Origin of the sequence: Streptomyces swartbergensis (assembly GCF_002148965.1) — a bacterium.
Taxonomy (GTDB): Bacteria; Actinomycetota; Actinomycetes; order Streptomycetales; family Streptomycetaceae; genus Streptomyces; species Streptomyces swartbergensis.
This window is the reverse complement of sequence record NZ_NGFN01000013.1, coordinates 1-55,525: the sequence shown is the minus strand read 5'-3', so window position 1 is coordinate 55,525 and position 55,525 is coordinate 1. Positions and strand designations below refer to the sequence as shown.

Sequence of the window (55,525 nt, the reverse complement as noted above, 5' to 3'; positions counted from 1 at the left end):
CCCTGCCCCTGCGCGGCCGCACCGCCCTCGTCACCGGTGCCAGTCGGCGGGGCGGCATCGGGCACGCCGTCGCCCGCCGCCTTGCCGCCTACGGGGCGAGTGTCTACCTGCATCACCATGTGCCCCACGATGCCGACAAACCCTGGGGCGCCGACCGTCCCGAGGACGTCGTCGCGTCCGTGCGCGAGGCGCTCGGGGACCGGGAGGCCCGGGTCGTCGACGGACCCGGTGATCTGGGCGATCCGGCCGTGCCCGGTGAACTCGTCGGCAGGGCCGCCGAAGCGCTCGGCGGGCGTCTGGACATCCTCGTCGCCAACCATGCGCAGAGCGGGTTCGACGGCTCCCTGGACGAGATCGACACGGCGATGCTCGACAGGCACTGGGCGGTCGACACCCGCTCCGTGATCCTGCTGATCCAGGCCTATGCGCGGCTGCGTTTCGCGCTGCCGCCGCGCAGCCCGGGCGGACGCGTGATGATGATGACCTCCGGCCAGGACATCGGGGGCGGCATGCCCGGGGAGCTCGCCTACGCCCTCCAGAAGGGCGCTCTCGCCTCCGTCACCCGCTCCCTGGCGACGGCGCTCGCCGACCACGCGGTCACCGTGAACACGGTCAACCCGGGGCCCGTGGACACGGACTACATGACCGGCGAGGACTACGAGGTCATCGCGGAGCTCTTCCCCGCCGGGCGGTGGGGCATGCCCGACGACCCTGCCCGCCTCATCGCTTGGCTCGCCACGGACGAGGCGGAGTGGGTCACCGGCCAGGTCATCGCCTCAGAGGGCGGCTTCCGCCGCTGACTTCCCCTGGAGGCTGACTTTCCCCTAGAGCCGGGACAGTTCGTCCACCAGGTCGTCCAGACCCAGGGAGCCCTGCGAGAGGGCCGCCATGTGCCAGGCCTTCGGGTCGAAGGCGTCACCGCGCCGGGCGCGGGCCTTCTCGCGGCCCAGCAGCCAGGCCCGCTCGCCGAGCTTGTAGCCGATGGCCTGGCCCGGCATGGACAGATAGCGGGTCAGCTCGCTCTCCACGAAGTCCGCGGGCCGGCTGCTGTGCGAGCCGAAGAACTCCTGAGCCAGCTCGGGCGTCCAGCGCTCGCCCGGGTGGAAGGGGGAGTCGTCCGGGATCGTCAGCTCCAGGTGCATGCCGATGTCGATGATGACGCGCACGGCACGCATCATCTGCGCGTCCAGGTAACCGAGCCGGCGCTCCGGGTCCGTCAGGAAGCCCAGTTCGTCCATCAGCCGCTCGGCGTACAGGGCCCAGCCCTCGGCGTTGGCGCTCACCATGCCGACACTCGCCTGGTAGCGGGAGAGGTTCTCCGCCACGTGCTTCCACTGGGCCAGCTGGAGGTGGTGGCCGGGCACGCCCTCGTGGTACCAGGTCGACACCAGGTCGTAGACGGGGAAGCTCGTCTCGCCCATGGTCGGCAGCCAGGTGCAGCCCGGGCGGGTGAAGTCGTCCGAGGGCGGCGTGTAGTAGGGGGCTGCGGCGCTGCCCGGAGGGGCGATGCGCGACTCCACCCGGCGCACCCGCTCAGCCAGGTCGAAGTGGGTGCCGTCGAGCGCGTCGATCGCCTCGTCCATCAGGGACTGCAACCAGTCGCGGACCTCGTCGACGCCCTCGATGTGTGTGCCGTGCTCGTCCAGGTGCGCCAGCGCCACCCACGGTGTGGCGGCGCCGGGCAGGATCTTCTCGGCCTCCGCCTTCATCTCGCCGAGGAGGCGGTGGTACTCGGACCAGCCGTACGCGTACGCCTCGTCCAGGTCGAGATCCGTGCCGTTGTAGTACCGCACCCAGCGCGCGTACCGTTCCCGGCCCACCACGTCCGGCGCGCCCTCGATCGCCGGTACGTACACGTCCCGCATCCAGTCGCGCAGCCGCAGAACCGCCTCGGTGGCCGAGCGGGCCGCCGTGTCGAGCTCGGACCGCAGCGCCTCGGGGCCGGCGGCCGCGAAGGTCTCGAACCAGCCATGGCCCTCGCCGTCGGCGTCCCCCCACTCGCCGAGCTGCTCCACGAACGTGGCCGTGGCACGCGGCCCGCCGAGCAGCTTCCGCTCCAGACCGAGCGCCAGGGACTCCCGGTACCCCTCCAGCGCGGCAGGGACCGCGCGCAGCCGCTCGGCGATCGCCGCCCAGTCCTCCTCCGACTGCGCCGGCGTCACGGTGAACACCTGCCGCACCGCGTGGGCGATGGAGCTCAGGTTGCTGACGGAACGCAGACTCTCCTCGGCTTCGTGCACGCCGAGTTCGGCGTTGAGCCGCTCACGCAGCAGCCGCGCGCACCGGCGCTCGATGTCACTGTCCGCGCCGGGCTGCCGCTCCGCCTCGTCCAGCCGGGCCAGCGTCCGGCGCGCCAGCTCCGCGAACGCCTCCTGACCCGCGGGCGAGGTGTCGGGGAGCCTGCTCGAACTCTCCTTGACGCCGAGGAACGTCCCGGTGATCGGGTCGAGGGCGACGAGCTCGTCGACGTACGCGTCGGCGACCTCACGGGGCAGCGGGCTCTTGATCTCAGACATGCGGTCCATCCTGGTACGACGTGCGGCGCACGTCACGTGGATTGAGCCGAGGGCGAAGGCGGCAGCAGCGGCCCGCACTGCCACTGCTGGAAGATCAGCCGGGTCTCCACACGCGCCACCTCCCGCCGAGAGGTGAACTCGTCCAGCACGAGCCGCTGGAGGTCGGCCATGTCGGCGACCGCGACATGGACGAGGTAGTCGTCCGGTCCGGTCAGGTGGAAGACCGTCCGCGACTCCGGCAGAGCGCGGATCCGCTCCACGAACGGCCCCACCAGCTCCCGCCGGTGCGGCCTGACCTGCACCGACAGCAGGGCCTCCAGCCCGCGCCCCAGCTTGGCCGGATCCAGCTCCAGCCGGTGCCCGAGGATCACGCCCGAGCGGCGCAGCCGGGTCACCCGGTCCAGACAGGTCGACGGCGCCACCCCGACCTGCGCGGCGAGGTCCCGGTACGTCGTCCGGGCGTCGTTCTGCAACAGCCGCAGCAGGTGGAGATCCACCGGGTCCAGTACGACAGATTCGGCCATCGGCCGAACGTAGCACGGGCTTGCCGCTATCGGACCCGGTCGTTGTTCACCCTTCCGTCATGGACACAGCGAGCATGGGCGCCCACGACGACGTACGCACCGCACCGAGAGCACTCGCCACCGAGGCCGTCCACGCCGGGCGGGACGACCTCGCCCGGCAGGGGCTGCACGCCCCGCCGATCGACCTGTCCACCACCTACCCGTCGTACGACAGCCGTGGCGAGGCGGCCCGTATCGACGCGTTCGCGGCCACCGGGGCGGAGCCGGACGGCCCGCCCGTGTACGGGCGGCTGGGCAACCCGACCGTCGCCCGTTTCGAGACCGCGCTGGCCCGTCTGGAGGGCACGGAGGCGGCGGTCGCGTTCGCCAGCGGCATGGCCGCGCTGAGCGCCGTCCTGCTCGTACGGGCCTCCATGGGGCTGCGGCACGTGGTGGCCGTACGTCCCCTCTACGGGTGCAGCGACCATCTGCTGACCGCCGGCCTGCTGGGCTCGGAGGTGACCTGGACCGACCCGGCGGGAATCGCCGAGGCCCTGCGTCCGGACACCGGCCTGGTGATCGTGGAGTCCCCGGCCAACCCCACGCTCGCCGAGGTCGACCTCCGGGCCGTCGCACACGCCTGCGGCTCGGTGCCGCTGCTCGTGGACAACACCTTCGCCACGCCGGTGCTCCAGCGCCCTGCCGGACAGGGCGCACGGCTGGTGCTGCACAGCGCCACCAAGTACCTCGGCGGCCACGGCGACGTGCTGGCGGGCGTCATCGCCTGCGACGAGGAGTTCGCGGGCCGGCTGCGGCAGGTCCGCTTCGCGACGGGCGGCGTCCTGCACCCGCTGGCCGGCTATCTGCTGCTGCGCGGCCTGTCCACTCTCCCCGTCCGGGTACGGGCCGCCTCCGCCAACGCCGCCGAACTCGCCCACCGCCTCGCCGCCGACCCGCGGGTAGCCCACGTGCACTACCCGCGCATCGGCGGCGCGATGGTCTCCTTCGAGATAGACGGCGATCCTCACGAGGTCATCGCCGCCGTCCGTCTCATCACCCCGGCGGTGAGCCTCGGCAGCGTGGACACCCTCATCCAGCACCCGGCGTCCATCAGCCACCGCATCGTGGACGCGGACGATCGCAGGGGGGCCGGGGTGAGCGACCGGCTGTTGCGGATGTCGGTGGGTCTGGAGGATGTGGAGGACCTCTGGTCGGATCTCGACCAGGCGCTGGCGCGGCCCTATAGGGGCGCGGGGAACTGCGCGACCAGCCACACCGAACCCGCACCCGCCGACACACAACTGCCCCTACGACGCTGAGGCGCTCCCCAACTCACCCGCACCCGTCGAAACGGGCTCACCCAACCGCGCAGTGATGACCAGGGTCCCCTCCTCGATCTGATAGTCGAGGGGGAGGCCCAACCCCCGCATCGCAGCAACCATCCCGGTGTTGGACGCCTGCGTCACGGCGTACACACTCCTGCAGCCCCCTTCCGCGGCCATCGCGACCAGCCGGCTCAGCAACTCGGCGCCCACACCTCGCCGCTGCCACGCGTCCTCGACGATCACCGCGACTTCCGTCTCGTCCCCGTCCCACAGCAGGTGCCCGAGCCCGACCAGCCGTCCGGAGGCCGTCTGCACGGCGAGGGTACGGCCGAAGCGCGGACTGAGCAGATGGTTGAGATAACGGTCGGCGTCACCGACCGGCCCGTGGTAGCGCAGCTTCAGCGTGCGGTCCGAGCACCGCTCGTGCATCGCCCTGGCCGCCTCCAGATCACGGGTGTCGGCCCGGCGCACGGTGATGTCGCTGCCCTCGGCCAGAGTGAGTACGTCCCGGCTGTGCGGGACGCGAGGCCCGAGCCGGGCGTCCAGTTCCACCAGGGCCCTGGCCCGGGCGAACTCGGTCGGTGTGAAGGGCAGGTACGGCCGCTCCACGGTGATGACTCCGCCTTCCGGGGCGCGCAGCCGCATCACCGTGTCGTCGAGGGCTCCCTCCACCGGGACACCGCCGGACGCCCGGCCGCCGCCGACCGGCGCGGGCTGGGAACGGATCGTGCACCGGCCCAGCAACTGGCGCAGTGCCAGGGGCAGTTCCGCGGCGTCCAGGGCGGTCCGGGCGGCGAGTCCGAGGATCCTGGTCGGCGCGTCCACCAGGTCGTGGGCGTCGGCCCGCTCGATCCAGGTGTCGGTGCCGCCGGCCGTCCGGACCGCCGTGGCGATGGCGGAGGCCGGCAGCTCGCCCGGGGCGCGCAGCAGGAACTCGTCCACCGTGCCCTCGGCCAGCGGATGTGTCTGGAGGCTGAGGATGTCGACCCGGTGCCCGGCGAGGGCCGTGCACAGGACCGCCAGCGATCCCGGCTCGTCCTTCACCGTGGTCCGCATCCGCCACAGCGTGCTCGCCCCGGGCGTGTTCGCCCCCGGCACCGGCTCCGGTGCCGGGGACTCGGTATCGCCCGTCGGCGGCGCGTGTTCGTGGCGTCGTGTTCGCCAGGTGTTGAAGGCCGCCGTGATCCGCTGCCAGGAGGTGGCGGAGCGGCAGTCGTTCTTCAGGTTGGTCACTTCAGTCACTTTTCGCGTCATGCACCCACTGTGACGGAATGGTGTTGCGTGATCGCGAACGCTTTGTGACCGGCGGGTAAAGGGGGCAGTTTTCCCCTCTTATCGACGCTTCAAACGTTGCGCTCCGTACTACTGGCCGACCAAGCCCGGCTGGAGCGCCTTCGTGAACAGCACGGTGCCGTCCTGCTCGCGCAGACGCACCGTCAGCTCGCCGCTGCCGCCGTCGATGTCGACCTCGCCGAAGAACTGGTAGCCCCCGGCGGGGGAGACGTTGGCGGTCGTCGGTGCCTTCAGGAACACCCGGTCGGGACCGAAGGTGCCGTCGAGCGTGTTCGCCGGGAACGCACCGGCGTTCAGCGGGCCCGACACGAACTCCCAGAACGGCTCGAAGTCGGTGAACGCGGCCCGCGACGGCTGGTAGTGCTGCGCCGAGGTGTAGTGGACGTCGGCCGTGAGCCACACCGTGCCGGTGATCCGGCGGTGCTTGACGAAGCGCAGCAGTTCGGCGATCTGGAGCTCACGGCCCAGCGGGGCGCCGGGGTCGCCCTGGGCGACGGCCTCGATGTTCGGCTTGCCGTCGCCGGTGTCCGGGACGACCAGGCCGATCGGCATGTCGGAGGCGATCACCTTCCACACCGCGCGGGAGCGGGCCAGCTCGCGCTTGAGCCACTCCAGCTGCTCGCGGCCGAGGATGCCCTGCGGGTCGGTGGGCTGGTCGTCCGGCGAGTTGGCGTTGCGGTAGGTGCGCATGTCCAGCACGAAGACGTCCAGCAGCGGGCCGTGGTGCTGCACGCGGTAGACGCGGCCGTCGGGGCGGCGCAGCATGGAGATCGGGAAGTACTCCGAGAAGGCGCGGCGGGCGCGGGCGGCGAGCACGTCGACGTTCTTCTCGGTGTACCGGGTGTCGCCGAGGATCTCGCCCGGGTACCAGTTGTTGGTCACCTCGTGGTCGTCCCACTGGATGATGGACGGGACCCGGGCGTTGAAGGCGCGCAGGTTCTCGTCCAGCAGGTTGTAGCGGAAGTTGCCGCGGAACTCCGCCAGGGTCTCGGCGACCTTCGCCTTCTCCTCGGTGGTGATGTTCCGCCAGGTGCGCCCGTCGGGCAGGGCCACGGTCTCGGTGAGGGGGCCGTCGGCGTAGATGTTGTCGCCGCTGCAGATGAAGAAGTCCGGGTCCAGGGCGGCCATCGCCTCGTAGATCCGGTAGCCGCCGAGCTCCGGGTTGATGCCCCAGCCCTGACCGGCCAGGTCGCCGGACCAGACGAACCGCACGCCGTCACGCCGCTTGTCGGACGCCGTGCGGAAGGTGCCGGTGACCGGCTCGCCGGTGCGGCGCGGGTCGTCCGGGTCGGCGAGCAGCACCCGGTAGTGGATCTGCTCGCCGGACGGCAGGCCGCGCAGCCGGGTCGTGCCGGTGAAGTCGGTGCCCGGGCCCAGCAGCGGGCCGTGCCATCTGCGCGGGTTGCGGAACGACTCGGTCGCCGACGTCTCGACGATCATCCGGGCCGGCCGGTCGGACCGCACCCACACCAGCCCGGAGTCGCGGGTCACGTCTCCCGCCTGCACACCCCACCCCGCCTTCGGACGCCCGGACAGCGCGAAGGCGGGCGCCGCGCCGAGAGCGGTGGGCAGGGTGAGGGCCGCCGACGCGGCGAGGGAGCCACGCAGGACGCTACGGCGCGCGGGGAACGGACGGTGCGACATGGATGCGCCTCCAGGGACGGGATCCGGCCAGTGTGCACAGCCACACCTACTGGCACGCCGCGGCGCACACACGAACCCCAAGTGAACAACTGGCCGCGGGAGGAGGGGAACAGGCGGGAACCGGCGATCTCCGCCGGAGTCACCCCGTGGCCGCCTGCGCCATCAGACGTATGCCTTCGTGGATCCGGGCGGGCGGTACGTGCGCGTAGCCCAGGACGAGCCGTGTCCGTTTCGGCCCGTCGGTCTCCTCCCGGGCGGTACGCGGGTGCGCGTAGGCCGACAGGGGGCGTACCGCCACCCCGGCCGCCGTCACGCGGGCGAGGAAACGCTCCTCGGGGCCGTAGCGTTCCGGCAGGGTGGCGATCACGTGCAGGCCGGCGGCGATGCCCGAGACCCGGGAGCCGGGGAAGTGCTCGTCGAGGGCGGTGGTCAGGGCGTCACGGCGCTCACGGTAGGCGCGCTGGCAGCGGCGCAACTGGCGGTCGTAGTCGCCGCGCTCCAGGAAGCGTGCGAAGAGCGCCTGGTCGAGGGCCGGGTGACCGAGGTCCATGGTGCGCTTGCGTTCGACGATCTCCTCCGCCCAGGACTCGGGCACCAGCAGCCAGCCCAGCCGCAGGCCGGGCGCGAGGGACTTGCTGACCGAGCCCGTGTAGGCGACGCGGTCCGGGTCGAGGCCCTGGAGCGCGCCGACGGGAGCGCGGTCGTAGCGGAAGTCGCCGTCGTAGTCGTCCTCCAGGACCAGGCCGTCCACGGACCGCGCCCAGTCCAGCAGTCCGGCGCGACGGCGGGCCGAGTAGGCGATGCCGGTGGGGAACTGGTGGGCCGGCGTCGTCACCACGGCCCGTACGCCCGACGCCCGCAGCGGCTCCAGGGCGATTCCCTCGCCGTCCACCGGCAGGGGTACGGCGGTGGCCCCGGCCGAGGCGTACAGCGCGTCGTGCTGGGGACTGCCCGGGTCCTCGACACCCACCGTGCGCACCCCGCGCGCGTGCAGCGCGAAACCCAGCAGCGTCGCCGCCTGGGCCACCCCGGAGACCACCACGATCCGCTCCGGGTCGGCCACCACACCCCGCCGCCGGGCGAGCAGTTCGGCCAGTGCGGTACGCAGCCGGGGCAGCCCGCGCGGATCGGGATACCCCAGCTCGTGGTGCGGCAGTTCCGCCAGCACACCGCGCTGCGCGGCGGCCCACGCCGAGCGCGGGAACAGCGACAGGTCCGGCGTCCCGGGCACGAAGTCCGCCCGGGCCCCGGGGGAGCGCGGAGCGAGGTCGTGCGCCCGCGGCCGGGCGGCCCGTACGGCCGAGCCCACCCACGTCCCGGCGCCCCGGCCGCTGCGCAGATAACCCTCCGCCGTCAACTGCTCGTACGCCTCCGTGACCAGCCCGCGCGACACCCCCAGATCCGCCGCGAGATCCCGGCTCGACGGCAGCCGCGTACCCGGCGCGAGCCGGCCCGAGCGGACCGCCTCGCGCAGCGCCGCCTGGAGGGAACGGCCACGCCTGCGTGCCGGTGCCGAAGCGGCCGGGAGCAGCAGCTCCCAGGCGGGCGACGCGGGCTCGTTGCGGTCCATGCGGTCAGTCTGCCGGATCCGTGGGCGGGCCTTCCGCCGATCGCCCCGCATGGGACGGCGGCTGTCGGCCACCGGCGCCCGAGCGCGCGGCGGCGTGCGGCCGGTCGCGCACGCGCCCCCGGCGTGYCCTGCGCTTCCCCGATCGGCGGAGTTGCCGGGCAGGAGGACATGGCAGCCTCCGCCCGTGATCACTGTGCTGAACGTCCACGAACGTGAGCTGCCCGCGGCACCGGCAGCCGTCGGCGCCCTGATCGACTCCCTCGGCACCGGGAACGACCGGCTCTGGCCGCCCGGCTGGCCGCCCGTGCGCTTCGACGGGCCGCTGGCCGTCGGCGCGTCGGGTGGTCACGGTTGCGTGCGGTACGAGGTGAGCCACTACGTGCCGGGGGAGTGGGTGCGGTTCCGTTTCACCGGCCCGCGCGGATTCAGGGGCTTCCACGAGCTCAGCGTCCAGCACCTCGGCGCGGAGCGCACCGTCCTGCGCAACACCCTGGTGCTGCGCCCCCGGGGCGTGCGCTGGTTCGGCTGGCTGCTGTACTTCCGCCCCCTGTGCGACGCGGCGTTCCGGCAGAGCCTGGACTGCGCCGAGCGCGCACTGACCGGGACGGTCGCGCGCCCGGCCGACTGGGGCTGGTACGTACGGCTGTTGCGCGCCGCGACCGCACGGGTGGCGCCCGAGCCGGCCGAGTGACGAGGACGGACCGCGCCGGGCGCCCGGCCCCTCAGCGGCTGCCGTCGAGGACGACCCGGGCGACCAGGGCCGGGTCGTCGTTCATCGGGACGTGGCCGCAACCGGGCAGCCGTACCAGCCGGGCGCGGGGGATGACGCTCTTGGCCCGCACGCCCTGGCGGGGGATCAGCAGCCGGTCCCGGCTGCCCCACGCCACGGTGACCGGTGTGCCCACGATGTCGTCGGTGAACTGCACGGACCTGCCGGAGCGGAGGGTCTCGGAGAACCCCTGGGCCCGGGCCAGGGCGAGCGTCTCGGCGACCACGGCCTCGGGCGAACGACGTCCCGGGCGGGCGTAGATGGTGCTCGTCAGCAGCGTGCGGCCGATCGCCGGGCGGGCCAGCCGTTCGACGACGGGCAGCGGCATCCGCTGGGCTATCTGCCGCATCGTCATCAGCACCGTGAACGCGTAGCGGCGCTCGACCTCGTTCCAGAACCCCGCCGGGGACAGGGCGGTGACGGAACGGACGAGCTGCGCCCGGGCCAGGTCCAGGGCCAGCAGGCCGCCCAGCGAGTTGCCCGCCACGTGCGGCCGTTCGAGCTCCAGCGCCTCGCAGAGCGCGGCGAGGACGGTGTTCATGGTCGGCAGGTCGTGCGCCATGCCGTCCGGCAGCGCCGGCGACTCACCGCACCCCGGCAGGTCCACGGCGATCACGTCCCGCTCGGCCGCCAGCGCGGGTATCACCGGGTCCCAGACCTGCCGGTGGTGACCGATGCCGTGCAGCAGGAGCAGCGGTTCGCCACTGCCCTGACGCGTGTAGGACAGGGTCACGTTCTGTTCGCCCTGTGCGGAGGCGACTTTGAAGGAGACGGTGACGGACATGCGGTGCTCCTCGGCTGTACTCGCTGACGGACGCCGTAGACAGCTTGTCAGCAATTACTACTGGCGGGTAGCCCCGAGTTGCCGCCGGAATCGCAGCCGCGGCTGTCCGGGAGGGGCGATTCCGCCTGGACAGGGCCGGACCGGTGGGCTGGGATGGAACGCGTGACCACCGAGACCGCGACCGACGTCTTCGAAGCGCACCGCCCCGTCCTGCTGGGCGTCGCCTACCGCATGCTGGGCCGCGTCGCCGACGCCGAGGACGTGGTCCAGGAGGCCTGGCTGCGCTGGTCGGGCAGCGACCGCGGCGACGTGCGCGAACCGCGCGGCTACCTCGTACGGATCACCACCCGCCTCGCCATCGACCGGCTGCGCCAGATCAAGGCCCGCGGGGAGACGTACGTGGGCCCGTGGCTGCCCGAGCCGTACGTCACCGACTTCGGCGACACCGTGCCGGACACCGCCGAGCGGGCCGTGCTCGCGGACTCCGTCTCGCTCGCCGTCCTCGTCGTGCTGGAATCTCTGTCACCGCTGGAGCGGGCGGTGTTCGTGCTGCGCGAGGCCTTCGGCTTCCCGTACGCCGACATCGCCGCCATGCTCGACCGCGGCGAACCGGCCGTGCGCCAGCTGGCCGGACGGGCGCGCAAGCACGTCGAGGAGCGCCGGCCGCGCTACGAAGTCGACCCCGCGCAGCGGCGCGACCTCACCGAACGGTTCCTCGCCGCCGCGGCGGACGGCGACCTCGAAGGGCTGATGGAGCTGCTCGCCCCGGACGTCCGGCTCGTCGGCGACAGCGGCGGCAAGGCGCGGGCGCCGCTGCGGGTCCTGGAGACCGCGGACAAGGTGGGCCGCTTCCTCGTCGGCGCCGCGCGGAAGAGCGACCCCGACCTCTCCCTGCGTTTCCTGGAGCTCAACGGCGGCCCGGCTCTGCTGTTCCTATCCGGCGGCAAGCCCGACTCCGTCTTCCAGCTCGACGTCGCCGACGGCCGCGTCCAGGCGGTCTACATCGTCCGCAACCCCGACAAGCTGCGCTCGCTGGCCGCCGTCTAGACGGAGCCGCAGGAGCACCCCCGCGCCCTCCCATGAACGTCCCGTGAACGTTCCCGGCGATTGGTATTGACCAAGCATCAGGGCCGCCCTATGGTCGCAGAGAAGTGAAACAACCTTTAAAAAACAAGGGCGCTGAAAAGCCGCCGACCACGGCGATTGCGGAGGACAGGGTGGGGACCACGCAGTTGGAATCGGTGCCGGAACCGAAGTACTGGCATCTCAAGACGGTGCTCAGTGAAGCGCTCGACTCGGAGTTCTCCGTGGGGGAGATCCTGCCCAACGAGCGCGATCTCGCGGCCCGTTTCGGCGTCGCCCGCGCCACGCTCCGCCAGGCCCTGGAGCAACTCGAACTGGAGGGCAGGCTCCAGCGCCGCCGCGGTGTCGGCACGACCGTCGCGCCGCCCCGCATGGGCGTCTCCCTGGGCACCGGCCCGCACACCTGGCCGGGCGGCCCCGAGGACGCCTGGCAGCCCGTCGACTGCACGGCGGCGGTGCCGCCCGCGGCGGTCGCCGAGGCGCTGGAGACCGGCCCGGAGGAGTCCGTGCACATCGTGCGGCGCTCGCGGGTCTCGCACGGCAGGCCCGTCGCCGCCGAGTTGCTGTACGTCCCGCAGTCATCGGTGCCCGACCTCTCCGGGATCGACGCACCGTCCGGATCGGCACGCGCGCGTGCGGTGCTGCGCGAGCTCCAGCGGCTGGAGCTGCAGCGGCAGGAGAACGCGGTGGAGCTGGGCTCCGCCGGGGCCGACGACGCGAAGGAACTGGACCGGCTGCCCGGTGCTCCCGTGCTGGTGGTGACGACGCGGTTCGTGGCCGCGGGGCGTACGGGTGCGTTGTCCGTCGCGACGTATCGCGCTGACACGTGTCGGTTGACCTTCGGTGATGCGGGGGGCGTGGAGATTCATGCCGGGCCGCAGCAGCGGGCGTCCTGACCTTGGCGCCGCAGAGGGTGCGGTGAGTGGGGGCTGCGGGTGCGTTGTGGCTTGTCGCGCCCACGCGGCGGAGCCGCATATCAGCACAGCCCCGCGCCCCTGACGGCGTCAGCGATGGGGCGTTGTCGGGGTCTCCACCGTGAACAGCTGCTCCTCGACGTGGTCCAGGGCGAGACGCAGGGCGCCCGTCGCCACTGCCGCGTCTCCCAGGCGGGACAGGGTCACCTGCGGGGGGCGCAGGCAGTAGCGGGCCAGTTCGTGGCGGAGGGGGTCCAGGACGCCGTCCAGGCCTGCTGCCCAGCCGCCGATGACGACCAGTTCCGGGTCGAGGGCGAGGACCAGGGCCGCCACGTCGTGGACCAGGCGCTGGAGGAAGCGGTCGACGGCGGCGCGGGCCCGCTGGTCGCCCTCGCGGGCCTGCGTGAAAACCCCGGCCACGGCCTGTTCGTCGAGGGGGTGCAGCGGTTCGTCCGTGGTGGACAGCAGTGTCTCCGGTGTCACCTCCCGGCCGAGGAGATGCAGCGCGCCGATCTCGCCGGCCGCCCCGCCGTAGCCCCGGTGCAGCCGTCCCCCGATCAGTGAACCGGCGCCCGGGCTGAGCCCCGCCAGCACGAACACCACGTCGTCCGACTCGGTGGCCGCGCCCTTCCAGTGCTCGGCGACGGCCGCCGCGTTGGCGTCGTTCTCGACCAGGACCGGGCACTTGAACGACCGGCTCAGCCGCTCGCCCAGCCGCAGCCCCGTCCACCCGGGCAGCGCGGTGCTCAGCCGTACCGTGCCGTCCGCCTCGATGATCCCGGGCGTGGCCACGCCCACGGCCCGCAGCGAGCCGCGTGCGACACCGGCCCGGCGCAGCAGCTCGGCGACGGCTCCGCGCAGCCGCTCCAGCCGCTCGTCGGCCCCCGCCGTCTCGGGCACGTCCTTGGCCTGGGAGCCGATCACCCGGCCGTCCAGGTCGGCCAGCAGTGCGGCCACCCGGTGCGCGCCGATCTCCAGCCCCAGCAGATGCCCGGCCTCCGCCCGGAACCGGAACCGCCGCGCCGGCCGCCCCTGCCGCCGGGCGGCACCCTCCTCGGCCGCCTTCTCGACGACGAGACCGGCCTCGATGAGACCTTCGACGACGCCCTCGACGGTCGGCCGGGACAGCCCCGTCACCCGCGTGATCTCGGTCAGCGTCGCGCAGTCCGTGGCACGCAGCGCGTGCAGCACCACCGCGGAGTTGATCCTCCGCAGCAGCGAGGGATCCCCGCCGGTCAGCCGCCCCACCGTCCGTCCTCCCAGCTCGTGCGCGTGTTGGCCGGATCGTACTCGGCGCGGCGCACCCCGGCGAGGGGCTGGCACCGGCCCCCGCCGATCACCCCGGCGCCACGAACCCCGACTCGTACGCCGCGATCACCGCCTGCGTGCGGTCCCTTGCTCCCAGCTTCGCCAGTACGGCGCTCACATGCGACTTCACCGTCTCGGTGCCCACGACCAGCCGGGCGGCGATCTCCGCGTTGGACAGGCCCCGTGCCATCAGCCGCAGGACCTCGCCCTCCCGCTCGGTGAGCTGGGCCCGCTCCATGGCCGCCCGCGCGGCCCGGTTCCCGCCGTCGTCGCCGTACTCGGCGGCCAGCTGCCGTACCGAGGCCGGGAACAGCAGCGACTCGCCCTCGGCGATCRGCCGCACCGCGTGCACGATCTCGGCCGGCCGGGCCCGTTTCAGCAGGAACCCGTCGGCACCCGCCCGCAGCGCCTCGTACACGTACTCGTCGTTCTCGAACGTCGTCACCACGAGGATCCTCGGCGGCTCGTCGACCGTCCGCAGCAGCGCCCGGGTGGCCTCGATCCCGTCCAGGAGCGGCATCCGTACGTCCATGGCGACGACGTCGGGCCGCAGCTGCCGCACGAGCGGGATCACCGACGCCCCGTCCGCGGCCTCCCCGACGACCTCGATGTCGGGCTGGGCCTCCAGCACGGCCCGCAGACCCGCGCGCACGAGGGGCTCGTCGTCGACGAGGAGAACGGTGACCGGCATCGGACCAGCGTAGATCAACTCAACGGCAGCTCGACATGGACCTGCCAGTCACCTTCGTCGGGGCCGGTCCGGGCCAGCCCGCCGAGCAGGGCGGCGCGCTCGCGTATCCCGCGCAGGCCGCTGCCGCGCCCGGGGCCGGGCACCGGCTCCGTCAGCGGGTTCCGTATCGCGAGGACGAGGTTGCCGGCGGCGACGTGCAGACGGACCCGTACGGGAACGGCTCCGGCGTGCCGCAGCACATTGGTCAGCGCCTCCTGGAGGATCCGGTAGCCCTCCCGGGACACCGGCCCGGGCACGGTGTCCACGGGGCCGGTCACCTCGGCGTCGACCTTCGCCCCGGAGGCGCGCGCGGATTCCAGCAGGCGGTCGGCGTCCGCGAGGGTCGGTCTGCCGCTCACCGGCTTCGTCGACTCGCGCAGGACGCCGAGCACCCGCTCCAGGTCCTCCAGGGCGGCCCGGCCGGTCTCCTCGATGGCGCCCAGCGCCCGGTCGGTGAAGGCGGGATCGCCCGCCGCCCGCGCGGCCCCCGCCTGTACGACGGCGACCGTGAGCGCGTGACCGATGGAGTCGTGCAACTCCCGGGCGATGCGCGTGCGTTCCAGGAGCTGTTCGGTGCGCTCCTCCATGGCCGCGAGCCGCTCCGCGGGTGACGGGCCGAGGAGTTTCACCGCCAGCGCGGTGATGAGGTGGCCGGACCAGACCACGATCACGGGCAACAGCAGCAGAGGCCCGGGCGCGAGCAGGGCGTGCCACCAGTGGTGGCCTTCGACGGGCAAGTGCCCGCCGCCCCCCGGCTCGTGACCGAACGCCGTTGTCGCCAAGTCGACCGAGAGGAGGGGAAGCTGGACGGAGAGCATGGACACGAGCCAGCCGAGGACCAGCCGCGCCTCCAGCCACACCACCGTCCGCCCGCGGTCGGCCCACGTGACCGACGGGGCGGCCACGATCTCCGCACTCTCGCTGTCGTGCCGCCGGCCGGTCAGCAACAGCCTGGCCTGGAACCCCTCCACGAGCCGCGTGGCGGGCACGAGGCCCGCGAGTCCGAGCAGCACGGCGGCCGTGGCCTGGGTCCACCACGCCTCCTGGATGAACAGCCACATGGACGGCCACACGATGGCCACCAGCAGATGCAGCCACCGCGTGTACGTCACCGCCCGCGTCAACGGGCGCAGCATGCGGACCATTGCGCCATCGTGCCAGCCGCCACTGACAACGAGCCTCCCCCGCACGGGGGAGCCGATCTCCACCGCCGGGGGAGGCCAGCACCCCGGCCGACCGGCCACGCTGCTGCCATGACCAGCATCGATGTCCAGGACCTCACCAAGGAGTACGGCAGCACACGGGCCGTGGACGGTCTCACCTTCCGCGTCCTGCCCGGCCGTGTCACCGGCTTCCTCGGCCCCAACGGCGCCGGGAAGTCCACCACCATGAGGCTGGTGCTCGGCCTCGACCGGCCGACCGCCGGTTCCGCCACCCTCGGCGGCCGCGCCTACCCGGAGCTGCGCGAACCCCTGCGCCATGTGGGCGCCCTGCTCGACGCGCACGCCGCGCACGGCTCCCGCACCGCCCGCGACCACCTCCGCGTCCTGGCGACCAGCAACCGCATCCCGGACGGGCGGGTCGACGAGGTACTGGAGGAAACCGGCCTGGCGTCGGTGGCCCGGCGCCGTGTGCGGACGTACTCCCTGGGCATGCGCCAGCGCCTGGGCATCGCCGCCGCCCTGCTGGGCGATCCCGGGGTGGTCATGCTGGACGAGCCGTCCAACGGTCTCGATCCCGAAGGCATCGTGTGGATCCGGCAGTTGCTGCGCCGGCTCGCCGGGGAGGGCCGCACGGTCCTGGTCTCCAGCCACCTGATGAACGAGACCGCGTCCTTCGCGGACCACCTCGTCGTCCTCGGCCGGGGCCGGCTGCTGGCCGACACCCCGATGCGGGACTTCATCCACGCGCGCGTGCAGCCCAGCGTACGCATCCGCACCTCCGACCCCGCCGCCCTCCGCAGCGCTCTCGCCCGGCACGGCCACGACGCCGTGGAACACCCGGACGGTCACTGGACCGTGCACCACGCACGCGTGGACGACATCGGCCGCATCGCCTCCGCCGCGGGGGTGCCGGTCCTCGAACTCGCCGCCGAAGAAGGCACGTTGGAACAGGCCTATTTCGACCTCACGTCGGCCGAAGCCGAGTTCACCACCCAGCCCCAGGAGGCCTGACCATGGAACTCACCCCCGTCCTGCGCTCCGAGTGGCTGAAGATCCGTACGCTCCGCTCGCTCCCGGGAGCGCTCCTGGCCCTGTTCGCCGCGACCACGGCGTTCTCCGCGATCGCCGGTGTCTCCGAGACGTCGGATCCCGGCTTCGACCCCCTGTTCACGGCCCTGTCCGGTGTCGTGCCGGGGCAGATCGCGGCCGTCTCCTTCGGGGCCATGGCCGTGTCGTCGGAGTTCCAGTCGGGGGCGCTGCGGCTCTCGCTGGCCGCGGTTCCGCGGCGCGGCCGGTGGTTCGCGGCCAAGGCGGCAGTCATCGCCGTACCGGCCCTGCTGGTCGGACTGGTGACCGCGCTCGCCGCCCTCCTGGTGGCACGAGCGGGGCTCGGCCCGGCGGCCGACGGGCTCGGCGCCGGCGAGCAGGTGCGCGGTGTCGTGGGCTGCGGCGTCTACCTGATGCTGATGGCCCTGTTCGCCGCCGGACTCGCGGCCCTGCTGCGCAGCGGCGTGGCCACGCTGTCCCTGCTGATCCCGTTCATCCTCGTCGTGTCGTTCGTGATCGGCGACGCGACGGGCACCGTCGCCGACTTCCTGCCCGACAAAGCGGGACAGCTGGTCCTCCGGGAGACGTACGACGGCACCCTCGGGCCGTGGTCGGGGCTCGCGGTGACCGCGCTCTGGGCGGCGGCCGCCCTGCTGGCGGGGGCGTGGAGCCTGCGCCGCCGGGACGCCTGACCGGAGAACGGCCGGAACAGGGTTGACGCCCCGCCAAGTGTCAGTGGCGGCGGGTTTACTGGACCCATGAACATCGCACAGCACATCGCCCTCATCGACGAGCTGTGCTACCGCCCCTTTCCGGCGGAGCACGGCCCGTCGGACGTCGGCGTTTCCGGACCCGGTCATCACACCGCGGTGTTAGAGGCCGCGGACGACGACGACCCGGCGCTCCGCGCGGTGACGATCGACCAGTACGAGAAGGACCGGGACGCCGTCTACGAACTCCTCGCCTCACGCTGGGGCGACACGCCCCCCTACAACCTGCAGACCGTCCTGCTGCGCACCGAGCAGGAGGAGATACCCCGGCCGTGGGCCGAGTTGAGCGAGCGCGCGAGCGCCGCGTACCTGTGGGAGGTGGAGGGCACCGGCCGCTGGGTCGCCGTGGCGGTCACCGACCGCGACCTGTCGCAGGAGGTCCAGCTGCTGGCCCTGGTCACGGAGACGGACCCGCCGTAGGAGGTCAGCTCTCGGCGGCTTCCCGCAGCCGCGCGAATTCCTCCGCCATCGTCTCGGCCGTCCAGTGGGCGTTCAGCCCGCTCGGATTGGGCAGCACCCACACGCGCGTGTCCCCGATCAACCGCGACTGCGGCCCGACCCGGGCCTTCCGGTCGTCGAACGCGGCGCGGTACGCGGTCACTCCGACCACGGCCAGCCAGCGCGGCCGCAGCCGCCCCACCTTCAGCGCGAGCAGCCGCCCGCCCTCCCGGTACTCCTCGGCGCTCAGCTCGTCCGCCCGAGCGGTCGGCCGCGCCACGACATTGGTGATGCCGAGCCCGTACGCCAGCAGTTCCTGCTGCTCGGACGGCTTCAGCAGCCGCGGGGTGAACCCGGAGCGGTGCAGCACCGGCCAGAAGCGGTTGCCGGGGCGGGCGAAATGATGGCCCGTCGCGGCCGTCATCAGACCGGGATTTATGCCGCAGAACAGCACGCGCAGACCGTCCGCGACCACGTCCGGTACGACACGGTCGCGGGCGGCCTCAAGCTCCTCGGGCGTGAAACGGGGCATCCCGAGCGGCGCGTCAGAGGATCGCGCCGGGCGTGTAGCCCGCGGCCTGGGGGTGCTGCTTCACGATCTCCTCGACCCGGGCGACGACGGCGGCGACCTGGTCGCCCGCGGCACCCGTGAAGGACAGCTTGTCGGCCATCAGGGCGTCCAGCTCGGCGCGGTCGAGCGGGATGCGCGCGTCGGCGGCCAGCTTGTCGAGCAGCTCGTTGCGCTCGGCGCCCTGCTCGCGCATCGCGAGCGCGGAGGCCACGGCGTTCTCCTTGATCGCCTCGTGCGCGAGTTCACGGCCCACGCCCGCGCGCACGGCACCCATCAGCACCTTGGTGGTCGCGAGGAACGGCAGGTAGCGGTCCAGCTCCCGTGCCACGACCGCCGGGAACGCGCCGAACTCGTCGAGCACTGTCAGGAACGTCTCCAGCAGACCGTCCAGCGCGAAGAACGCGTCCGGCAGCGCGACCCGGCGCACCACCGAGCAGGACACGTCGCCCTCGTTCCACTGGTCGCCCGCCAGCTCGCCGGTCATCGAGGCGTAGCCGCGCAGGATCACCATCAGGCCGTTGACGCGCTCGCAGGAGCGGGTGTTCATCTTGTGCGGCATCGCCGAGGAGCCGACCTGACCCGGCTTGAAGCCCTCGGTGACCAGTTCGTGCCCGGCCATCAGCCGGATCGTCTTCGCCAGCGACGACGGCGCGGCCGCCACCTGCACCAGTGCCGTCACCACCTCGTAGTCGAGCGAGCGCGGGTAGACCTGGCCGACCGACGTGAACGCCTGCGAGAAGCCCAGGTGCGTGGCGATCCGCTGCTCCAGCTCCGCGAGCTTCGAGGCGTCCCCGCCCAGCAGGTCCAGCATGTCCTGCGCGGTGCCGACCGGCCCCTTGATGCCGCGCAGCGGGTAGCGGCCCAGCAGCTCCTCGACCCTGCCGTACGCGACGAGCAACTCGTCGGTGGCGGTCGCGAAGCGCTTGCCCAGGGTGGTGGCCTGCGCGGCGACGTTGTGCGAGCGGCCGGCCATGACCAGCTCGCCGTACTCGCCGGCCAGCTTGCCCAGGCGGGCCAGTACCGCCACCGTGCGGTCGCGCATCAGTTCCAGCGAGAGCCGGATCTGCAACTGCTCGACGTTCTCGGTGAGGTCGCGGGAGGTCATGCCCTTGTGCACGTGCTCGTGCCCGGCGAGGTCGTTGAACTCCTCGATCCGCGCCTTCACGTCGTGCCGCGTGACCTTCTCGCGCTCGGCGATGGAGGCCAGGTCGACGGTGTCGAGCACACGCTCGTAGTCCGCCAGCGCCGCGTCCGGCACCTCGATCCCGAGGTCCTTCTGGGCCCGCAACACGGCGAGCCAGAGCTGCCGCTCCAGCCTCACCTTCTGCTCGGGCGACCAGAGCGTGGCGAGCTCGGCGGAGGCGTACCGTCCGGCGAGGACGTTCGGGATGCGGGGCTTGGCGGGAGCGGAAGTCACGTGGACGGATTCTACTGGCGATTCGTGCAGGCCAGCGTCGCGGGTACGTTCGTGGGAACCTACAAGAGCGTTCGGCACCCTGTCAGGAGCCTGCCGGTCACCCGTCTCGCCCCGGGAACCGCCTATGCCAGATCCTCGTACGGCAGCAGCTCCGGCCGCTTCGGCGGCAGGCCGTCGCCCGAGGAGCGGCCCGTCAGGCGGCGGCCGATCCAGGGCAGCAGGTGCTGCCGGGCGAACCGCAGGTCCGCCGCGCGGCGCATGACCCAGCCGGGCGGCAGCGTCGTCGGCACGGGGGTGTGCCACTCGGTGTCCTCGGGCTCGTAGCCGAGCGCCTGCCACACCGCCTCCGCGACCCGCCGGTGGCCCTCGCCCGTCAGGTGCAGCCGGTCCACGTCCCACATCCGCGGGTCGGAGAGCGAGGGGGCGCCGTACAGGTCGACCACGATCGCGCCGTGCCGTGCGGCGAGCTCGTCGACGCAGGCGAACAGCTCCTCCATGCGCGGCCGGAACCGCTCCAGGACAGGGCCCTGGCGGCCCGGGCTGCGCATCAGCACGAGCTGCCGGCAGGCGGGGGCCAGCTTCTCCACGGCCTCCTCCAGGAGAGCGCGCACCCGGACCATGTCGCACTTGGGCCGCAGGGTGTCGTTGAGCCCGCCGACCAGGGTGATCACGTCGGCGCCCATGGCCGCCGCGACGTCCACCTGCTCGTCGACGATCTGGCGGATCAGCTTGCCGCGGACCGCGAGGTTGGCGTACCGGAAGCCGGGCGTGCGGGCGGCCATCCGCGCGGCGAGCAGATCGGCCCAGCCGCGGTAGGTGCCGTCGGGCAACAGGTCCGACATGCCCTCGGTGAAGGAGTCGCCGACCGCGACCAGGCTGCTGTAGGTGGGATTCGTGTCCATGGCGGCGGAAATAGTATCCCGTGCACATACCCAGCAGTCGGTCACCCACCCCGGGGAGCATTGACAGCCGGTGCCTCACGCCCGCTGCCCGAACAGCTCCCGCAGTACGTCCTCCATGGTCACGAGGCCGGCCAGCCGGCCGTCCGCCCCGAGGACCGCCGCGAGGTGCGTACGGCTGCCCCGCATCGCCGTGAGGACGTCGTCCAGCGGCGTGTGCTCCCGCACGCGCGCGATGGGCCGCATGTCCCGCAGCCGGAACGGCACATCGCGCCCGGCGGCCTCCAGCGCGTCCTTCACGTGCAGATAGCCGACGATCCGCCGCCCCTCGTCCACCACCGGGAAGCGGGAGAACCCGGACTCCGCCGACAGCCGCTCCAGCTCGTCCGGAGTGACGCCCACGCGCGCGTACACCACGCGCTCCAGCGGCAGCACCACGTCGCGCACCGGACGGCGGCCCAGTTCCAGCGCGTCGTGCAGCCGCTCCTGGGCGCGGTCGTCGATGAGGCCGGCCTCGCTGGAGTCCTTCACGATCTGCGCGATCTCGGCGTCCGAGTAGGACGCGGCGACCTCCTCCCGCGCCTCCACGCGCAGCAGCTTCAGCAGGGCGTTGGCGAAGGCGTTCACCGTGAAGATCACCGGACGCAGCGCCCGGGACAGTGTCACCAGGGGCGGGCCGAGCGTCAGCGCGCTGCGCACCGGCTCGGCGAGCGCGATGTTCTTCGGCACCATCTCACCGAGCAGCATGTGCAGATACGTGGCCAGGGCCAGCGCGATCACGAAGGACACCGCGTGCCCCGCGCCCTCGGGCACGCCCATCGCGTGGAACACCGGCTCCAGCAGGTGCGCGATCGCCGGCTCGGCCACCACGCCCAGGACCAGCGTGCACAGCGTGATGCCGAGCTGCGCCGCCGCCATCAGCGCGGACACGTGCTCCAGGCCCCACAGCACGCTCTTGGCGCGCCGGTCGCCCCGGTCGGCGTAGGGCTCGATCTGGCTGCGGCGCACCGAGATCAGCGCGAACTCGGCGCCGACGAAGAAGGCGTTGACGACGAGCGTCGCCAGACCGATCAGCAGCTGGACGGCGGTCACAGCTGAACTCCCTTCTCGTCGGGCTTCTCGTCGCCGAGGGGCGCTTGCAGCCGCACGCGCGCGGCCCGGCGGCCCGTGGCGTCCAGGACCTCCATCCGCCAGCCGGCGACCTCAAGGGTGTCGCCGACGGCCGGTATCCGGCCGAGCACCGTCGCCACCAGCCCGGCGAGCGTCTCGTACGGCCCCTCCGGTGCGCGCAGCCCGACGGCTTCGAGCTGGTCCACGCGCGCGGAGCCGTCGGCCGAGTACAGGGCGTGGCCGACCTCGTCCGTGCCGGCCGGCGCGAGGTCGGGCAGCTCGTGCGGGTCGTGCTCGTCGCGCACCTCGCCGACGACCTCCTCGACGATGTCCTCCAGCGTGGCCACGCCCGCCGTGCCGCCGTACTCGTCGATCACCACGGCCATCGTGCGCTTGCCGGAGAGCCGGTCCAGGAGCCGGTCCACGGTGAGCGTCTCCGGGACCAGCAGCGGCTCGCGCATCAGCTCGGAGACGAAGATCCGGGTCCGGCGCTCCACAGGTACCGCCAGTACGTCCTTGACGTGCGCCGTTCCGACGACCGAGTCGAGGGTGCCGCGGTAGACGGGGAACCGGGACAGGCCGGTCGCCCGGGTCGCGTTCGCCACGTCCTCCAGGGTCGCCTGCACCTCCAGGGCGACGACCTGCACCCGGGGCGTCATCACGTTCTCCGCGGTCAGGTCGGCGAGGTTCAGCGTCCGGACGAACAGCTCGGCGGTGTCGGCCTCCAGGACGCCTTCCCTGGCGGAGTGCCGGGCGAGCGCCGCCAGCTCCTGCGGCCCGCGCGCCGACGCCAGCTCCTCGGCGGGTTCCACACCGATCCGGCGCACGACACGATTCGCCGTGTTGTTGAGGTGCCTGATGAAGGGCCGGAACGCGGCGCTGAACCAGCGCTGGGCGTTGCCCACGGTCTTGGCGACCGCCAGCGGCGACGAGATCGCCCAGTTCTTCGGCACCAGCTCGCCGACGACCATCAGGAACACCGTCGACAGAGCCGTGCCCAGCACCAGCGCCAGGCTGTGCGACGCCGACCGTGAGACACCGATGTCCTCCAGCGGCCCCGCGATCAGCGCGGCGATCGACGGCTCGGCGAGCATGCCGACGACCAGGTTCGTGACCGTGATGCCGAGCTGTGCCCCGGAGAGCTGGAACGTCAGGTTCCGTACGGCCTTCAGTGCGCCCTGCGCGCCCCGCTCGCCGCGTGCCACCGCCTGCTCCAGCTCGGCGCGCTCGACCGTGGTGAGGGAGAACTCGGCCGCCACGAAGGCGCCGCAGGCGATCGAGAGCAGGATCGCCGCCAGAAGGAGGAGCACTTCGGTCATCGGTTCACCCCCGTTCCATGGTTCTCCAGGACGGGGCGGAACGCGCGGTGTCGCGCACTGGGAGGCTCGCCCATGGGCGGACGCTCACAACCTTTCATGCAGGACCGAGTGGCCATCCAAGGGTAAAGGATGGGCAAAACCGTCCACCGCGTCGACGAACTCCGAACGGCACGCCTAGTCGGTGAGGGGCTTCACCCAGCGCCGCCACTTCTCCTCGGGCGCGTACCCGGCGGCCCCCCACGCCTGGTGCGCGGTCTCGTTGCGCGTGAGCACCATCGCGTCCGCGCGGCGTCCGCCGAGCCGTACGAACCGCTCCTCGGCCGCGGCGAGCAGCGCGGAGGCGATGCCCCGGCGGCGGTGGTCCGGGTGCACGGCCAGCCGGTAGAGGTGGCAGCGCCAGCCGTCGAACCCCGCGATCACCGTCCCGGCCAGCTCGCCGTCCCGCTCCGCCAGGATCAAGGCCTCGGCGTCGCGCGCGACCAGCCGCTCCACCCCCGTGCGGTCGTCACTGATGCTCGTGCCCTCGGCGGCCACCTTCCAGAAGGCCAGCATGGTGTCGAGGTCCTCGGGCGTCGCGGCCCGGATGCGCAGTTCGGTCATGGCGTGATCGCATCACGCACGGCCGCCCCCTGGGCGCACCATTTCAGATTCCGGACGTCAGGCCCCGCGCACCCGCTCCATGACCGGGGCGAACGCCTCCATGTAGGGCTCCAGGACGGTCAGATACGTGAAGCCGTAGCGCTCGCGCCGCGCCAGGACCTGCTCCGTGAGCTCCTCCAGAGTGCCGACCAGGGAGACGGGGAGGTCCAGGACCTGCTCCACCGTCAGGTCCGGGAAGTGTTCGAGGAACGGCTGGACAGCGGCCTCGCGGTCCTCGGTGCCGATCACCATCTGGAGCAGCAGGTTCAGCTCGGGCGGCTCCTCGCGGTGGTCCTCCGCGAACTTCAGGTACCGCGCCACGCGTTCGTCGAGCTCGTCCGCGGTGATCGGCGACAGCTGCCCGGTGGTGCTGCCCGGCGCCGTGCGCGCCCCGGTGAACGCCGCGATGTCGGCGTGCTCGGCGCTCAGCCGCAGCATCCGGTCGCCGTTTCCGCCGATCAGCAGCGGCACCCGGGGCCGCTGCGCCGCCTGCGGCTGGTGCTCGTCCGAGCCCAGCAGCCGCTTCAGCTCCTCAACCGTGCGCCGCAGATGGTCGACCCGCTCACCGGGCGAGCCGAACGGAAGCCCGGCCGTCTCGTGCTCCGCCCGTGCGTAGCCGGTGCCGAGGCCGAGCTCCAGCCGGCCGCCCGTCAGCGCGTCCGTCGTGGCCACCTCGCGGGCCAGCAGCGCCGGGTTCCAGAAGCCCGCGTTGAGCGTGAACGTGCCGAGCCTCGGCCGCTCGGTGGCCTCGGCCGCCGCCACCAGCGCCGGGAAGGGCGCCGGCATGCCCAGATGGTCGGGGACGAGGATCACGTCGTACCCGAGCTCCTCGGCCCGGCGGCACTTGGCGCGCCATTCCTCGGCGGACGCGGGTTCGAGCAGGTTGACCCCGAAACGGAACGGACGTGACATGAACTCTCCTGACACGGGAGCGACTTGAGCAGCTGCTTGAGTACCCGCCGCGATTCCATCACTCGTGCGCGATGGCCGCCAGTACGTTCATGCGGGACGCACGCAACGCCGGGAGCAGCGCCGCCACGACTCCCACCACCGCCGAACCGATCACCACCGCGACGATCGTGAACCACGGGATCGCGAAGGCCGTCATGCCCTGGAGGGCCAGCACCTCATGGGTGCACACGCCCCACACCAGCCCCAGTGCGAGCCCCAGGACGGCCCCGAACACGGCGATCACCACCGACTCCAGCCGGATCATGCGCCGCAGCTGCCGCCGCGCCAGCCCGATCGCCCTCAGCAGCCCGATCTCCCTGGTGCGCTCGACGACCGACAGCGCGAGGGTGTTGACCACGCCGAGCACCGCGATGATGATCGCCAGCCCCAGCAGCGCGTACACGAGGTACAGCAGGACGGCGATCTGGTCGTGGACCAGCTGCTTGTAGTCGGCCAGGTCCCGCACCTGTACCTGCGGGTACGGATCCAGGGTCCGCTCCAGGTTCGCGCGCAGATCGTCGTCGCTGGTGCCGGGGGCGGCGTTGACGTACAGCGCGGAGTCCTGCCCGCCCGGCGCGTACCGCTCCAGGGTGGCGAGGCCGAAGTAGAGCCCGCCCTGCGTGCCGAACCCCTCGGCGGCGTCCTGGTCGGTGAGGGCGCCCACCGTCAGCTCGGCCCGACGCCCGCCCGGGAACTCCACCGGGACCGTGCCGCCCACCCGTACGTCGTGGTCGCGCGCGAAGTCCCGGTCCATGGCGAGGCGCCCGTCGGCGAGCGCGGCCGCCGAGTCCCCTTGTACGTAGGTGATGTTGGCGACCTCGTCGAGCCGTGGATCGTAGCCCGCGGCGGTCGTCTCCACGCGGTCGCCGTCCGGGAGCCGCACCGCGACCGGCGTGAACCGCCCCCGCACGAGCAGGCCCACGCCCTCGGTGGCGCGCACCTCGTCGGTGACCTCCTTCGGGAACGGCAGGAAGTTGGTGTTCTGGATCACGAAGTCGGCGCCCAGCGTCTTGTCGATCTGCCGGTCGAACGAAGCGGTCATCGACTCGCTCGCCACCGACATCCCGCCGACCAGGGCGAGGCCCACCATGAGGGCGGCCGCCGTGGCCCCGGTACGGCGGGGATTGCGCAGGGCGTTGCGCTGGCTCATCCGGCCGATCGACCCGAACAGGGCGGGGAAGGCCGCGCCGAGCACGCGGATCACCGGGCGCACCAGCAGCGGACCGGCGATCACGGTCGCGATCAGGGTGAGCACGACACCGAGCCCCAGCAGGGACGCCGCCGACGACGTCTGCTCCGACACCGCGCATCCCACGAGCGCCGCCGCACCGGCCGCCCCGACGACCGCGCCCGCCACCGCCCGCACGCGCAGCGGCCGGCCCACCCCGGCGACCTCGGCGTCCGAGAGCGCGGCCATCGGCGAGACCCCCGCGGCCCGCCGCGCCKGCMGGTACGCGGCGACGAAGGTGACGCCGAGACCGACGACGTACGCCGTCACGGGCGTCACCCAGCCGATGACCATCTCGTCGGCGTCGATGTTCATGCCGAGCAAGCTCATCAGCTCGATGAGCCCGGCCGCGAGCCCGATGCCCACGGCGAGCCCCAGCGTGGAGCCGACCAGACCGAGCAGGAGGGCCTCGGTGAGCACCGAGCGGCGGACCTGGCGCCGGTCGGCGCCGAGCGCGCGCAGCAGCCCCAGCTCGCGGGTGCGCTGGGCGATGAGCATGGAGAAGGTGTTGACGATCAGGAACACGCCCACCAGCACGGCGACGCCGGCGAAGCCGACCATGACGTACTTGATGACGTCGAGGAAACCGCCCAGCTGCTCGACGTCCGACTTCGCCTGCTCGTCGGCGGTCCTGAAGTCGTAGGTGTGCGCGCCGAGCGCGGCGGCCACACGCTGCTTGAGCCGCTCGTCGCTGACGCCCTCCGCCGCGTCCACCGAGATGCTGGTGGCCGCCCTCGGGTCGCCCAGCAGCTTCGTCTGCGCGGTGGAGGGGTCGAGGAAGACCAGCGCGGCACCGGGGTTGGTGGTGGTGAACGTGGCGATGCCGACGACCCGGACCTCGAACGACCCGGGCGGTGCGATCACGGTGAGGGTGTCGCCGATGCGCACGTCCTTGCGGTCGGCGGTCTCCGAGTCGAGCAGGGCCTGCCCGTCGCCGCGCGGGGCGTGACCGGAGGTCAGTTCCACGGGGCTGCGCTCGGTCGGGTTCCAGGCTGTGCCGAGGGTGGGAGCCCCGGTGGTCGGGCCGACCGGCTCGTTCTCCTCGTCGACGACGGTGAGGCCGTCCACGTCCACCTCGGCGCGTGCCGCCGCGACCCCGTCGACCTGCCGCACGCGTTCGGCGAGCGCGGCCGGCAGGGTGGCCGTCCGGCCGGAGGGCACCGCCTCGTCGAGGCCCTCCTTCGGACTGACGGTGACATCGGCCGCGGTGGAGGCGAACAGCCGGTCGAACGTACGGCTGACGGTGTCCGAGAAGATCAGGCTGCCCGTGACGAATGCGACGGACAGCAGGACGGCGAGCGCCGAGAGCAGCAGCCGCCCCTTGTGCGCCAGGAAACTCCTCAGGGTCGCCTTGAGCACGGGATCAGTTCTCCTCGGACGACGCCGGGGCGTCGTCGAAACGGGTCCGGATCACGTCGAAACGCTTCATGCGCTCCAGTACGGACTGAGCCGTCGGCCGCCGCATCTCGTCGACGATCCGGCCGTCCCCGAGGAAGAGCACCAGGTCGGAGTGGGCGGCGGCGCCCGGGTCGTGGGTGACCATGACGACGGTCTGCCCGAGCTGGTCCACCGCCTCGCGCAGGAAGCCGAGCACCTCCAGGCCGGCACGCGAGTCGAGGTTGCCGGTCGGCTCGTCCGCGAAGATCAGCTCGGGCCGGGACGCCAGCGCCCGCGCACAGGCCACCCGCTGCTGCTGGCCGCCGGAGAGCTGCGACGGCCGGTGCCTGAGGCGGTCCCGGATGCCGAGGGTGTCGATCACCTGGTCCAGCCACTTCTCGTCGGGTTTCTTGCCCGCGATGTCCATGGGCAGGGTGATGTTCTCCAGCGCGTTCAGGGTCGGGATGAGGTTGAACGACTGGAACATGAACCCGATCCGGTCGCGGCGCAGCCGCGTCAGCTCGCGCTCCCTCAGACCCGTGATCTCCGTGTCGCCGAGCCACACCTGCCCGGCCGAGACGGTGTCGAGCCCCGCCAGGCAGTGCATCAGCGTGGACTTCCCGGAGCCCGACGGTCCCATCACGGCGGTGAACCGGCCGCGGACGATGTCGACGTCCACCGAGTCGAGCGCGAGCACGGTCGTCTCGCCCGAGCCGTACGCCTTGGTCAGACCGCGGGCCCGGGCCGCGATCCCGTCGGCCGACGCGAGGCCGGGGACGTGCTCCGCAGCAGGTGTGGACAAGGCCGCCTCCTCGTGGTGTACGCCGGATTTCGTCACCTTGCCCGAGGGTAATGTGACGCGGCCCACACTCGGTATCCTCCTCGGGTCGGAGACCGCCCTTGCCGGTGCTAGCACCTCCGCGCTAGCTTCGAGGTATGGCGAAGACCCAGCTGAACGTGCGAGTCGACGAAGGCACCGCCCGAGCCGCCCGCGAACGCGCCCTGGCCCGCGGCATGAGCGTCAACCGCTACATCGAGGAGCTGGTCAGACAGGACACCGGCGAGGTGGGCCACACGTTCGTGGAGGCCGCCGCCGACTTCATGAAGCAGTACGAGTCCGTCTTCGCCGAGGAGTTCGATGGGGGTGCCCCCGCTCGAGCGAAGCCGAGAGTGGGGGAGGACCGTGAAGGCACGCGCGAAGGTCGCCACTGACCCTTGAACAACCTCGAGATCGACCTCGCCTGGCTGCTGATGCTCGCCGAGCAGAAGACCCCGGGAGACCCCCAGGTCACCGACTGGGGAGCCCTCGTCGCCGCCGTCGCGCGCCACCAGGCCGCCATATTCGACGTCCCCGTCTACGACAGCCCGCACGCCCGTGCCGCCGCGCTGCTCCAGCTGCTGATCCACGTCCCCGCCCTGGAACGCTCCAACGCCCTGTTCGCCTCCGCCGTCGCCTACGCGTACCTCGTCGCCAGCGGCGCCAAGGTCGTCACCTCGCCCGAGCAGGTCCGCGACCTCGCCCGGCTGGTCAAGAGCGGCGAGGCGTCCGTGCGGGACATCGAGCAGGAGCTGCGCCAGTGGAGCCTGTGACCACGCGGGCTACGAGCTGATCGGGCGCCATGCCCTGCCCAGCACGCAGTACGAGGTGGGCAGCGCCGGCCCCTGCTCCGGCATCAGCAGCTGCCGGTAGGGGCCGAGCTCGAAACCGGCCTCCCGCAGCGCCCGCACCGGCTCCCGCGCCACATGGCAGCCCCCGGCCAGCAGCGGCCACACCGTCCGGTCCAGCGCACGCTGGCTGAAGGTCATCACCCGGCCGCCGCCCCGGCCGTGCTCGAAGAACCGCACCTCACCGCCCGGCCGCAGCACCCGCCGCAGCTCCCCGAGCGCCCGGGGAACGTCCCGCACACTGCACAGCACCAGCGACACCACGGCCGCGTCGAAGCCCTCGCTCTTGACCGGCAGCGCCTCGGCCGCACCCGGCACCACGTCCACCGGCACCTCCGCGCGCAGGGCGGCCTCCACGGCCAGCTGCCGCAGCCGCCGCTCCGGCTCGATGGCCACGACCTCCGAGACGGTGCCCGGGTAGTGCGCGAAGTTCAGCCCGTTGCCCGCGCCGATCTCGATCACCCGCCCCGACAGCCCGCCGAGCAGCCTCTCGCGGACTCTGCCCATGCCCATCCGGGTCTCGGCGGCGACACTGATCCGGGCGTAGTAACGGGCGAACAGCGGATGGTGCACGGCATCCCGTGACACCTTGCCGGAGCGGGCGGACCGGAGCGGCATGGAGACCTCCCTGACGAGGCGGGCCTTATCGCGATTGTCCCCCGGACGAGCCCGGCGCACCCCTGCCGGCTACCGCAGGAGTACGCGGCCCAGCACCGGCCGATGGTCACTGCCCGTCGCGTCCAGTGCCGACACCTCCGTCACCTCGACGCCCCGCCCCAGCACCTGGTCGATCCTCGCCACCGGCAGGGCGGCCGGCCAGCTGAACGCGAACCCCGAGGGCGGGGCCTCCAGTCGGGAGGTGAGCGGGCCGAGCCCCCGGTCCTGCACCGTGCCGTTGAGGTCGCCCACGACCAAGAGCCGGCCGGCCGGGTCGGCGGCGATCCGTGCCCCGAGCAGCGCCGCACTCTCGTCGCGGGCCGCCGAGGCGAACCCCGTCGGGCCGAGCCGGACGGACGGCAGGTGGACCACGTACACCGCGAGCTTCCCGCCGGGCGCGGACACCGTGGCCCGCAGACCGCGCTGCCAGCTCTCCGGGAAACCCTCGGGCCGGATGTCCACCGGCCGCACGTCCGACAGGGGCCGGGCCGACCAGAGCCCGACCGTGCCGTGGACCGCCCGGTGCGGATGGGACGCGCCGAGGACGTCCTCGAACACGGGCCGCCGCGCGGGTGTCAGCTCCTGCACGGCCACCAGATCCGCGCGGGTGGCGCCCAGTGCCCGCGCGGTGCCCGCCGGGTCGGTGTTGTCATCGGCCACGTTGTGCTGGACGACGGCCAGGTCGTACGACCCCGGCGGCGAGGAGAACCACAGCCCGCCGAACATCCAGAGCCAGACCGCCACGGGTACGAGGCAGGCGAGCAGCCCCGCCACCGACCGCTTGAGCACGGCCAGGCAGCCGAGGAGAGGCACGGCCGCACCCAGCCACGGCAGGAACGTCTCCAGGAGGCTCCCGAGACGCCCGACACCGTTGGGCACGGCGGAGTGCAGGGCGAGCAGACCGGCGACACCGAAGCCGCCCGCGACGAGCCAGGCGTCCCACGACCGTCCGCCTCTCACCCGCACCTCCCTACCCGAGTTCCGCCGCCAGCAACGCGGCCGTCCTGGCCACCAGCGCGTTGTCGGCCGGGGCGTCCCGCTCGGGCTGGGTCGTCAGAACGGACAGCACGATCGGCGTGCCGTCGGGCGGCCAGGTGATGCCCACGTCGTGGGCGCCGCCGTACTCCGGCTGGCCGGTCTTGTCGGCGAGCAGCCATTCCGCGGGAAGTCCCTTGCGGAACTTCTCGGTGCTGGTGGTGTTGCGCAGCAGCCAGTCCGTGAGCCGTGCCCGGTCCCGGGGCTCCAGCGCGTCGCCGAGCACGAGACGGGCGTAGGACAGGCCGATCGCGCGGGGAGACGTCGTGTCGGTCACCCGCCACGGTTCCGCGCTGTTGAGCTCCGGCTCCCACCGGTCGAGTCGGGTGACACCGTCACCGATCGAGCGGGCGAAGCGCGTGATGGCGGTCGGTCCGCCCAGCTCCTTCAGCAGCAGGTTGCCCGCTGCGTTGTCGCTGAACCGGATGGTCGCGTCACACAGTTCGCCGACGGTCATGCCGGTCGCGAGGTTCTCCTGGGTGACGGGGGAGTACCCCGACCTCGTCACGTAGTCCTGGGTGTACCGGATGCGCCTGGCCAGGAACTCGCCGTCGCGGTCGAGGTCGCGCAGGACGGCCGCGGCGGCGAGCGTCTTGAACACCGAGGCCATCGGGAAGCGTTCGTCGGCCCGGTACGCCACCGTCCGGCCAGTGCGCAGATTGCGGGCGTACACGCCCAGCCGGGCGGTGTGCTCCCGCTCCAGTTCCCTCAGCCGTGCGGTGACGCCGCCCGTACCGGGTAAGGCGTGGGCCGTGCCGCCGCCCAGCGAGAGAGCGGCGGCGGCGCCCAGCGCGAGGGCCGTGCGACGGGACGGGCGTGGGTGTGTGGTGTGCACGGTGTTCCCTTCGGAGGTGATCACGTACGTAGTTCAACACGCGATCACCTCCGCGACGGTTTCACCGCGGGCCCGCCGAAACTCTCAGGACGCCCTGGGTGCCTCCCGCACGTGGAACGCCTCCGCGTCCCACGTGCCGTCCAGGCGCGGCGCCAGCCAGTGCGGCGCCGCCGCCCGGAACGCGGTGGGGGAGAGGGCCCCCGATCCGGCGGGAACGGAGCCCAGCAGCGGCGCTCCGGCCACGTCCGGCAGGTCCGCGAGATTGCAGCGCGAGGCGAGGTCCGGCGCGGCGGGCCAGCTCCCGATCACGATCCCCGCCAGAGCCAGTCCTCGGGAGCGGAGTTCACGCGCCGTCAGCTCCGTCGTGTTCAGGGTGCCGAGCCCCGCAGACGCCACGACCAGCACCGGCGCCGACAGCAGCCGGGCCGCGTCCGCCAGGGTGCCGCCGGCCGGGTCGAACCGTACGAGCAGTCCGCCCGCGCCCTCGACCAGCACGAGGTCGTGCTCGGTGGCGAGCTTGGCGGCGGCCTCCGCCACCTCGTGCGGGTGCACGGGGGCGCGACCGACCCGGCGGGCGGCCGTGGCGGGCGCCAACGGCTCGGGATAACGGGCGACTTCCGCCGTCGTCACGGCACCCGCCAGCCGCGCGACCTCGGCGGCGTCCCCCGGCTCGTCCGGCCGTACGCCCGTCTGCGCGGCCTTCAGCACGGCCACCGAACGGCCGGCCGCCAGCGCCGTCGCGGCCACCGCTGCGGTCACGACCGTCTTGCCGACTTCCGTGCCCGTGCCCGTGATCACCAGTACCGACATGTCATCCCTCCCGCGCCGCCGCGCACACCGCCCGCGCGATGCGCGCCACGTCCGCGTCGCCCGTCACGTACGGCGGCATGGTGTAGATCAGATCGCGGAACGGCCGCAGCCACACGCCCTCGCGCACGGCCGCCTCCGTGGCCGCCTTCATGTCCACGGCGTGATCCAGCTGCACGACGCCGATGGCGCCGAGCACCCGCACGTCCTCGACGCCCGGAAGATCCGAGGCCGCCGCGAGCCCGTCCCGGAGCCCCGCCTCGATCCGCTTGACCTCCGTGAGCCAGTCCTGGCCGAGCAGCAGCTCGATCGAGGCGCAGGCCACCGCCGCCGCCAGCGGATTGCCCATGAACGTCGGGCCGTGCGCGAGCACCGGCACCTCGCCGCGCGAGATGCCGTCCGCCACCCGCGAGGTGCACAGCGTCGCCGCCATGGTCAGATAGCCGCCGGTCAGCGCCTTGCCCACGCACATCACATCCGGCGTCACGGCCGCGTGCTCCGCCGCGAACAGCGCGCCCGTGCGGCCGAAGCCGGTCGCGATCTCGTCGAACACCAGCAGCACGTCGTGCGCGTCGCACGCCTCGCGCAGCACCCGCAGATAGGCGGGGGAGTGGAACCGCATCCCGCCCGCGCCCTGCACCACCGGCTCCACGATCACCGCGGCCAGCTCGTCGGCGTGCCGCTCGACCGCCGCGCGCAGCTGCTCGGCGTACGACTCCTCGTACGCGACCGGTGGCGGACCGACGAACACCTGACGCGGCAGCACCCCGCTCCACAACTCGTGCATCCCGCCCTCGGGATCGCACACCGACATCGGCTGCCAGGTGTCGCCGTGGTAGCCGCCGCGCCAGGTCAGCAGCCGCTGCTTGCGGGGGCGCCCCAGCGAGCGCCAGTACTGGAGGCACATCTTGACCGCGACCTCGACCGACACGGACCCGGAGTCGGCGAGGAACACATGCTCCAGACCCTCGGGCGACATGTCGACAAGCAGCTTCGCCAGTCGTACGGCGGGCCCGTGGGTGAGCCCGCCGAACATCACGTGGCTCATCCGCTCCAGTTGCCCGCGCGCCGCCTCGTTCAGCACCGGGTGGTTGTAGCCGTGGATCGCCGACCACCAGGACGCCATGCCGTCGACCAGCTCCCCCGAGCCGTCGGCGAGCCGCAGCCGCACGCCGCTCGCCGACTCCACGACGAGCGGTTCCTGCCGGCCGGGCATCGGGCCGTACGGATGCCACACGTGCCGCCGGTCGAGCTCCAGCAGTTCGGGCACCGTCAGCTCAGGCATTGGGCGCGAGGTCCGTTCCGGCGCCCCGGCGGCGGACGGCGACCAGGTCGGGCCTGGGCTCGTCGACTCGCGGAGCAGATGCGGAACCGCAGACTCCGCCGCTCTCGTCCGAGCCGCACCCGCCGCCGTCGTGGCAGCCCCCTGCCGCCCGGTGCTCCGGCAGTGTCACCTGGTCGGTGCCCTCCACCTCGAACCCGGCGTCCGCGATCATCTCCAGGTCGGCCCTGCCCGCCTGGCCCTCGGTGGTGAGGTAGTCGCCGAGGAAGATGGAGTTGGCCAGGTGCAGGGCGAGCGGCTGCATCGTGCGCAGATGGACCTCCCGGCCGCCCGCGATGCGCACCTCGACGTCCGGGCACACGAAGCGCACCATGGCCAGGATCCTCAGGCAGCGCTGCGGGGTGAGGTTCCACTCCTTGGCGAGCGGGGTGCCCTCGACCGGGATCAGGAAGTTGACCGGAACCGAGTCAGGGTCCAGCTCGCGCAGCGAGAAGACGACGTCGACCAGGTCCTCGTCCGACTCGCCCATGCCGGCGATCAGCCCGGAGCAGGCGGACAGCCCTGCCGCGTGGGCCTTCTCGACGGTGTCCACGCGGTCGGCGTACGTGTGCGTGGTGGTGATCTCCCCGTACGTCGCCTCGGAGGTGTTGAGGTTGTGGTTGTAGGCGTCGGCGCCCGCCTCGCGCAGCCGCTCGGCCTGTCCGTCGGAGAGCAGCCCGAGGCAGGCGCACACCTCGACGCCCTCGTTCTTGTCCTTGATCGTCCTGATCGTCTCGGAGACCCGGTCCACGTCCCGGTCGGTCGGACCGCGCCCGCTGGCCACGAGGCACACCCGCTTGGCGCCCCCGGCCACACCGGCCGCCGCCGCGTCGGAGGCCTGGTCCGGTTTGAGCCAGGTGTACTTCAGGATCCCGGCCTGGGAGCCGAGCCGCTGCGAACAGTACGAGCAGTCCTCGGGGCACAGGCCGGACTTCAGGTTGACGAGATAGTTCAGTTTCACCCGCCGGCCGAACCAGTGCCGGCGCACCTTCCCGGCCGCGGCCACCACATCGAGCAGGTCGTCGTCGGACGTCGCGAGGACGGCCAGTGCCTCTTCTCGGGTCGGCCGCTCGCGCCGAAGCCCCTTGTCCACCAGCGTGTTCAGCAGGTCCATGGGAGCCGATCCTGTCCTACGGAGGCGCCCGGGGCCAAGGAGACTTCGTACAACAGAGTCGCTTCGAGGTGTGGGTATTGCCACACACTGACCTGCTGGAGGTCCCGCTAGTGTCTGTGCACTGCCTACAAATTCCCCGGAGGACCACCCATGGCGTTCGGCTGGATCGACGAGCAGGCGCGGCTGCGCCGCCGTGCCGGACTCGTACGGACTCTGCGCCCCCGTCCGGCCGTTTCACCGCTCCTCGATCTGGCGAGCAACGACTACCTGGGACTGGCCCACCACCCCGAGGTCACCGAGGGCGCGGCCCGTGCCGCCCGGGTCTGGGGCGGTGGCTCGACCGGCTCCCGGCTCGTCACCGGCAGCACCGAACTGCACGCCGAACTGGAACAGGAACTGGCCGATTTCTGCGGTGCCGAGGCGGCCCTCGTCTTCTCCTCCGGCTACGCGGCCAACCTCGCGGCGGTCACCGCGCTGGCCCCGCACGGCTCCCTCATCGTCTCCGACGCGGGCAACCACGCCTCGCTCATCGACGGCTGCCGGCTGGCCCGCGGCACGACACAGGTGGTGGCGCACGCCGACCCGGAGGCCGTGCGCAAGGCGCTGCACACGCACGAGGGCCCGGCGATCACCGTGTCCGACACGGTCTTCTCGGTCGACGGCGACGCCGCCCCGCTCGCCGCGCTCGCCGAGGCGTGCCGGGAGCACGGCGCCGGACTGGTGGTCGACGACGCCCACGGCCTGGGCGTCCTCGGCGACGGCGGCCGCGGCGCCCCGCACGCGGCGGGACTCGCGGGCGCCGACGACGTGGTCGTGACGGTCACGCTGTCCAAGTCGCTCGGCAGCCAGGGCGGAGCCGTCCTCGGCCCCGCCCGGGTGATCGACCACCTGGTCAACGCGGCACGGACGTTCATCTTCGACACGGGTCTCGCCCCCGCGGCGGCGGGGGCGGCCCTGTCGGCACTGCGGCTGCTGCGCCGCGACCCCGAGCGCGCGGCGCGGGCCCGTGCGGTGGCGGGCGAGTTGTACGCAGGCCTGACCGCCGCGGGTCTGGAAGCGGTACGTCCGGACGCCGCGGTGGTCTCGGTGCGGGCGCCCTCCCCCGAGGACGCCGTGCGCTGGGCGGCCGGGTGCCGCGCGGCGGGCCTGGCCGTGGGCTGCTTCCGTCCTCCTTCCGTACCCGACGGCATCTCACGGCTCAGGCTGACCGCCCGCGCGGACCTGACCGGGGAACAGATCGAACGCGCTGTACGACTGATCGGCGAGACGCGGCCATGAGTCGGCGTGACACGGCCGTGCGTCGCTCGACGACGGACTGATCAGGAGTGGTTCCGGATTCGGCTCACATGCGGTCGACCGAGGCCGTGAACTGCGCCCAGCTCCTCGGGGAGAAGAGCAGCGCGGGCCCGGCCGGGTCCTTGGAGTCGCGCACGGCGAGCAGTCCGGCCCAGGGCGGGGCGTCCGGACACGCGGTCTCGACGCAGTTGTTCGCGCCGGTGCTGTAGCTGCTGCGCAACCACCGCACACCGTGCAGTTCGATGCTTGAGGGGACGTGACGAGGCAGTGCACGCATGGTGCCTCCTTACGCGCCGGCGGCTGTCCCGGCGATGAAATCCAACGATTCCTCGGGCGAAAGGGCGTGGATCTGAAGGGCGTTGAAGGCCTCCGTGTAGGCCTGGAGGTCTTCTTTCCGTTCGAGGTAGAGGCTACTCGTCAAGTGGTCGAGAACAACAACATCCAGATCAGAAGTGCTCAAAAATGACAAGATAACGAAAGGACCGGTGACGCCGATGTGCGCCCCGGCGGCGAACGGCAGCACCTGGAGCCGCACTTGGGGCAACCGCGCGGCTTCGACCAGGCGTTCCAGTTGACGGGCCATGACCCCGGGCCCGCCCACCTCCCTCCGCAGCACCGCCTCGTCCAGGACGGCGCTCAGTTCCAGCGGCGGATCCGCGCGCAGCACGTCCTGCCGGGCCAGGCGCACCTCGACCAGCGTGTCGAGCCGGTCCTCCGGCAGGCCCTCCACCGCGGCCTTCGTCACCGCACGGGCGTACTCGGGCGTCTGGAGCAGCCCCGGGACGACGGTGGTCTCCAGCGTGCGCATCGCGCCGGCCTGGGACTCCAGGCTGATGAAGTCCCGGTAGGTCGGCGGCAGCACCCCGCGGTAGGCGTGCCACCAGTGGTGCCGGCCGCCGCTGTCCTCGGACCCGGCCAACACCATGAGCAGCTCGCGCAGTTGCGTGTCCGCCACGGCGTACGCGTCGAGAAGTAACCGCACATCGGCCGGTTTCACCCCGCTCGTGCCCGTCTCGATACGACTGACCTTCGACTGGTGCCAGCCCACCAGCCGGGCCGCCTCACCGCTGGTGAGCCCCGCCGAGGTGCGCAGCGCGCGAAGTTCGGCGCCCAGTTTCCGGCGGCGCACCGCGGGACCGTGCTGCATGGGTTACTCCTTACTCCTTCCGAGCCACCCGAATACGGTCTCGCGTCGCAGAGTTCACCGCATTGAGCGACAGATATATGCATATCTTGGTGGATCGCCGCCCTTGAGGGGTGTTCTGGTGGCACTCTGGCGACGAAGCACCAGTCCGGGACCGTACTCGAACCTTCCGCTCCGTGTCGGACTGCGGTCCCGTTGGGAAAGGGACGACGTCGCCATGGCAGACCATTTGGAAGCATCCGTCACTCTGCCGAGCGATCCCGCCTCGGTCTCCGCTGCGCGCGCCTACGTGGTGGGCACGCTGGCGGAGTGGGGCCTGCCGGTGGACACGGAAGTGTCCGACTCCATCCGGCTGATCATCTCCGAACTCGCCACCAACGCCGTACAGCACACCTTCGGGCAGTCGCCCACCTTCACGGTGGACGTCGAACTCGACCGCGACGAACACCTGCGCATCGGCGTCACGGACAGCCACCCACGACTCCCCAGACGCCTGCCCGCCGCCGTCCAGCAGGACAACGGCCGCGGCCTCGTCATCATCCGCTGGCTGACCGCGGAGTGCGGCGGCAGGCTCAGGATCCGCCCCACCCGCGAGGGCGGCAAGACCATCTCGATCGAACTCCCGTGGACCGTCCCGGCCCGGCCCGTGACGGCGGCGGGACAGCAGGAGCCGTGAGCTCACCGCGTCTGTGACGTCTGCCGCGCACGGCCGAACGCCCCGCGCAGCAAGGCCCGGAAGGCCTCCACGGCCGGCGCCGCCTCCTCGCCCCGGTAGGCGACCGAGATCGTACGGCGCAGCTCGCCCGCCCCGAGCGGGCGCACCCCGACCGGCGTGACCGACGTCCGCGCCACCATCTCCGGTACGACGCCCACCCCGAGCCCCGCGCTGACCAGCGCGCACACCACCGCGTACCCGGGCGTCGCCACCAGCACCGACGGGCTGGCCCCGGCCCCCGCCAGCGCCGCCTCCACTCCCTGCCGGGAGGGATGTTCCGGCGCCATGCTGATCAGCGGCTGACCCGCCAGTTCCGTCAAGGGAAGCCTGGACGTGCCGTCGGCGAGGGCATGACCCGGGGCGGTCACCAGCACCAGTTCCTCGACCAGGACCGGCTCCATGCGCACGGAGGCGGGGAGAGCCAGGGCATCGGCGGGCTCGTACGTGTGCGTCAGGGCCAGGTCGATCTCACCGGCGGCCACGGCCGTGACACCCCTCGGCGGTTCACAGTCGGCGACCGACAGTTCCACATCCGGGTGGGCCCGGTGGAACGCGCTGAGCACCGGCGGCAGCAGATGGATGCCCGCCGTCTGGAACGTCCCGAGCCGCAGGACACCCCCCGACAGGCCGGCCAGCCGGGCCAGTTCGTGGCGGGCCAGCTCCAGCTCGTCGAGCACGCGCCGGGCCCGTGCCACCAGCAGCTCGCCCGCGCCCGTCAGCCGCGCCCCGCGGTGATGCCGGACCAGCAGCGCCGAGCCCGCCTCCCGCTCCAGCTTGGCCAGTTGCTGGGACAGGGCGGGCGGGGTGTAGCCGAGGCGTTCGGCAGCCCGGGTGATGGACCCGGCCTCCGCGACGGCGACCAGTGCGGCGAGCCGGGTCGGGTCGTACATGCCGCTGACCTCCACAGACCAAAGCAGTGCTTAAGGCCGGCCCAGGATATTCGACATACCTGCTGAAGGCTCCGGCCCGGCAGGCTGGCCGTATGGACGCACAACTCATCGCCTTCACCGGGGTGGCGGCGGGGATGGTCGCCATGCCGGGCGCCGACTTCACGGTCGTCGTGCGCAACGCCCTGGTCTCCCGCCGGGCCGGGGTCGCCTGCGCGCTCGGCATCGCGGGCGGGCTGCTCCTGCACACCGCGCTGGCCGTGGCGGGCGTCGCCGCGGTCCTGGCCGCCGTGCCCGCGCTGTTCCGCGTGCCGTGCCCGCCCAGGCCACCGGGGCCATCTCGTCCGCCGCGCGTCCCTGGCGGCAGGGCTTCGTCACGAACGCCCTGAACCCGAAAGCGCCCATCACCTTCCTCAGCCTGTTGCCGCAGTTCGTGCCCGCGGGCAGTTCCGCGCTGCCCCGGACGCTGCTGCCGGCGCTGATCGTGGTGGTCCTCGCCCTGCTGTGGTTCCCGGCCGTGGCGCTGCTGGTGGACCGGCTCGGCCGGTGGCTGCGGGAGCCGCGTGCCGCGCGGGCCGTCGAGGGGGTCACCGGCGCCGCGCTGACGCTTCTCGGTGTGCGGCTCCTTCTCGAACCGCTGAGGGCTGCCTGATGGTGCCGCGCAGCGGCGCGGGGATCCGGACGCTGCCCTGGGGCGCCGGCTCCGCCACGCCGGCCTCCGGCCGCCCGGGGCTGCCGCGCGTCTCTTCCCGCAGCCCCGCCCGCCGCACCAGCCGCGGGAGCAGCCCCCACAGGCCGACGCAGACCAGGAACGTCGCCGCGCCCGCGGCGATGCCGCCGGTCCGACTGGTCGTCACATCCACCACCAGCAGCACGGAACCGCTGAAGGCGAACACCAGCACGATCAGGCCGGTGGTGGCCAGTCGTGAGGAGACCTGCACGATGCGGGGCTTGGCGCCCTGCTGGAACAGCGAGCGGTGCAGCGCGGCCGGCGCGGTGAACAGCGCCGCGGCCAGGACCGCCAGCAGCAGCGTGATGACGTAGGTGACGCGCTGGACCGTGTCGAGGGACGTGAAGCGCGAGGTGAACGCGAGCGACAACAGGAACGCGAACAGGATCTGTACGCCCGTCTGGGTGACCCGGAGCTCCTGGAGCAGCTCGACGAAGTTCCGGTCGGCGCGTTGCAGCGGGGTCTCGCCGCGGGCGGTGCAGGGACGGTGGTCGGCCATGGGGTGACGGGTAACCACCTGGGACCGTGTCACGCTCCGGCGTGCGGCGGCGCGTCAGGGACGCCGCCGCACGCCGGGCGGATCACTTCACGCGCCCGTACCAGACGCTCTTGGTCCAGATCTTCTGCAACCGCACCACGTCCCCGGTCTTCGGGGCGTGCCAGAGCTTGTTCTTACCCGCGTAGATACCCACGTGGTACACGTTGCTGCCCGAGTGGAAGAACACCAGGTCGCCCGCCTTGCGGTTCTTGGCGGAGATGTGGCGCGTCTTGTTGTACTGCTGGGCGGCCGTGCGGGGGAGCTTCTTGCCGACCTTTTTGAACGAGTAGAGCGTGAGCCCGGAGCAGTCGAACCTGTGCGGACCGGTGGCCCCGTACTTGTAGGGCGAACCCTTCTTCGAGGCCGCGATCTGGAGTGCCTTCGTCCCATGGGTGGCTGCCGAGGCCTCCGAGGAGAAGCCGGGGGCCACGATCGAGCCGCCCACCGCGGCGATGGTGAGGGCCGAGGCCGTACCGGCCCGGACCATGAGCGACGGGACACGATTGAGCGCAGTCATGCGCAACCCTTCGTCAGCCGCCTGTGAAGGATGACCTGTCGGATTCGGGCTGGCGAAGTTGCCCGGCCGCTGACGCGGCTTCACCCCAAGGGCTGCTCGGGCCCGGTCATGGCGTGACCGTCCCGGCGACCCGTCGTGCTTGGGTCCTCCACTCCTGCCGATCCACTCCTGTCGACCGGTCATCCAGGCGGCGGCAGGACTCGGCGTCCGCCCGGACCGCCCCGCCGCTGTGGCGGGGGCTTGTCGTCAGTCAGGGATCTTGGCTCATGCTTGTCCGGAAATCCCAACGGAACCGGGGATTTGTGTTGTTACTCACCACTCACCCGTTCGGGTGGACACGTCTGTGTTCGAGCCACCGTCTACGGGCCCATGGACCGCCGGACCAGCGATGGAATGCCCCATTACGCCCTGCGGCTAGGCGCGTTGCGCAACTGCGAGGGCCCAAAAAAAGGACTCCCGTCTACTCCGAACAGAGGTACGTCGTTCGGCCCGTTTCGACTCGGGCCCGGACGCTCCGTCAACAGGGCGGGCGTCCGGGCCGACGGATCCGCGTCAACTGACGGACTCTGGGGGCAGGGCGACGCGAGCCGTGCGCCGCTCGCCGTCCAGCACCCGCAGCGCCCGGCCGAGCGTGCCGGCGTGCAGTTCCGTCTCGCCCCGCTGATGCATGAGGGTCAGCGCGTCACGCAGCGCCGTCGCCTTGCCCACCAGGGCCTGGGCGGCGCGCAGTCCGCGGTAGGTGTCGCCGGGCAGCGCCGGGTTGATCCGGCCGAGCAGGTCGACGACCTCCAGGTAACGGTCGATCAACTCCGCCTCGGCGCGGGTCAGTGCGGGCAGCGGCGGCAGTTCGGGCGGGAGCACCGGCGGCTCACTCTCCGGTCGGCGGGGCCAGGGTGGCCTTGCGGTGGGGGACGATCCGGTCCACCAGGCCGTACTCCACCGCCTCCTGGGCGGTGAGGACCTTCTCGCGCTCGATGTCCGCGCTCACCTGCTCCCGGGTGCGGCCCGTGTGCCGCGCGAGCATCTCCTCCATGCGGGTACGGATGCGGGTCAACTCGTCGGCCTGGATCGCCAGGTCGTCGGCCTGCCCGCGGACCGGCTCGGGCAGCGCGGGCTGATGGATCACCAGACGGGCGTCCGGCAGCACGGATCGCTTGCCGGGCGTGCCCGCCGCCAGCAGCACCGAGGCGGCCGCGCCCGCCTGGCCCAGGCACACCGTCTCCACGTCACAGGCGATGTACCGCATCGTGTCGTAGATGGCCGTCAAGGCGTGGAAGGTGCCGCCGGGGGAGTTGATGTAGAGCGAGATGTCGCTGTCGGGAGCCTGGTGTTCGAGGTACATGAACTGGGCCATCACGTCGTTCGCCGAGGTCTCGTCCACCGGCGCCCCGAGGAAGACGATCCGCCCCTCCAGCAGCTTCGAGTACGGATCCATCGTCCGTTGCCCGGACCCCGTGCGTTCGGTGAACTCGGGGAGCACGTAACGGGCGGACGGTCGGGTCATGGTGAACCACTCCTCGCGGGCAGAGCCGTCTCCGGCGACGGCTGCTTCTGTAAAAAATGTACAGGACGTACATGACGTTATGATGGCTGCATGGCCTACGAGATTCCGGTGACGCAAGCCAGGGCTGAGCTCGCCGACCTGATCAACCGCGTGGTGTACGGCGGTGAACGCGTCGTCGTCACCCGGCACGGCAAGCCCCTCGTCGCCCTCGTCTCAGCCGATGACCTGCGGCGACTCGAAGAGGCCGCAGAGCTCGCGGAACTCGCGGAGCCCGCGGACGAGCAGGTGGTCAGCGCGGTCTCCACGGTTCGCGAGGTCGCGTCCGCTCCTCGCGAACGGCAGCGGTTCGGGATCGCGGCGGAGCACCGGGGGGCCGACCCGGCGTAACCGGGGCCGGAGTCCGGGCAGACGGAAACCGTGCACCCCGTCCGCTGCGGCGGGGGTGCACGGTCGTTTCTGCCGGCGATCGCCCTTCTGCGAGGGCGGCGGCTCAGCGCAGCGCCGCGAGTTCCCGTCCGTCGGTCGCGGCCTCGCCGCGCGCCTTCCGTCCCCGGAGCGCGCCGCCGAGCAGTACGGCGCCCAGGCCCAGCACCGCCCACCAGGCCAGGGTCAGGGCGGGGCCGGTCGCCGCAGCGCCGTCGAAGTAGGACACCGAGCGCAGCAGCGTCGTCCCCGCGCCGGGCGGCAGCCACTGGCCGATCGCACCGGCCGGCTCCGGCAGCATCTGCGGTGCCGAAGCGGCGCCGGAGAAGGGGTTGCCGAGGAGCATGACCACGGCTCCGGCGATCCCGATGCCGGCGGTGCCGATCAGGGCGGCGAGCCCGGCGACGGCACCGCTGACGGCCAGCGCCGACAGTCCGAGCACGGCGGCCTCCGTCCACCAGCCGCCCGTGAGCACCCCGAGCCAGCTGTGCGCGATCCCGGCCGCGGCCACGCCCACCAGGGCGGACGCGCCGAGCAGCGCGGTCACGGCCCGGGCGCCGCGCAGCCCCAGCACGGTGACCACCGCGCCCGCCGCGATGCCGGCCAGCGCGAGGGGCAGCACGGTGGCGTTGAACCCCGCGCCGCGCGGATCGCTCGCCGGTGTGGCCACGGCATCGACCGTCCTGACCCGCGTGCCCTCGGCGGTTGCCTGTTGTGCCACCGCCTGCTGCAGGAACTGGGCGACGGCGGGCCCGGCGGCGGACGCGGTGAGGAGTTCGGGGCCTGGGGGGTGACCATGACCGCGCCGTACACGGTCCGGTCCTCGATGGCGTCGCGGGCTGCGGCCTCGTCGGCGTAGCGGTGGATCTCGAAGGCGCCCTCGCGCTGCTCCAGCCGCTTCTCCACCTGCGCCGTCGCGGCGGGCGGCCCCGCCACGCCCAGCGGCAGATCGCGCGGTGCGGTGCGGGCGGCCGGCCAGACGAAGGCCCACAGGGCGAGGGCCGCGAGGACGGGCACGAGGACGACGACCGCGATCAGGCGGCGGGTCGGGGTGGCGGACATGAGATCTCCTGCGGGCGGCGGACAGCGGAGCCGGGCGTCAAGGCGTCAAGGCGGATCGCCAAAAAGAAGGATCGTTCGTTTTTGCTCTGCCACCACCGTGCGCCGCCCAGTCTTCGCTTGTCAAGAATGAATATTCGTTTTACGTTGTGGACCATGGCCCGCGTGTCCCAGGAACACCTCGATGCCCGCCGCCGGCAGATCCTCGACGGCGCCGCGCTCTGCTTCGCCCGCAACGGCTTCCACGCCACGTCCATGCAGGACGTGCTGAAGGAGGTCGGCCTCTCCGCCGGAGCCGTCTACCGCTACTTCAGCGGCAAGGAGGAGCTGATCGGGGCGATTGTCGGCGAGGTGCTCGACGTCGTGGGCGGTGTCTTCGAGAGCGCGGCCGAACAGAGTCCGCCGCCGCTGCCCGACGAGATGATCCCCAGGCTCCTCGCGACCCTGAAGGAACTCAGGCCTGGTGTGGTGCACAACGGCGAGTGGATCTTCCCCCGTCTCATGCTCCAGGTCTGGACCGAGACCCTGCGCAACGAGGATCTGGCCGCCATGGTCCACACCGGCTACGCCAGGGTCCGCGCCGCATGGGTGAAGGTCGTGGAGGGCTACAAGGACGCCGACCTCGTCTCGGCGGACGCCGACCCCGACGCCATGGCGCGTGTGATGATCGCCCTCGCGCAGGGCTTCGCGGCCCAGATGGCCGTCTTCGGGGAGATGCCCCCGGAGATCCTGAGGGACGGACTGCGGGCGTTGGTGAGCATGCGGGACCCCCGGGTCGGCGGCCTGGAGGATCACAGCTCGGTTAACGTGCCTGAAACCCGGTCCAACTAGCCTGCCGCCACGCCACCAGGGCTTTTCCCCCGGGGCTGCGGCAACCGGGCCCCGCACGGTCCGGAGCGAGGACTGTGAGGTGGGACGTGCAACTGACCCCGCACGAGCAAGAGAGGCTGCTGATCCACGTGGCGGCCGACGTGGCCGAGAAGCGCCGGGCCCGTGGGCTCAGGCTCAACCACCCCGAGGCGGTCGCCCTCATCACGTCGCACATCCTCGAAGGTGCCCGTGACGGCCGTACCGTCGCCGAACTCATGTCCTCCGGACGCACACTGCTCACCCGGGACGACGTCATGGAAGGCGTCCCCGAGATGATCCACGACGTCCAGGTCGAGGCCACCTTCCCGGACGGCACCAAGCTCGTCACCGTCCACGAGCCCATCGTCTGAGAGAGGTCTCGATGATTCCCGGAGAGATCGTCTTCGCCGACGACCCGATTGCGTACAACGAGGGCCGGGAGATCACCCGGCTCACCGTCCTCAACGCCGCCGACCGTCCCGTCCAGGTCGGCTCCCACTACCACTTCGCCGAGGCCAACCCCGGTCTGGAGTTCGACCGCGCCGCCGCGCGCGGCAAGCGGCTGAACGTCGCCGCCGGCACGGCCGTGCGCTTCGAACCCGGGATCCCCGTCGACGTCGAACTCGTTCCGCTGACCGGCGCCCGCGTCGTGCCCGGTCTGCGCGGGGAGACCGGAGGTGCCCTCGATGCCTGAGATCTCGCGTGCCGCGTACGCCGACCTGTTCGGCCCGACGACCGGCGACCGGATCCGGCTCGCCGACACCGATCTGCTCGTCGAGATCGAGGAGGATCGTTCCGGCGGGCCCGGGCTCGCCGGTGACGAGGCCGTGTTCGGCGGCGGCAAGGTCATCCGCGAGTCCATGGGCCAGGCGCGTGCCACCCGGGCGGAGGGCACGCCGGACACCGTCATCACCGGCGCGGTGATCATCGACCACTGGGGCATCGTCAAGGCCGACGTCGGCATCCGCGACGGGCGGATCACCGGGATCGGCAAGGCCGGCAACCCCGACACCATGGACGGTGTGCACCCGGACCTGGTCATCGGACCGGAGACCGAGATCATCGCCGGCAACGGGCGGATCCTCACCGCGGGCGCGATCGACGCGCACGTCCACTTCATCTGCCCGCAGATCGCCGACGAGGCGCTGTCGTCGGGCATCACCACCCTCGTCGGCGGCGGCACCGGCCCGGCGGAGGGCTCCAAGGCGACGACCGTGACGCCCGGCCCCTGGCACCTGGCGCGGATGCTGGAGGCGATGGAGCAGTACCCGCTCAACATCGGCTTCCTCGGCAAGGGCAACACCGTCTCCCACGAGGCGATGCTGTCGCAGATCCGGGGCGGCGCGCTCGGCCTGAAGCTGCACGAGGACTGGGGCTCGACCCCGGCCGTCATCGACGCGTCCCTCACGGTCGCCGAGCAGACCGGCATCCAGGTCGCCATCCACACGGACACCCTCAACGAGGCCGGGTTCGTCGGCGACACGCTCGCCGCGATCGCCGGGCGCGGCATCCACGCGTACCACACCGAGGGTGCGGGTGGCGGGCACGCGCCGGACATCATGACCGTGGTCTCCGAGCCGCACGTGCTGCCGAGCTCCACGAACCCGACCCGGCCGTTCACGGTCAACACCGCCGAGGAACACCTCGACATGCTGATGGTGTGCCACCACCTCAACCCCGCGGTGCCGGAGGACCTGGCCTTCGCCGAGTCCCGGATCCGGCCGTCGACGATCGGGGCGGAGGACATCCTGCACGACCTGGGCGCCATCTCGATCATCTCGTCCGACTCGCAGGCCATGGGGCGGGTGGGCGAGGTCATCATGCGGACCTGGCAGACCGCCCACGTGATGAAGCGGCGCCGGGGCGCGCTGCCGGGCGACGGACGCGCGGACAACCACCGCGTACGGCGTTACGTCGCCAAGTACACGATCAACCCGGCGCTCGCCCAGGGCCTCGCCCGCGAGGTCGGCTCCGTGGAGAGCGGCAAGCTGGCCGACCTGGTGCTGTGGGAGCCGGCGTTCTTCGGCGTCAAGCCGCAGCTCGTCATCAAGGGCGGACAGATCGCCTACGCGCAGATGGGCGACGCCAACGCCTCGATCCCCACGCCCCAGCCGGTCCTGCCGCGCCCGATGTTCGGGGCGATCGGGCGGGCACCCGCCGCCAACTCCCTGAACTTCGTCGCGCCCCTGGCCGTCGAGGACGGGCTGCCGGAGCGGCTGGGCCTCGGGAAGCGGTTCGTGGCGATCGAGTCGACGCGCGGGGTCACCAAGGCCGACATGCGGGAGAACGACGCCCGGCCCGAGGTACGGGTCGATCCCGACAGCTTCGCCGTGCACATCGACGGGGAGCTGGTCGAGGCGGCACCGGCGGCCGAACTGCCCATGGCCCAGCGCTACTTCCTGTTCTGAGGGCATCCTGATGTCACGTGCGGCACTTCTCGTCCTGGCCGACGGCCGCTTCCCCGCCGGCGGCCACGCCCACTCCGGCGGGGCCGAGGCGGCGGTCAAGGCCGGGCGGATCCGTGGAGCGGCGAGCCTGGCGGACTTCTGCCGGGGGCGGCTGCACACGGCAGGCTCGGTGGCGGCGGCCCTTGCGGCGGCTGCCGCGCTGGGGATCGACCCCGTCGCGCTGGACCGTGCCGCGGACGCCCGTACGCCCTCGCCCGCGCTGCGCGTCGCCGCGCGCAAGCTGGGGCGGCAGCTGATGCGGGCCGCCCGGGCGACCTGGCCGTCCGCCGAACTGGACGCGCTGGCCCGGGAGTTCCCCAAGGGGGCCCATCAGCCGGTGGTGCTCGGGCTGGCGGCGCGGGCGGCCGGGCTGGGGCCGGTCGACGCGGCGTACTGCGCGGCGTACGAGAGCGTGAGCGGACCGGCCACGGCGACGGTGCGGTTGCTGAGCCTGGACCCCTTCGACGCGACGGGTGTGCTGGCCCGGCTGGCGCCGGAGGTGGACCACGTCGTGGACCGGGCGGTGGAGGCGGCGCGGAGGGTGGTCGACGAGGGGGTCGACGCGCTGCCGGCGGGGTCGGCGCCCTTGCTGGAGATCGGGGCGGAGGTACACGCGGGCTGGCCCGTGCGGCTGTTCGCCTCATAAGCAGATCACCCCTCCCGCCACTCGAATCAGTCGGACAAGAACGTAGGAGCCGCCCCATGCACCTCGACCACGACCACACCCACGACGGCCCCGGCGCCGTGAGCGCCGACGCCCTGAGGCCCGACGGCAGCCGCCGTGCCCTGCGCATCGGACTCGGCGGGCCCGTCGGGTCCGGGAAGACCGCCACCGTCGCCGCGCTGTGCCGCGCGCTGCGGGACGAGTTGTCCCTCGCGGTCGTCACCAACGACATCTACACCCGCGAGGACGCCGAGTTCCTGCTCCGGGAGGCGGTGCTGCCGCCCGAGCGGATCACCGCGGTGGAGACGGGAGCCTGCCCGCACACCGCGATCCGGGACGACATCTCCGCCAACCTCGAAGCCGTGGAGGACCTGGAGGACGCCGTCGGACCGCTGGATCTGGTCCTCGTGGAATCCGGTGGGGACAACCTCACCGCGACCTTCTCCAAGGGGCTCGTCGACGCGCAGATCTTCGTGATCGACGTGGCGGGGGGCGACGACATTCCGCGCAAGGGCGGTCCGGGCGTGACCACCGCCGACCTGCTCGTCGTCAACAAGACCGACCTCGCCCCGTACGTCGGCTCCGACCTCGCGCGGATGGCGGCCGACGCCAAGGCGCAGCGGGCCGAACTGCCCGTCGTCTTCCAGTCGTTGCGGAGCGAGCCCGGGGTGACGGATGTCGCCGCCTGGGTGCGTGCGCAGCTCGCCGCGTGGGCGGCACGCACGTGAACAGCTCCGGCGTGCGGTCCGTCGCGAGGATCGTCGCCCGGGACGACGGCCGGGGCGGGACCGCCCTGCCGGTGCTGGAGAGCGACGGGCCGCTGGCGCTGCGGCGCACCCGGGGGAGCGGTGCCGAGGCGCGGGTCATGCTGGTCGGAGCGATGAGCGGGCCGCTCGGCGGCGACCACTTCACCGTGCGGGCCAGGGTGGAGGAGGGAGCGCGACTGTCCGTCGGGTCGGCCGCCGCGACCATCGCCCTGCCGGGGCAGGCCAAGGGAGAGGCCCGTTACGACGTCCGGCTCGATGTCGCCGACCGGTCCGAACTGCACTGGCTGCCCGAGCAGTTGATCTCCGCACACGGCAGCGACCTGTACGTCACGACCCGCGTGGAGCTCGCCGCCACGGCCCGGCTCGTGCTGCGCGAGGAGCAGGTGCTCGGGCGGGCGGGTGAGGAACCCGGGCGGCTGACGAGCCGGCTCACCGTGCGGGTCGCCGGGCAGGTCGTGCTCGACCAGGAGCTGGCGTGCGGGCCCGGCGCGCCGGGCGGCTGGGACGGTCCCGCGGTGCTCGCGGGTCACCGGGCGGTCGGGCAACTGGTCGTCGTACGACCGGAGTTCGCCGCCGAGCCGGTGCCGGCCCGGGCACTCGGGGAAGGGGCCTCGATCGTCCCGCTCGCAGGTCCCGCCGCCCTGGTGACCGCCGTGGCGGCAGACGCGCTGCGGCTGCGACGGCTGCTCGACGAGGCACTGGCGTCACTGGTGCAGCCGTAATCGTCCGCTCACGCCCCGAACCAGGCGTCCTCCGCCGCGTAGTCGAACAGGTCCGGGTAGATCCGTGCGAGAGTCGGGAACGCGTCCGTCCAGTCCTGCCCGGACAGCCGGCGGGTGAGCCAGTCCACCGTCTCCGGCAGGCTCTCGGGGTAGGACACGACCGGCCGGTAGCCCAACTCCCGCTCCGCCGCGGACATGTCGAAGACCACCGGCAGCTCCACCGACCAGGGCGAGCTGCCCACGGACGGCGAGGGTGCCGCCCCGTCCACCAGGACGGTCTGCGTCTCCACACCCATCACCGCGTCCACCGCCGCTCCGATCTCGGCCACCGTCGGCGGCTGCGGATCACAGGCGTTGAGCACCCGCGAGCCGGGCCGGGCGGCCGCCAGCCGGATCAGTTCGGCGATGTTGCGGGCGGCCGACGTGTGGAAGAGGCTCTCACCCCGGTGGGCGAGCACCCTCCTGCGCCGGCCGTCGAGGTTCCGTTTCACGAAGTACAGCTCGCGGGGGAGCGGGCTGTGGGGACCGTGGATCGCGCCCGCGCGCAGCAGGGTCGTGGGCAACCGGTCGCCCGCCGCGATGAGTTCCCTCTCCAGGGCGGCCTTGCCGGTGCTGTACGAGGCGTCCCCCGGCGGGACCGTCGGCTGGTCCTCCCGTACGGGCACGGGGTACTGCGGGAAACCGCCCGGCTCGCTCATCGTGTCGAAGCCTCGGCCCGTGCCGTCCCCGTACACCGACACCGTCGACACGACCACGGCCGAGCCGACGCGGCCGGCCAGCTCGGTCAACTGCCGCGCGTGCCCGGCCCCGTAGGCGACGATGTCGACCACGAGGTCGCAGCCGTCACCGATCAGCTCGCCGAGCGCCGCGTCGTCCTCGCGGTCCAGCCGCCGCGTCCGTACCTCGCCGGGCCAGCTCTCGTCCCGGGTCCCGCCGCGCGACGCGGCCGTCACCTCCCAGCCGTCCCGCGCCAGTGCCTCCACCGCGGGCCGTCCTATCTGACCGCCGGCCCCGATCACCACAGCACGTCTCATGTTGCGACCGTAGAGGGTCGAGGTGGCCGGGGAGACGGCTTCTGCCGACAGCAGAGCCTCAAGTGAGCGGCAGGCGCGGGAACTTCCGCTCCTGCGCGGCGGCGGACGCCTCTTCGGCCTTCACGACGGCCGCGTACTGGTCGACGTATTCCTGCCCGGACAGGGAGAGGATCGCGTACATGATCTCGTCGGTGACGGCGCGCAGGATGGCCTTCTCATTCTCCATGCCCTCGTAGCGCGAGAAGTCGAGGGGCTTGCCGAAGCGGATCACGACGGGGTGGAGGTTGGGGATGACCTTGCCGGGCGGCTGGGCCTCGAAGGTGCCGATCATCGCGCAGGGAATGACCGGGACACCGGCCTTGAGGGCCATGACCGCGACGCCCACCTTGCCCTTGTAGAGCCGGCCGTCGTGCGAGCGCGTGCCCTCCGGGTAGATGCCGAGCAGCTCGTCCTTGCTCAGCACGCCGAGGCCCTCGCGGATCGCGGCCTGCCCGGCGTCCTTGCCGGAGCGGTCGACGGGGATCTGCCCGGCGCTGCGGAAGAACGACGCCGTCAGCCGGCCCTTGATGCCCGGGCCCGTGAAGTACTCGGCCTTCGCGAGGAAGGTGATGCGCCGCTTGAGGACCGCGGGCATCAGGAAGTGGTCCGAGAAGGACAGGTGATTGCCGGCGATGATGGCGGCGCCCTCCGCCGGAACGTGCTCCAGGCCTTCTATCCGAGGCCGGAAGACCAGCCTCAGCAGCGGTCCGAGCAGCACGTATTTCAGCAGGTAATAGAACAAAGCGGGCGCTCCTCGACTCTTGCGGTGGACTCAACCGCCGCGTTCCAGCAGGTCAACCGGCATGTCGTGGGGTGCCAGTGTAGGTGCAGGCATGGCCACCGGGCACCTCGTGCGACGGGACCGTGCCGATCCTTTGCCGATTGACTGACGGTCAGTCAGGGAGGGTGTATCCGATGGTGCTCATGCGGCTGGGGAGGACCGCGGGACCAGCGTGCTGCTCCACCCGGGTGACCGGCAAGCCGAACGGGTGGCGTGGCGGGATACCAGGGGTGCCTGGCCAACCGCCGGCTCTTGCGGCCCTGCCGAGTAGTCTGCGAAGTATGCGGATCTCTGTTTCCTCGGACATGGACGAGCCCGTCGCCCGCTCCCTCGTGGCCGCGCTGCGCGACCGAGGGCACGAGGTGCGCCCGCACGGCGCGCTGCGTCCCGGGGACGACCCCCAGTGGGCGGTGTGCTCCGAGGCCGCGGCCCGCGAGGTCGCCGACGGGACGGCCGACCAGGCCGTGGTGTGCTGCTGGACCGGCACGGGTGCCTCGATCGCCGCGAACAAGGTGCCGGGCGTCCGGGCCGCCCTGTGCACGGACGCCTACACGGCCGACGGGGCGCGCCGCTGGAACGACGCCAACGTCCTCGCCCTCAGCCTGCGGCTCACGTCCGAGCCGCTGCTGAAGGAGATCCTCGACGCGTGGTTCGCCGGCGAGCCCAGCGCGGACGCCGAGGACCGGCAGAACGTGGACCGGGTCAGGCTGCTCGACCACGGCAACACCCGCAGGTAGGGCCTGTCGCCCTGGCTCACAGCCGCACGACGATCAGCGCGGTGTCGTCGGTGGCGCCGCCGGGCGGCAGCAGTTCCAGCAGGACCGTGTCGGCGAGGGTCTCGGGATCCTGGTCCCGGTTCCGGTACAGCGCGTCCGCGAGGCGGGCCAGGCCGATGTCGATGTCCTCGCCGCGTCGCTCGACCAGGCCGTCGGTGTAGAGCACCAGAGTGGCGCCCGGCGTGAAGGCCGTCTCGGCCTGGGGTCTCGGAATCGGGTCGGGGCGGGCGTCGAGCGGCGTGTCGGTGGCACCGTCGAGGAACTCGGCGCGGCCGTCGGGGTGGACCAGCACGGGCGGCGGATGGCCGGCGCTGCTGTAGGTGATGGTGTGCCGGTCGAAGTCGATGAAGGTCGTCACGGCGGTCGCCGACTCGGCGCCGTCGACCACGTGGGCGTAGCGCCCCAGCACGTCCAGGGCCTGGGCCGGGCCCTCGGCGACCCGGGAGGCCGCGCTGAGCGCGCTGCGCAGCTGGCCCATGACACCGGCGGCCTCCAGCCCGTGCCCGACGACGTCGCCCACGGACACGCCGACCCGGTGGCCGCCGACCAGGTCGACCAGGTCGTACCAGTCCCCGCACACGTTGAGCGCGCCCACGGCGGGCCGGTACCGGACGGCGGCCCGGTGGTGGGGGCTGACCTGACGGCGGTTGGGCAGCATCGCCTCCTGGAGGGCCAGCGCCACCTCGCGCTCCCGGGAGTGCGCCTGGCGCAGCCGCTCGTTGAGCTCCTGGAGCTCGCGGGCGCGGGTGTACAGCTCGGCCTCCAGGACCCGGGCCCGGCCGCCCCGGCCCCCTCCCGGGCGGCCCCGGGCCCGGATCAGCTCCGTGACCTCCTCGACGCGGTGCAGGATCAGCGCCACCTTGCCGTCGGGGCCGAGCAGCGGCGCGTTCACCGGACTCCAGTAGCGCTCCTGCCATTCACCGGGCCGCTCGGGATCCTCGATGTCGTAGCGCTGGAGGGCCATGGCGTCGCGCTCCCCGGTCGCCAGGACCCGGTACAGCGAGGCCTCCAGGTTGCGCATGCCCGTCGAGGCGGGGTCGTTGGGGTTGTCGGGGAAGACGTCGAACAGGAAGTGCCCGACCAACTGCTCGCGGGAGCGCCCGGACACCCGGACGAACTCGTCGTTGACATCCGCGTACACCAGCTCGGGCGTCAGCAGCGCCACCATGCCGGGCAGGGCCTGGAACACCGCCGTGTAGTCGATCGCCGAATCCGTCATGGCCGCCGCCTCACCACTGCCGGGATCAGACCAGTTTCCCACGGTATGGGCGAACCCGGCCCCGGCTTCACTCCACGAGCGCGGCCATGGGCAGCTCGGCGAGCTCCGTCAGGGACTGCTCCGCCCAGATGATCTTCCCGTCGGGGACGAACCGCGTGCCCCACCGCTGCGTCAGCTGGGAGACCAGCAGCAGACCGCGCCCGCCCTCGTCCGTCGTACGGGGATGGCGCAGATGGGGCGCGGTGGCGCCGCTGTCCAGGACCTCGCAGACCAGGGCACGCTCCCGGATCAGCCGAAGCCGGATGGGCCCGGTGGCGTGCCGTATGGCGTTGGTGACCAGCTCGCTCACCACCAGTTCCGTCGTGAACGCCAGCTCGTCCAGCCCCCAGCGGGCGAGCTGCCGGGTGGCCGTGCGGCGGGCGTCGGCGACGAGGGCAGGGTCCGGGTCCAGGTCCCAGGCCGCCACCTGCTCGGTGCCGAGACGTTTCGTACGGGCCATCAGCAGCGCCACGTCGTCGTACGGGCGCGCCGGGACCAGCGCGTCGACGACGTTCCGGCAGCGCGTCTCCAGCGGCCCCGCCCCTTCCAGTGCCCGGCGCAGCCGTTCCCGGCCGGCGTCGACGGCCCAGGTCTCTCCCCGGGCCAGCAGCCCGTCGGTGTGCAGGGCGAGGGTGCTGCCCTCCACGAGGGACAGCTCGACCGCCTCGAAGGGCGGACCGCCCACGCCGAGCGGCGGCCCCTGCGGGAGATCGACGAACGTGACCGAGCCGTCGGGCAGCACCACGGCCGGTGCGGGATGCCCCGCGGCGGCCATCGCGCAGCCGCCGTCGACCGGGTCGTAGACCACGTACACACATCCGGAGCCCACGCACTGCGTGCCCGCGGAGCCCGCCGCGCCCGGTTCGGCACCCTCTTCCCGGGCCGACCGCGCCACCAGGTCGTCGAGGTGCCCCAGCACCTCCTCGGGCGGCAGGTCCTGAGCGGCCAGCGTCCGTACGGCCGTCCGCAACTGACCCATGGCCGCGGCGGCGTCGATGCCGTGCCCGGGCACCTCGCCCACGACGAGCGCGACGCGCGCACCGGACAGCGGGATGAGGTCGTACCAGTCGCCGCCGAGGCCGGTCAGCTCGTCGGCCGGCCGGTAGCAGGCGGCCACCTCGACCGCGTCCTGCTCGGGGAGCCGGTGGGGGAGCAGGCTGCGCTGGAGGACGAGCGCGGCGTCGCGCTCGCGCGTGTAGCGCCGGGCGTTGTCGAGGCAGACGGCCGCGCGGGAGACGAGGTCCTCGGCCAGGCGCAGGTCCTCCTCGTCGAAGGGCTCCCGGCCGTGGCGCCGGAAGAAGGTGGTGACGCCGAGCGTGGTTCCGCGCGCCCGGACCGGCACGATCATCACGCTGTGCAGGCCCAGCTCCCGGAACCTGGCCTGTCGGCCGCTCGGTGCGTCGGTGGTCCAGTCCCGGGCCGACGGGTCGAGCCGTTCCTCGCGCCAGGACCGTCCCGTGGTGAGGCAGCGGACCGGGGGCGTTCCGGCCCGGAAGGCCACCACCTCGCCGATGTCGATGACGGACTCCACGAGGTCGTCCTGCGCGCACCGGTATCCGGCGCGGCGCAGGGCCACGGCCACCGGCTCGTCCGTGTCCGCGAGCGGCCCGGGGGTCAGTTCGGCGCCTCGCAGCACCGTCTCCAGCAGGTCCACGGTGGCGAAGTCGGCCAGTCCCGGCACGGCCACGTCGGCCAGCTCCTGCGCGGTGCACATGAGGTCCAGGCTGCGGCCGATGCTCTCGCCGGCCCGGTCGAGCAGCGCCAGCCGCTGCCGGGCGCGGTGCCGTTCGGTCATGTCGACGACCGTGTAGTACACGCCCATCGGGTTGCCCTGATCGTCGTCGAGCCGGGTGAACGACAGCATGTGCGCGGTCTCGCGCAGCGGGGCCGACTGCACCTGGCCCACGTGCTCGTAACCGACCACGGCCTCGCCGGTCTCCAGCACGCGCCGCATCTGCGCCTCGACCGCCTGGGCGTCCAGGCCGGGCTGGACGTCCGCGAAGCGCAGGCCGAGGCGGCGCGGTGCCGGTCCGCCGCCGAACTGCTCCAGGGCGGCGTTCGACCATACAAAACGCAGGTCCGTGTCCACGATCGCGATACCTACGGGGGCGTCGGACACCATCCGCTCCAGCACCGTACGGCTCATGTCCCAGCCGGGCGCGTCGGCCAGCTCCGACAGCAGCACCAGCCGGCGCTCGCCGCCGTGCGCCTCCTCGGCCGAGGTGATCCGGGCCGCGACCCGCACCGGCTGCCCGTCCCTTCTGCGGGCCGTCAGCAACCCCGTCCAGCCACCGTCCCTTCGGCACCGCTCGACCAGGTCCGGCACGCGCTGCGCGTCCTCGGCCGTCAGCAGATCCGCCAGCTTCCTGCCGACCGCCTCGGCCGCCGGGTACGCCAGCAGCCGCCGGGCTTCGTCGGTCCAGCCCGTCACCACGCCCTGCGGATCGAGCAACAGGGGCGCGGCGTCGGCCACGTCGAACCGCTGCCGGGCAACGCCGTACTCCTCGTGTGCGCCCACGGCCGACCTCTCTGTCGCTGAGAGTGGTCTACCACCTCTTGCCCCAATCTTCACC

The 55,525-nt window shown here is 72.5% G+C and carries 56 protein-coding genes and 2 pseudogenes; 22 read left to right on the top strand and 36 right to left on the bottom strand.

Features of this window, described 5'->3' with window-relative positions:
• Positions 1–2: 2 nt before the first annotated feature.
• Complete coding sequence (locus tag CA983_RS04240; RefSeq protein WP_244206624.1) at positions 3–800, top strand: SDR family oxidoreductase; 798 nt, start codon at positions 3–5, stop codon at positions 798–800.
• 24 nt (positions 801–824) lie between these two features.
• Here the strand turns inward: CA983_RS04240 and CA983_RS04235 are convergent, their stop codons facing one another.
• A complete protein-coding gene (locus tag CA983_RS04235; protein WP_086599525.1) occupies positions 825–2,516 on the bottom strand; it encodes a DUF885 domain-containing protein in 1,692 nt (563 codons plus the stop codon).
• 32 nt (positions 2,517–2,548) lie between these two features.
• The gene (locus CA983_RS04230) at positions 2,549–3,040 is read right to left on the bottom strand and encodes an Lrp/AsnC family transcriptional regulator (protein ID WP_086599524.1); all 492 of its coding nucleotides are present in this window, start codon (positions 3,038–3,040) and stop codon (positions 2,549–2,551) included.
• A 59-nt stretch (positions 3,041–3,099) separates the two neighbouring features.
• Between CA983_RS04230 and CA983_RS04225 the strand changes: the two genes are divergently transcribed.
• A complete protein-coding gene (locus CA983_RS04225) occupies positions 3,100–4,338 on the top strand; it encodes a trans-sulfuration enzyme family protein (protein WP_086599523.1) in 1,239 nt (412 codons plus the stop codon).
• Here CA983_RS04225 and CA983_RS04220 read toward each other — a convergent pair.
• The 3 genes from CA983_RS04220 to pdxR all read right to left on the bottom strand — a co-directional run bounded on the left by CA983_RS04220 (position 4,327) and on the right by pdxR (position 8,851).
• Positions 4,327–5,598, bottom strand: coding sequence for a GNAT family N-acetyltransferase (locus CA983_RS04220; RefSeq protein WP_086599522.1), 1,272 nt, complete (start codon positions 5,596–5,598; stop codon positions 4,327–4,329). The genes CA983_RS04225 and CA983_RS04220 overlap by 12 nt on opposite strands.
• Positions 5,599–5,706: 108 nt before the next feature.
• Positions 5,707–7,281 carry an alkaline phosphatase D family protein gene (locus CA983_RS04215; RefSeq protein WP_086599521.1) on the bottom strand — a complete coding sequence of 525 codons (1,575 nt, stop codon included), beginning with the start codon at positions 7,279–7,281 and terminating at the stop codon, positions 5,707–5,709.
• Positions 7,282–7,420: 139 nt separating this feature from the next.
• Positions 7,421–8,851, bottom strand: coding sequence for a MocR-like pyridoxine biosynthesis transcription factor PdxR (pdxR, locus tag CA983_RS04210; RefSeq protein WP_086599520.1), 1,431 nt, complete (start codon positions 8,849–8,851; stop codon positions 7,421–7,423).
• A 184-nt stretch (positions 8,852–9,035) separates the two neighbouring features.
• Here pdxR and CA983_RS04205 point away from each other — a divergent pair, with 184 nt between their 5' ends.
• Entirely contained in the window at positions 9,036–9,542 is a 507-nt protein-coding gene (locus tag CA983_RS04205; protein WP_341866637.1) for an SRPBCC family protein, read from the top strand.
• Between the two features lie 31 nt (positions 9,543–9,573).
• Here the strand turns inward: CA983_RS04205 and CA983_RS04200 are convergent, their stop codons facing one another.
• Positions 9,574–10,404, bottom strand: a complete 831-nt coding sequence (locus CA983_RS04200; protein WP_107500195.1) for an alpha/beta fold hydrolase — start codon at positions 10,402–10,404, stop codon at positions 9,574–9,576.
• Positions 10,405–10,566: 162 nt separating this feature from the next.
• On the opposite strand from CA983_RS04200, the gene CA983_RS04195 reads away from it, so the two are divergent.
• Both CA983_RS04195 and CA983_RS04190 read left to right on the top strand, forming a co-directional pair.
• A complete protein-coding gene (locus CA983_RS04195; RefSeq protein WP_086599528.1) occupies positions 10,567–11,451 on the top strand; it encodes an RNA polymerase sigma-70 factor in 885 nt (294 codons plus the stop codon).
• Between the two features lie 170 nt (positions 11,452–11,621).
• A complete protein-coding gene (locus tag CA983_RS04190) occupies positions 11,622–12,383 on the top strand; it encodes a GntR family transcriptional regulator (RefSeq protein ID WP_086599518.1) in 762 nt (253 codons plus the stop codon).
• Between the two features lie 108 nt (positions 12,384–12,491).
• Here the strand turns inward: CA983_RS04190 and CA983_RS04185 are convergent, their stop codons facing one another.
• The 3 genes from CA983_RS04185 to CA983_RS04175 all read right to left on the bottom strand — a co-directional run bounded on the left by CA983_RS04185 (position 12,492) and on the right by CA983_RS04175 (position 15,584).
• Positions 12,492–13,649 (bottom strand): ROK family transcriptional regulator, encoded by a 1,158-nt coding sequence (locus tag CA983_RS04185; RefSeq protein ID WP_086599517.1) that lies wholly within the window; start codon positions 13,647–13,649, stop codon positions 12,492–12,494.
• A gap of 88 nt (positions 13,650–13,737) precedes the next feature.
• Positions 13,738–14,400, bottom strand: a complete 663-nt coding sequence (locus CA983_RS04180; RefSeq protein ID WP_086599516.1) for a response regulator transcription factor — start codon at positions 14,398–14,400, stop codon at positions 13,738–13,740.
• A 14-nt stretch (positions 14,401–14,414) separates the two neighbouring features.
• Complete coding sequence (locus CA983_RS04175) at positions 14,415–15,584, bottom strand: sensor histidine kinase (protein ID WP_086599515.1); 1,170 nt, start codon at positions 15,582–15,584, stop codon at positions 14,415–14,417.
• A gap of 108 nt (positions 15,585–15,692) precedes the next feature.
• Between CA983_RS04175 and CA983_RS04170 the strand changes: the two genes are divergently transcribed.
• From CA983_RS04170 to CA983_RS04160, 3 genes are all read left to right on the top strand, one after another.
• Positions 15,693–16,613 (top strand): ATP-binding cassette domain-containing protein, encoded by a 921-nt coding sequence (locus tag CA983_RS04170; RefSeq protein ID WP_086599514.1) that lies wholly within the window; start codon positions 15,693–15,695, stop codon positions 16,611–16,613.
• A gap of 2 nt (positions 16,614–16,615) precedes the next feature.
• Positions 16,616–17,341 carry an ABC transporter permease gene (locus CA983_RS04165; RefSeq protein WP_086599513.1) on the top strand — a complete coding sequence of 242 codons (726 nt, stop codon included), beginning with the start codon at positions 16,616–16,618 and terminating at the stop codon, positions 17,339–17,341.
• A gap of 66 nt (positions 17,342–17,407) precedes the next feature.
• On the top strand, positions 17,408–17,839 hold the full coding sequence (locus tag CA983_RS04160) for a hypothetical protein (protein ID WP_086599512.1): 432 nt from the start codon (positions 17,408–17,410) through the stop codon (positions 17,837–17,839).
• A 4-nt stretch (positions 17,840–17,843) separates the two neighbouring features.
• Here the strand turns inward: CA983_RS04160 and mug are convergent, their stop codons facing one another.
• From mug to CA983_RS04115, 9 genes are all read right to left on the bottom strand, one after another.
• Complete coding sequence (gene mug, locus CA983_RS04155; protein WP_086599511.1) at positions 17,844–18,389, bottom strand: G/U mismatch-specific DNA glycosylase; 546 nt, start codon at positions 18,387–18,389, stop codon at positions 17,844–17,846.
• Positions 18,390–18,402: 13 nt separating this feature from the next.
• Positions 18,403–19,845 (bottom strand): adenylosuccinate lyase, encoded by a 1,443-nt coding sequence (gene purB / locus CA983_RS04150; RefSeq protein ID WP_086599510.1) that lies wholly within the window; start codon positions 19,843–19,845, stop codon positions 18,403–18,405.
• Positions 19,846–19,967: 122 nt separating this feature from the next.
• The gene (locus CA983_RS04145) at positions 19,968–20,747 is read right to left on the bottom strand and encodes an SGNH/GDSL hydrolase family protein (RefSeq protein WP_086599509.1); all 780 of its coding nucleotides are present in this window, start codon (positions 20,745–20,747) and stop codon (positions 19,968–19,970) included.
• A gap of 75 nt (positions 20,748–20,822) precedes the next feature.
• Positions 20,823–21,836 (bottom strand): hemolysin family protein, encoded by a 1,014-nt coding sequence (locus tag CA983_RS04140; RefSeq protein ID WP_086599508.1) that lies wholly within the window; start codon positions 21,834–21,836, stop codon positions 20,823–20,825.
• Positions 21,833–23,173: a hemolysin family protein gene (locus CA983_RS04135; protein ID WP_086599507.1), complete on the bottom strand. Its 1,341-nt coding sequence runs from the start codon at positions 23,171–23,173 to the stop codon at positions 21,833–21,835. The genes CA983_RS04140 and CA983_RS04135 overlap by 4 nt, the downstream gene beginning before the upstream one ends.
• A gap of 174 nt (positions 23,174–23,347) precedes the next feature.
• On the bottom strand, positions 23,348–23,773 hold the full coding sequence (locus CA983_RS04130) for a GNAT family N-acetyltransferase (RefSeq protein ID WP_086599506.1): 426 nt from the start codon (positions 23,771–23,773) through the stop codon (positions 23,348–23,350).
• A gap of 57 nt (positions 23,774–23,830) precedes the next feature.
• Positions 23,831–24,724, bottom strand: coding sequence for an LLM class F420-dependent oxidoreductase (locus tag CA983_RS04125; protein ID WP_086599505.1), 894 nt, complete (start codon positions 24,722–24,724; stop codon positions 23,831–23,833).
• Positions 24,725–24,782: 58 nt separating this feature from the next.
• Positions 24,783–27,350, bottom strand: coding sequence for an ABC transporter permease (locus tag CA983_RS04120; protein ID WP_086599504.1), 2,568 nt, complete (start codon positions 27,348–27,350; stop codon positions 24,783–24,785).
• Between the two features lie 4 nt (positions 27,351–27,354).
• Entirely contained in the window at positions 27,355–28,170 is an 816-nt protein-coding gene (locus CA983_RS04115) for an ABC transporter ATP-binding protein (RefSeq protein ID WP_086599503.1), read from the bottom strand.
• A 134-nt stretch (positions 28,171–28,304) separates the two neighbouring features.
• Here CA983_RS04115 and CA983_RS04110 point away from each other — a divergent pair, with 134 nt between their 5' ends.
• Positions 28,305–28,580 (top strand): toxin-antitoxin system HicB family antitoxin, encoded by a 276-nt coding sequence (locus CA983_RS04110; RefSeq protein ID WP_086599502.1) that lies wholly within the window; start codon positions 28,305–28,307, stop codon positions 28,578–28,580.
• Between the two features lie 3 nt (positions 28,581–28,583).
• On the top strand, positions 28,584–28,958 hold the full coding sequence (locus CA983_RS04105; RefSeq protein ID WP_010041116.1) for a hypothetical protein: 375 nt from the start codon (positions 28,584–28,586) through the stop codon (positions 28,956–28,958).
• 9 nt (positions 28,959–28,967) lie between these two features.
• Here CA983_RS04105 and CA983_RS04100 read toward each other — a convergent pair whose 3' ends face one another.
• The 6 genes from CA983_RS04100 to bioB form a co-directional block, all read right to left on the bottom strand.
• Entirely contained in the window at positions 28,968–29,651 is a 684-nt protein-coding gene (locus CA983_RS04100) for a class I SAM-dependent methyltransferase (RefSeq protein ID WP_086599501.1), read from the bottom strand.
• 69 nt (positions 29,652–29,720) lie between these two features.
• The gene (locus tag CA983_RS04095; protein ID WP_086599500.1) at positions 29,721–30,650 is read right to left on the bottom strand and encodes an endonuclease/exonuclease/phosphatase family protein; all 930 of its coding nucleotides are present in this window, start codon (positions 30,648–30,650) and stop codon (positions 29,721–29,723) included.
• A gap of 10 nt (positions 30,651–30,660) precedes the next feature.
• A complete protein-coding gene (bla, locus tag CA983_RS04090) occupies positions 30,661–31,584 on the bottom strand; it encodes a class A beta-lactamase (RefSeq protein WP_208636881.1) in 924 nt (307 codons plus the stop codon).
• Between the two features lie 60 nt (positions 31,585–31,644).
• Positions 31,645–32,370 carry a dethiobiotin synthase gene (bioD, locus tag CA983_RS04085; protein ID WP_086599499.1) on the bottom strand — a complete coding sequence of 242 codons (726 nt, stop codon included), beginning with the start codon at positions 32,368–32,370 and terminating at the stop codon, positions 31,645–31,647.
• Between the two features lies 1 nt (position 32,371).
• Complete coding sequence (locus CA983_RS04080; RefSeq protein WP_086599498.1) at positions 32,372–33,652, bottom strand: adenosylmethionine--8-amino-7-oxononanoate transaminase; 1,281 nt, start codon at positions 33,650–33,652, stop codon at positions 32,372–32,374.
• Positions 33,645–34,802, bottom strand: coding sequence for a biotin synthase BioB (bioB, locus tag CA983_RS04075; RefSeq protein WP_086599497.1), 1,158 nt, complete (start codon positions 34,800–34,802; stop codon positions 33,645–33,647). Before bioB ends, CA983_RS04080 begins: the two co-directional genes overlap by 8 nt.
• 150 nt (positions 34,803–34,952) lie before the next feature.
• Here bioB and CA983_RS04070 point away from each other — a divergent pair, with 150 nt between their 5' ends.
• Positions 34,953–36,080, top strand: coding sequence for an 8-amino-7-oxononanoate synthase (locus CA983_RS04070; protein WP_086599496.1), 1,128 nt, complete (start codon positions 34,953–34,955; stop codon positions 36,078–36,080).
• A 64-nt stretch (positions 36,081–36,144) separates the two neighbouring features.
• Here the strand turns inward: CA983_RS04070 and CA983_RS04065 are convergent, their stop codons facing one another.
• Together CA983_RS04065 and CA983_RS04060 are read right to left on the bottom strand one after the other, a co-directional pair.
• Entirely contained in the window at positions 36,145–36,375 is a 231-nt protein-coding gene (locus tag CA983_RS04065; RefSeq protein WP_086599495.1) for a DUF397 domain-containing protein, read from the bottom strand.
• Between the two features lie 9 nt (positions 36,376–36,384).
• Positions 36,385–37,245: a helix-turn-helix domain-containing protein gene (locus CA983_RS04060; RefSeq protein WP_086599494.1), complete on the bottom strand. Its 861-nt coding sequence runs from the start codon at positions 37,243–37,245 to the stop codon at positions 36,385–36,387.
• 214 nt (positions 37,246–37,459) lie between these two features.
• Between CA983_RS04060 and CA983_RS04055 the strand changes: the two genes are divergently transcribed.
• Positions 37,460–37,918 carry an ATP-binding protein gene (locus CA983_RS04055; protein WP_086599493.1) on the top strand — a complete coding sequence of 153 codons (459 nt, stop codon included), beginning with the start codon at positions 37,460–37,462 and terminating at the stop codon, positions 37,916–37,918.
• A 2-nt stretch (positions 37,919–37,920) separates the two neighbouring features.
• On the opposite strand, the gene CA983_RS04050 is transcribed toward CA983_RS04055, so the two are convergent.
• Positions 37,921–38,847, bottom strand: a complete 927-nt coding sequence (locus CA983_RS04050) for a LysR family transcriptional regulator (RefSeq protein WP_086599492.1) — start codon at positions 38,845–38,847, stop codon at positions 37,921–37,923.
• Positions 38,848–38,939: 92 nt separating this feature from the next.
• Here CA983_RS04050 and CA983_RS04045 point away from each other — a divergent pair.
• Positions 38,940–39,496 (top strand): annotated as a pseudogene (locus tag CA983_RS04045) (LysE family translocator).
• Here CA983_RS04045 and CA983_RS04040 read toward each other — a convergent pair.
• The 4 genes from CA983_RS04040 to CA983_RS04025 all read right to left on the bottom strand — a co-directional run bounded on the left by CA983_RS04040 (position 39,432) and on the right by CA983_RS04025 (position 42,133).
• Positions 39,432–40,073, bottom strand: coding sequence for a DUF6328 family protein (locus tag CA983_RS04040; protein ID WP_086599491.1), 642 nt, complete (start codon positions 40,071–40,073; stop codon positions 39,432–39,434). The pseudogene CA983_RS04045 and the gene CA983_RS04040 sit on opposite strands and share 65 nt — an antisense overlap.
• A gap of 82 nt (positions 40,074–40,155) precedes the next feature.
• Entirely contained in the window at positions 40,156–40,629 is a 474-nt protein-coding gene (locus CA983_RS04035) for a C40 family peptidase (RefSeq protein WP_086599490.1), read from the bottom strand.
• Positions 40,630–41,181: 552 nt separating this feature from the next.
• Entirely contained in the window at positions 41,182–41,490 is a 309-nt protein-coding gene (locus CA983_RS04030; RefSeq protein ID WP_086599489.1) for a hypothetical protein, read from the bottom strand.
• 7 nt (positions 41,491–41,497) lie between these two features.
• Positions 41,498–42,133, bottom strand: a complete 636-nt coding sequence (locus CA983_RS04025; protein WP_086599488.1) for an ATP-dependent Clp protease proteolytic subunit — start codon at positions 42,131–42,133, stop codon at positions 41,498–41,500.
• A gap of 90 nt (positions 42,134–42,223) precedes the next feature.
• On the opposite strand from CA983_RS04025, the gene CA983_RS04020 reads away from it, so the two are divergent.
• Positions 42,224–42,520, top strand: coding sequence for a type II toxin-antitoxin system Phd/YefM family antitoxin (locus tag CA983_RS04020; RefSeq protein WP_086599487.1), 297 nt, complete (start codon positions 42,224–42,226; stop codon positions 42,518–42,520).
• Positions 42,521–42,623: 103 nt separating this feature from the next.
• Here the strand turns inward: CA983_RS04020 and CA983_RS04015 are convergent.
• Positions 42,624–43,618: pseudogene (locus tag CA983_RS04015) on the bottom strand (ABC transporter permease).
• A gap of 153 nt (positions 43,619–43,771) precedes the next feature.
• Between CA983_RS04015 and CA983_RS04010 the strand changes: the two are divergent.
• The 7 genes from CA983_RS04010 to CA983_RS03980 all read left to right on the top strand — a co-directional run bounded on the left by CA983_RS04010 (position 43,772) and on the right by CA983_RS03980 (position 49,064).
• Positions 43,772–44,446: a TetR/AcrR family transcriptional regulator gene (locus CA983_RS04010; protein ID WP_086599486.1), complete on the top strand. Its 675-nt coding sequence runs from the start codon at positions 43,772–43,774 to the stop codon at positions 44,444–44,446.
• A gap of 86 nt (positions 44,447–44,532) precedes the next feature.
• Positions 44,533–44,835: an urease subunit gamma gene (locus CA983_RS04005; RefSeq protein WP_010041087.1), complete on the top strand. Its 303-nt coding sequence runs from the start codon at positions 44,533–44,535 to the stop codon at positions 44,833–44,835.
• Positions 44,836–44,846: 11 nt separating this feature from the next.
• Positions 44,847–45,158, top strand: coding sequence for an urease subunit beta (locus CA983_RS04000; RefSeq protein ID WP_086599485.1), 312 nt, complete (start codon positions 44,847–44,849; stop codon positions 45,156–45,158).
• Entirely contained in the window at positions 45,151–46,872 is a 1,722-nt protein-coding gene (locus CA983_RS03995; RefSeq protein ID WP_086599484.1) for an urease subunit alpha, read from the top strand. The genes CA983_RS04000 and CA983_RS03995 overlap by 8 nt, the downstream gene beginning before the upstream one ends.
• 10 nt (positions 46,873–46,882) lie before the next feature.
• Positions 46,883–47,557 carry an urease accessory protein UreF gene (locus CA983_RS03990; protein WP_086599483.1) on the top strand — a complete coding sequence of 225 codons (675 nt, stop codon included), beginning with the start codon at positions 46,883–46,885 and terminating at the stop codon, positions 47,555–47,557.
• A gap of 56 nt (positions 47,558–47,613) precedes the next feature.
• On the top strand, positions 47,614–48,303 hold the full coding sequence (gene ureG, locus CA983_RS03985) for an urease accessory protein UreG (protein WP_086599482.1): 690 nt from the start codon (positions 47,614–47,616) through the stop codon (positions 48,301–48,303).
• Entirely contained in the window at positions 48,285–49,064 is a 780-nt protein-coding gene (locus CA983_RS03980; protein ID WP_086599481.1) for an urease accessory protein UreD, read from the top strand. The genes ureG and CA983_RS03980 overlap by 19 nt, the downstream gene beginning before the upstream one ends.
• Before the next feature lie 8 nt (positions 49,065–49,072).
• Here CA983_RS03980 and CA983_RS03975 read toward each other — a convergent pair whose 3' ends face one another.
• Positions 49,073–50,098, bottom strand: a complete 1,026-nt coding sequence (locus CA983_RS03975; protein WP_086599480.1) for an NAD-dependent epimerase/dehydratase family protein — start codon at positions 50,096–50,098, stop codon at positions 49,073–49,075.
• 58 nt (positions 50,099–50,156) lie between these two features.
• Positions 50,157–50,879: a lysophospholipid acyltransferase family protein gene (locus CA983_RS03970; protein WP_086599479.1), complete on the bottom strand. Its 723-nt coding sequence runs from the start codon at positions 50,877–50,879 to the stop codon at positions 50,157–50,159.
• A 320-nt stretch (positions 50,880–51,199) separates the two neighbouring features.
• Here CA983_RS03970 and CA983_RS03965 point away from each other — a divergent pair, with 320 nt between their 5' ends.
• Positions 51,200–51,655: an RpiB/LacA/LacB family sugar-phosphate isomerase gene (locus CA983_RS03965; protein ID WP_086599478.1), complete on the top strand. Its 456-nt coding sequence runs from the start codon at positions 51,200–51,202 to the stop codon at positions 51,653–51,655.
• Positions 51,656–51,671: 16 nt separating this feature from the next.
• Here CA983_RS03965 and CA983_RS03960 read toward each other — a convergent pair whose 3' ends face one another.
• Together CA983_RS03960 and CA983_RS03955 are read right to left on the bottom strand one after the other, a co-directional pair.
• Positions 51,672–52,913 (bottom strand): PP2C family protein-serine/threonine phosphatase, encoded by a 1,242-nt coding sequence (locus tag CA983_RS03960; protein ID WP_086599477.1) that lies wholly within the window; start codon positions 52,911–52,913, stop codon positions 51,672–51,674.
• Positions 52,914–52,980: 67 nt separating this feature from the next.
• The gene (locus CA983_RS03955; RefSeq protein ID WP_086599476.1) at positions 52,981–55,470 is read right to left on the bottom strand and encodes a SpoIIE family protein phosphatase; all 2,490 of its coding nucleotides are present in this window, start codon (positions 55,468–55,470) and stop codon (positions 52,981–52,983) included.
• Between the last annotated feature and the right edge of the window lie 55 nt (positions 55,471–55,525).

Excerpts from the sequence above, each read along its gene's own strand:
- CA983_RS04235 (WP_086599525.1), bottom strand. The coding sequence starts at position 2,516 with ATGTCTGAGATCAAGAGCCCGCTGCCCCGTGAGGTCGCCGACGCGTAC.
- CA983_RS04230 (WP_086599524.1), bottom strand. The coding sequence starts at position 3,040 with ATGGCCGAATCTGTCGTACTGGACCCGGTGGATCTCCACCTGCTGCGG.
- CA983_RS04225 (WP_086599523.1), top strand. The coding sequence starts at position 3,100 with ATGGACACAGCGAGCATGGGCGCCCACGACGACGTACGCACCGCACCG.
- CA983_RS04220 (WP_086599522.1), bottom strand. The coding sequence starts at position 5,598 with ATGACGCGAAAAGTGACTGAAGTGACCAACCTGAAGAACGACTGCCGC.
- CA983_RS04215 (WP_086599521.1), bottom strand. The coding sequence starts at position 7,281 with ATGTCGCACCGTCCGTTCCCCGCGCGCCGTAGCGTCCTGCGTGGCTCC.
- pdxR (WP_086599520.1), bottom strand. The coding sequence starts at position 8,851 with ATGGACCGCAACGAGCCCGCGTCGCCCGCCTGGGAGCTGCTGCTCCCG.
- CA983_RS04200 (WP_107500195.1), bottom strand. The coding sequence starts at position 10,404 with ATGTCCGTCACCGTCTCCTTCAAAGTCGCCTCCGCACAGGGCGAACAG.
- CA983_RS04175 (WP_086599515.1), bottom strand. The coding sequence starts at position 15,584 with ATGGTCCGCATGCTGCGCCCGTTGACGCGGGCGGTGACGTACACGCGG.
- CA983_RS04170 (WP_086599514.1), top strand. The coding sequence starts at position 15,693 with ATGACCAGCATCGATGTCCAGGACCTCACCAAGGAGTACGGCAGCACA.
- CA983_RS04165 (WP_086599513.1), top strand. The coding sequence starts at position 16,616 with ATGGAACTCACCCCCGTCCTGCGCTCCGAGTGGCTGAAGATCCGTACG.
- CA983_RS04160 (WP_086599512.1), top strand. The coding sequence starts at position 17,408 with ATGAACATCGCACAGCACATCGCCCTCATCGACGAGCTGTGCTACCGC.
- mug (WP_086599511.1), bottom strand. The coding sequence starts at position 18,389 with ATGCCCCGTTTCACGCCCGAGGAGCTTGAGGCCGCCCGCGACCGTGTC.
- CA983_RS04145 (WP_086599509.1), bottom strand. The coding sequence starts at position 20,747 with ATGGACACGAATCCCACCTACAGCAGCCTGGTCGCGGTCGGCGACTCC.
- CA983_RS04135 (WP_086599507.1), bottom strand. The coding sequence starts at position 23,173 with ATGACCGAAGTGCTCCTCCTTCTGGCGGCGATCCTGCTCTCGATCGCC.
- CA983_RS04130 (WP_086599506.1), bottom strand. The coding sequence starts at position 23,773 with ATGACCGAACTGCGCATCCGGGCCGCGACGCCCGAGGACCTCGACACC.
- CA983_RS04125 (WP_086599505.1), bottom strand. The coding sequence starts at position 24,724 with ATGTCACGTCCGTTCCGTTTCGGGGTCAACCTGCTCGAACCCGCGTCC.
- CA983_RS04110 (WP_086599502.1), top strand. The coding sequence starts at position 28,305 with ATGGCGAAGACCCAGCTGAACGTGCGAGTCGACGAAGGCACCGCCCGA.
- CA983_RS04100 (WP_086599501.1), bottom strand. The coding sequence starts at position 29,651 with ATGCCGCTCCGGTCCGCCCGCTCCGGCAAGGTGTCACGGGATGCCGTG.
- bioD (WP_086599499.1), bottom strand. The coding sequence starts at position 32,370 with ATGTCGGTACTGGTGATCACGGGCACGGGCACGGAAGTCGGCAAGACG.
- CA983_RS04080 (WP_086599498.1), bottom strand. The coding sequence starts at position 33,652 with ATGCCTGAGCTGACGGTGCCCGAACTGCTGGAGCTCGACCGGCGGCAC.
- bioB (WP_086599497.1), bottom strand. The coding sequence starts at position 34,802 with ATGGACCTGCTGAACACGCTGGTGGACAAGGGGCTTCGGCGCGAGCGG.
- CA983_RS04070 (WP_086599496.1), top strand. The coding sequence starts at position 34,953 with ATGGCGTTCGGCTGGATCGACGAGCAGGCGCGGCTGCGCCGCCGTGCC.
- CA983_RS04065 (WP_086599495.1), bottom strand. The coding sequence starts at position 36,375 with ATGCGTGCACTGCCTCGTCACGTCCCCTCAAGCATCGAACTGCACGGT.
- CA983_RS04060 (WP_086599494.1), bottom strand. The coding sequence starts at position 37,245 with ATGCAGCACGGTCCCGCGGTGCGCCGCCGGAAACTGGGCGCCGAACTT.
- CA983_RS04055 (WP_086599493.1), top strand. The coding sequence starts at position 37,460 with ATGGCAGACCATTTGGAAGCATCCGTCACTCTGCCGAGCGATCCCGCC.
- CA983_RS04050 (WP_086599492.1), bottom strand. The coding sequence starts at position 38,847 with ATGTACGACCCGACCCGGCTCGCCGCACTGGTCGCCGTCGCGGAGGCC.
- CA983_RS04040 (WP_086599491.1), bottom strand. The coding sequence starts at position 40,073 with ATGGCCGACCACCGTCCCTGCACCGCCCGCGGCGAGACCCCGCTGCAA.
- CA983_RS04035 (WP_086599490.1), bottom strand. The coding sequence starts at position 40,629 with ATGACTGCGCTCAATCGTGTCCCGTCGCTCATGGTCCGGGCCGGTACG.
- CA983_RS04025 (WP_086599488.1), bottom strand. The coding sequence starts at position 42,133 with ATGACCCGACCGTCCGCCCGTTACGTGCTCCCCGAGTTCACCGAACGC.
- CA983_RS04020 (WP_086599487.1), top strand. The coding sequence starts at position 42,224 with ATGGCCTACGAGATTCCGGTGACGCAAGCCAGGGCTGAGCTCGCCGAC.
- CA983_RS04010 (WP_086599486.1), top strand. The coding sequence starts at position 43,772 with ATGGCCCGCGTGTCCCAGGAACACCTCGATGCCCGCCGCCGGCAGATC.
- CA983_RS04000 (WP_086599485.1), top strand. The coding sequence starts at position 44,847 with ATGATTCCCGGAGAGATCGTCTTCGCCGACGACCCGATTGCGTACAAC.
- CA983_RS03995 (WP_086599484.1), top strand. The coding sequence starts at position 45,151 with ATGCCTGAGATCTCGCGTGCCGCGTACGCCGACCTGTTCGGCCCGACG.
- CA983_RS03990 (WP_086599483.1), top strand. The coding sequence starts at position 46,883 with ATGTCACGTGCGGCACTTCTCGTCCTGGCCGACGGCCGCTTCCCCGCC.
- ureG (WP_086599482.1), top strand. The coding sequence starts at position 47,614 with ATGCACCTCGACCACGACCACACCCACGACGGCCCCGGCGCCGTGAGC.
- CA983_RS03975 (WP_086599480.1), bottom strand. The coding sequence starts at position 50,098 with ATGAGACGTGCTGTGGTGATCGGGGCCGGCGGTCAGATAGGACGGCCC.
- CA983_RS03965 (WP_086599478.1), top strand. The coding sequence starts at position 51,200 with ATGCGGATCTCTGTTTCCTCGGACATGGACGAGCCCGTCGCCCGCTCC.
- CA983_RS03960 (WP_086599477.1), bottom strand. The coding sequence starts at position 52,913 with ATGACGGATTCGGCGATCGACTACACGGCGGTGTTCCAGGCCCTGCCC.